The 46,278-nt window shown below is 42.0% G+C and carries 34 protein-coding genes and 1 pseudogene; 15 read left to right on the top strand and 20 right to left on the bottom strand.

Going from position 1 to position 46,278, the window contains the following annotated elements; translation table 11 throughout:
* Nucleotides 1-136: 136 nt before the first annotated feature.
* The 4 genes from hpsN to glmM form a co-directional block, all read right to left on the bottom strand.
* Nucleotides 137-1,117, bottom strand: coding sequence for a hormogonium polysaccharide biosynthesis glycosyltransferase HpsN (hpsN, locus tag ACM0OY_RS27470; RefSeq protein ID WP_414571953.1), 981 nt, complete (start codon nucleotides 1,115-1,117; stop codon nucleotides 137-139).
* A gap of 161 nt (nucleotides 1,118-1,278) precedes the next feature.
* Complete coding sequence (hpsL, locus tag ACM0OY_RS27465) at nucleotides 1,279-2,934, bottom strand: hormogonium polysaccharide biosynthesis protein HpsL (protein WP_414571950.1); 1,656 nt, start codon at nucleotides 2,932-2,934, stop codon at nucleotides 1,279-1,281.
* Nucleotides 2,935-2,969: 35 nt separating this feature from the next.
* Complete coding sequence (locus ACM0OY_RS27460) at nucleotides 2,970-3,737, bottom strand: glycosyltransferase family A protein (RefSeq protein WP_414571949.1); 768 nt, start codon at nucleotides 3,735-3,737, stop codon at nucleotides 2,970-2,972.
* 217 nt (nucleotides 3,738-3,954) lie between these two features.
* Nucleotides 3,955-5,427 carry a phosphoglucosamine mutase gene (gene glmM / locus ACM0OY_RS27455; RefSeq protein WP_414571948.1) on the bottom strand — a complete coding sequence of 491 codons (1,473 nt, stop codon included), beginning with the start codon at nucleotides 5,425-5,427 and terminating at the stop codon, nucleotides 3,955-3,957.
* Nucleotides 5,428-5,991: 564 nt separating this feature from the next.
* Between glmM and ACM0OY_RS27450 the strand changes: the two genes are divergently transcribed.
* On the top strand, nucleotides 5,992-6,708 hold the full coding sequence (locus ACM0OY_RS27450) for a heme oxygenase (biliverdin-producing) (protein ID WP_414571947.1): 717 nt from the start codon (nucleotides 5,992-5,994) through the stop codon (nucleotides 6,706-6,708).
* Between the two features lie 609 nt (nucleotides 6,709-7,317).
* On the opposite strand, the gene ACM0OY_RS27445 is transcribed toward ACM0OY_RS27450, so the two are convergent.
* A complete protein-coding gene (locus tag ACM0OY_RS27445; protein WP_414571946.1) occupies nucleotides 7,318-7,503 on the bottom strand; it encodes a hypothetical protein in 186 nt (61 codons plus the stop codon).
* A gap of 307 nt (nucleotides 7,504-7,810) precedes the next feature.
* Between ACM0OY_RS27445 and ACM0OY_RS27440 the strand changes: the two genes are divergently transcribed.
* The gene (locus ACM0OY_RS27440) at nucleotides 7,811-10,249 is read left to right on the top strand and encodes an endonuclease MutS2 (protein WP_414571945.1); all 2,439 of its coding nucleotides are present in this window, start codon (nucleotides 7,811-7,813) and stop codon (nucleotides 10,247-10,249) included.
* A gap of 155 nt (nucleotides 10,250-10,404) precedes the next feature.
* Here the strand turns inward: ACM0OY_RS27440 and ACM0OY_RS27435 are convergent, their stop codons facing one another.
* On the bottom strand, nucleotides 10,405-13,722 hold the full coding sequence (locus tag ACM0OY_RS27435; protein WP_414571944.1) for an aminotransferase class I/II-fold pyridoxal phosphate-dependent enzyme: 3,318 nt from the start codon (nucleotides 13,720-13,722) through the stop codon (nucleotides 10,405-10,407).
* Between the two features lie 965 nt (nucleotides 13,723-14,687).
* On the opposite strand from ACM0OY_RS27435, the gene ACM0OY_RS27430 reads away from it, so the two are divergent.
* Together ACM0OY_RS27430 and ACM0OY_RS27425 are read left to right on the top strand one after the other, a co-directional pair.
* Nucleotides 14,688-15,608, top strand: a complete 921-nt coding sequence (locus tag ACM0OY_RS27430; RefSeq protein ID WP_414571943.1) for a DUF928 domain-containing protein — start codon at nucleotides 14,688-14,690, stop codon at nucleotides 15,606-15,608.
* A 90-nt stretch (nucleotides 15,609-15,698) separates the two neighbouring features.
* Nucleotides 15,699-15,887 (top strand): hypothetical protein, encoded by a 189-nt coding sequence (locus ACM0OY_RS27425; RefSeq protein ID WP_414571955.1) that lies wholly within the window; start codon nucleotides 15,699-15,701, stop codon nucleotides 15,885-15,887.
* On the opposite strand, the pseudogene ACM0OY_RS27420 reads toward ACM0OY_RS27425, so the two are convergent.
* Nucleotides 15,856-15,948, bottom strand: a pseudogene (locus tag ACM0OY_RS27420) (FMN-dependent NADH-azoreductase); the annotation flags it as partial. The gene ACM0OY_RS27425 and the pseudogene ACM0OY_RS27420 sit on opposite strands and share 32 nt — an antisense overlap.
* A 37-nt stretch (nucleotides 15,949-15,985) precedes the next feature.
* On the opposite strand from ACM0OY_RS27420, the gene ACM0OY_RS27415 reads away from it, so the two are divergent.
* Together ACM0OY_RS27415 and ACM0OY_RS27410 are read left to right on the top strand one after the other, a co-directional pair.
* Nucleotides 15,986-16,120 carry a hypothetical protein gene (locus tag ACM0OY_RS27415; RefSeq protein WP_414571954.1) on the top strand — a complete coding sequence of 45 codons (135 nt, stop codon included), beginning with the start codon at nucleotides 15,986-15,988 and terminating at the stop codon, nucleotides 16,118-16,120.
* Nucleotides 16,068-16,334: a hypothetical protein gene (locus tag ACM0OY_RS27410; RefSeq protein ID WP_414571952.1), complete on the top strand. Its 267-nt coding sequence runs from the start codon at nucleotides 16,068-16,070 to the stop codon at nucleotides 16,332-16,334. The genes ACM0OY_RS27415 and ACM0OY_RS27410 overlap by 53 nt, the downstream gene beginning before the upstream one ends.
* A 173-nt stretch (nucleotides 16,335-16,507) precedes the next feature.
* Here the strand turns inward: ACM0OY_RS27410 and ACM0OY_RS27405 are convergent, their stop codons facing one another.
* From ACM0OY_RS27405 to ACM0OY_RS27395, 3 genes are all read right to left on the bottom strand, one after another.
* Nucleotides 16,508-17,179, bottom strand: a complete 672-nt coding sequence (locus ACM0OY_RS27405) for a glutathione S-transferase family protein (RefSeq protein ID WP_414571942.1) — start codon at nucleotides 17,177-17,179, stop codon at nucleotides 16,508-16,510.
* Between the two features lie 112 nt (nucleotides 17,180-17,291).
* Nucleotides 17,292-18,419: an aryl-sulfate sulfotransferase gene (locus ACM0OY_RS27400; protein ID WP_414571941.1), complete on the bottom strand. Its 1,128-nt coding sequence runs from the start codon at nucleotides 18,417-18,419 to the stop codon at nucleotides 17,292-17,294.
* Between the two features lie 207 nt (nucleotides 18,420-18,626).
* A complete protein-coding gene (locus tag ACM0OY_RS27395; protein WP_414571940.1) occupies nucleotides 18,627-19,664 on the bottom strand; it encodes an NADP(H)-dependent aldo-keto reductase in 1,038 nt (345 codons plus the stop codon).
* A 473-nt stretch (nucleotides 19,665-20,137) separates the two neighbouring features.
* On the opposite strand from ACM0OY_RS27395, the gene ACM0OY_RS27390 reads away from it, so the two are divergent.
* The 4 genes from ACM0OY_RS27390 (at nucleotide 20,138) to ACM0OY_RS27375 (ending at nucleotide 22,833) form a co-directional block, all read left to right on the top strand.
* Nucleotides 20,138-20,320: a hypothetical protein gene (locus ACM0OY_RS27390; RefSeq protein ID WP_414571939.1), complete on the top strand. Its 183-nt coding sequence runs from the start codon at nucleotides 20,138-20,140 to the stop codon at nucleotides 20,318-20,320.
* Between the two features lie 235 nt (nucleotides 20,321-20,555).
* Nucleotides 20,556-21,293 carry a Crp/Fnr family transcriptional regulator gene (locus ACM0OY_RS27385; protein WP_414571938.1) on the top strand — a complete coding sequence of 246 codons (738 nt, stop codon included), beginning with the start codon at nucleotides 20,556-20,558 and terminating at the stop codon, nucleotides 21,291-21,293.
* A 152-nt stretch (nucleotides 21,294-21,445) separates the two neighbouring features.
* Nucleotides 21,446-21,856 carry a response regulator gene (locus ACM0OY_RS27380; RefSeq protein WP_414571937.1) on the top strand — a complete coding sequence of 137 codons (411 nt, stop codon included), beginning with the start codon at nucleotides 21,446-21,448 and terminating at the stop codon, nucleotides 21,854-21,856.
* 293 nt (nucleotides 21,857-22,149) lie between these two features.
* Complete coding sequence (locus ACM0OY_RS27375) at nucleotides 22,150-22,833, top strand: peptidoglycan-binding protein (protein WP_414571936.1); 684 nt, start codon at nucleotides 22,150-22,152, stop codon at nucleotides 22,831-22,833.
* A gap of 585 nt (nucleotides 22,834-23,418) precedes the next feature.
* On the opposite strand, the gene ACM0OY_RS27370 is transcribed toward ACM0OY_RS27375, so the two are convergent.
* Nucleotides 23,419-23,652, bottom strand: a complete 234-nt coding sequence (locus tag ACM0OY_RS27370; protein WP_096534207.1) for a hypothetical protein — start codon at nucleotides 23,650-23,652, stop codon at nucleotides 23,419-23,421.
* A gap of 160 nt (nucleotides 23,653-23,812) precedes the next feature.
* Between ACM0OY_RS27370 and ACM0OY_RS27365 the strand changes: the two genes are divergently transcribed.
* Nucleotides 23,813-25,933 (top strand): NAD(P)/FAD-dependent oxidoreductase, encoded by a 2,121-nt coding sequence (locus ACM0OY_RS27365; protein ID WP_414571935.1) that lies wholly within the window; start codon nucleotides 23,813-23,815, stop codon nucleotides 25,931-25,933.
* Nucleotides 25,934-26,067: 134 nt separating this feature from the next.
* Here the strand turns inward: ACM0OY_RS27365 and ACM0OY_RS27360 are convergent, their stop codons facing one another.
* Complete coding sequence (locus ACM0OY_RS27360; RefSeq protein ID WP_414571934.1) at nucleotides 26,068-27,555, bottom strand: hypothetical protein; 1,488 nt, start codon at nucleotides 27,553-27,555, stop codon at nucleotides 26,068-26,070.
* Nucleotides 27,556-28,508: 953 nt separating this feature from the next.
* Here ACM0OY_RS27360 and ACM0OY_RS27355 point away from each other — a divergent pair.
* From ACM0OY_RS27355 to ACM0OY_RS27345, 3 genes are all read left to right on the top strand, one after another.
* A complete protein-coding gene (locus ACM0OY_RS27355) occupies nucleotides 28,509-29,963 on the top strand; it encodes an aminotransferase class V-fold PLP-dependent enzyme (protein WP_414571933.1) in 1,455 nt (484 codons plus the stop codon).
* Between the two features lie 53 nt (nucleotides 29,964-30,016).
* Nucleotides 30,017-31,288 carry a sulfite oxidase gene (locus ACM0OY_RS27350; protein ID WP_414571932.1) on the top strand — a complete coding sequence of 424 codons (1,272 nt, stop codon included), beginning with the start codon at nucleotides 30,017-30,019 and terminating at the stop codon, nucleotides 31,286-31,288.
* A 151-nt stretch (nucleotides 31,289-31,439) separates the two neighbouring features.
* On the top strand, nucleotides 31,440-32,219 hold the full coding sequence (locus tag ACM0OY_RS27345) for a sulfite exporter TauE/SafE family protein (protein WP_414571931.1): 780 nt from the start codon (nucleotides 31,440-31,442) through the stop codon (nucleotides 32,217-32,219).
* Between the two features lie 115 nt (nucleotides 32,220-32,334).
* Here ACM0OY_RS27345 and ACM0OY_RS27340 read toward each other — a convergent pair whose 3' ends face one another.
* From ACM0OY_RS27340 to ACM0OY_RS27330, 3 genes are all read right to left on the bottom strand, one after another.
* Nucleotides 32,335-33,834, bottom strand: a complete 1,500-nt coding sequence (locus ACM0OY_RS27340; RefSeq protein ID WP_414571930.1) for a hypothetical protein — start codon at nucleotides 33,832-33,834, stop codon at nucleotides 32,335-32,337.
* Between the two features lie 65 nt (nucleotides 33,835-33,899).
* The gene (locus ACM0OY_RS27335; RefSeq protein WP_414571929.1) at nucleotides 33,900-34,685 is read right to left on the bottom strand and encodes a TIGR03943 family putative permease subunit; all 786 of its coding nucleotides are present in this window, start codon (nucleotides 34,683-34,685) and stop codon (nucleotides 33,900-33,902) included.
* A 96-nt stretch (nucleotides 34,686-34,781) separates the two neighbouring features.
* Nucleotides 34,782-35,834, bottom strand: coding sequence for a permease (locus ACM0OY_RS27330; protein WP_414571928.1), 1,053 nt, complete (start codon nucleotides 35,832-35,834; stop codon nucleotides 34,782-34,784).
* 692 nt (nucleotides 35,835-36,526) lie between these two features.
* Between ACM0OY_RS27330 and ACM0OY_RS27325 the strand changes: the two genes are divergently transcribed.
* The gene (locus ACM0OY_RS27325) at nucleotides 36,527-37,888 is read left to right on the top strand and encodes a sensor histidine kinase (RefSeq protein WP_414571927.1); all 1,362 of its coding nucleotides are present in this window, start codon (nucleotides 36,527-36,529) and stop codon (nucleotides 37,886-37,888) included.
* A gap of 477 nt (nucleotides 37,889-38,365) precedes the next feature.
* Here ACM0OY_RS27325 and ACM0OY_RS27320 read toward each other — a convergent pair whose 3' ends face one another.
* From ACM0OY_RS27320 to ACM0OY_RS27300, 5 genes are all read right to left on the bottom strand, one after another.
* A complete protein-coding gene (locus ACM0OY_RS27320) occupies nucleotides 38,366-39,436 on the bottom strand; it encodes a Photosystem Q(B) protein 1 (protein ID WP_414571926.1) in 1,071 nt (356 codons plus the stop codon).
* 633 nt (nucleotides 39,437-40,069) lie between these two features.
* A complete protein-coding gene (nifJ, locus tag ACM0OY_RS27315) occupies nucleotides 40,070-43,693 on the bottom strand; it encodes a pyruvate:ferredoxin (flavodoxin) oxidoreductase (protein WP_414571951.1) in 3,624 nt (1,207 codons plus the stop codon).
* A gap of 464 nt (nucleotides 43,694-44,157) precedes the next feature.
* On the bottom strand, nucleotides 44,158-44,991 hold the full coding sequence (locus ACM0OY_RS27310) for a hypothetical protein (protein WP_414571925.1): 834 nt from the start codon (nucleotides 44,989-44,991) through the stop codon (nucleotides 44,158-44,160).
* A gap of 4 nt (nucleotides 44,992-44,995) precedes the next feature.
* Nucleotides 44,996-45,352 (bottom strand): hypothetical protein, encoded by a 357-nt coding sequence (locus tag ACM0OY_RS27305; RefSeq protein WP_414571924.1) that lies wholly within the window; start codon nucleotides 45,350-45,352, stop codon nucleotides 44,996-44,998.
* Nucleotides 45,353-45,356: 4 nt separating this feature from the next.
* Nucleotides 45,357-46,278 (bottom strand): hypothetical protein (locus ACM0OY_RS27300; RefSeq protein WP_414571923.1); only part of this gene is annotated, 922 nt, incomplete at its 5' end.

Below are 46,278 nucleotides of genomic sequence, written 5' to 3'. Positions count from 1 at the left end.
TTTCCTGGTTAATATTTTGTTACATAGCGGTAAATTTTCACGCCCATTTACTTAGCAACTAAAATTTTCATTGTTATTTATCCTTTGTCATTGGTCATTAGTCATTTGTTATTAACAAATGCCCCATCGCCAGTACTTATACTTTTTGATCCAAACGAGTGTAAATTTGACCGTCATTCCATACTGATTCGATGACAGTACCCAAGGCTTTGAAAAAACCCAAAGTGTAAAAAATACCGCGAGTAAGAATTTTGATCAGGGAACCGCTTTTGTGACAAGGTGGGCGTCCCAAGACGTGACAGTCAAATAAACGGGCGTATAGGCGTAAAGCTTGAGTAATTGTGAGGTTTTTCAGCCCCAACAGGAAATGATTGTGGTAAAAGGTGAGTTGATATTTGAGCGATCGCATACTAATATCATGACAACCACCAGTCTCTTCACCTAAATGCACCAAATGAGCCTCTGGGTCATACCAAATCTTGTATCCCGTCTGTCGCACCCGCAAACAAAAATCTGATTCTTCACGCACTGCACTACCGCGAAATCTTTCATCAAAACTCAGTCCATGCTTAGTAAAAATTTCGCGGCGAAAGGACATATTGCAACCCCTTGCTGTTAATACTTGCTGGGGTTTGATGGTATGTACTAAATCAATATGATACCAAGCAATTCCTGGGTCCATTGCTTCGGGAGGCAAATACTCAATCTCTAAATCTCCTCCAGAATCACCCAATTTCATTCTGTCAAATACCCGTCCAGCAACAGCCCCCACTTCTGGGTTTTGCAAATAATTTTTTGCATGGGCTGATAACAATCCAGGCGTTAGCTGAACATCATCATCAATAAATAATATTATTTCACCAGATGAGCGCCGTACAGCATAATTCCGCGCCCCTGGCAAACTCGCCCAATCTAACCGCAACCATTTAATTTTACCTGCTGCCGCCATTTCTTCTAGATAGGCTTGAATTTCTGGTTGGTGTTTTGCGGTTTGATCTACTACCAAAACTTCAAAATTCGGATAGTCCTGTTTTAGGACATCTACAATACTATCCCGTAGTGGTTCTTCCCGACCGTATGTCGGAATAACTACTGTAATTAAAGGGAAATTATTCATCATTTATATTAAGTAATTTTACTGTTTTAATAGTCATTGGATATTGGGAGTGTTCACTGTTGAGCGGAGCCAGGAAAGCTCGGCCTCAGGTGAGAAATTATTATTTAACTCTCTGCTCCCTGCCCCTCATCTCCCCACCATATTTTATACTCCCGCTACTGCTAAATTGTTTTTAGACGTTTTCTCTTGTTCTTGTGGTTCGGGTCGGCATCTTCTCGTTCTTGTTTTTCCAGTTCTGGCAACTTAAAAAGAGCTCCCGCAAAAAACCAATAATAGACAGCAACCGGATCTACATCCAAAGGGTAGTAGTAGGTGTTATAGCTAATAAACAATATAAACACCCACAAAGCTGCTCCGTAAGTGCGGAAATTACGGTTTTTTATCGAGCGATAGGTTTTGAAGGCAATAATTGTTAAACTAGTGACCAAACCAAGAAACGCTAATACCCCAAGAATTCCAACTTCATAAAGTACTTTCGGGTAATAGGTTTCAACCAGCTTAGTTTCACCCATTGTACGAGCAGAGTTAGTTGCTCGACCTAAACCACTACCTAAAGGCCCGTCTACGTCTTTCCAGTTTTCTTCAAATTGCTGGACGATAAAATCTTGAGGTGGTGAAGCTTCCCAACGACTAGTAAAACTTGCGGTTCTCTCTTGCACGACAGCAGGGTTAGTCACCATCGCTATTCCCAAAATCAAAGCCAGTCCCACTCCTATGGGAATAAACCGTTTCAGGTTGCCAATTTGACCTGTGAGCAATAGCAAAATTCCAAAGCAGGTTGGTACTAAAGCTAAAGCAATTCTCTGTCCAGAAATGACAGCATTAATAAATACTGAACCTAAAGCACCTAAGCTGATTAACCGCCAGATTATCGAGGGGTCAGAGAAGCCAGTAGCAAAGGTAAAAAAGGTGCTAGAAATTAAAAACCATGCCCACTGCCAAGGGGCTACAAATGTTCCTGGAAGACGAATTACCCCTTCTTCAGGACTATATAAGAGCGCTCCACCAAAATAACACCGGGCTTCTAGTGATGTGACAAATAGAGCATTTCCTTCAAGACCTCTAGTGCCTTTACATATACCAGTGAATAGTAAGAAGTATTGAATAAATCCCAGCAGACAGCATATCAGTATGAGGCTGACTTGGAGGCGCGATAAAAATAGAAAATCTCGCTTATCACGAATTAAATAATAAGCACAAGCAATGAGAGGCACATAGCCTAAAAGTACTTTCAGTCCTAGAATTCCCATACCTAAAGGTAGTTCTTTTGGTGCTTTTTGTAAAAGTCCTACACTAGGCGGGTTAAACTGCTGTCCACCATTGACAAACAACAGCGTTAATACACAACAACCCAAAACAATATAAAGTGGAGTTTTAATTCCCGCGGGAATAATTATCGGTAGCCCTTGTTTGCGGCAAGTTTGCCAAAGTCCAATTAGCGCTGGAACGTAAAAAGCATCTTTAGCTAATTGCAGTATGGGGCTATTGCCCAAATAGTAAGTGATAGTACCGCCAATAGGTACGTAAATGATGAAGGCGTATAGGGCTTCGCGGGGGTATTTGTAAGAAAGGGACATGACAATTATCCCCAAGACACCAGGGACTGCTGCTTTAATTCCAGCTACGAAAAAAAGCACGATACCCAAGAAGACACCGCCAAAGGTGGCGGTGGTAAGTAAGCTGGTGAGTTCTTTACGTGCTTGGGCTGCTTTGCGCTTTTGGGCTAACTGTTCTTTGAGGCTGAGAGTAGGAGTTTCCTTTTTAGCCTGCTTTTTCGAGTTTTTAGATGAACGGGATTTTGACTTTATTTTCGGCATAGTAATGCTGTAGCCTATCAGCCTGAGGGAATTTATTATAGTTGACAAATTTCTTTGGATTGCTGTAAGTCGTACAATCCGAATTCATCTCTAATTGATTGATTTAATAATTTGCGATTCAAAATGCTAAATCTCAGTCTTTTTGAATTATCAAAAAGATTTTCTCCTGTTTCCAAAATATAAACCGCACCGAGAAATGGTAATGATTTAATAGGTTTTGCTTTGTTTTTTAAAATATCTCTAACTTTCGCATGGTCTATATAATATCTATAGTATCCATAGCCACGATTATATTCTGCGGTCTGTGGCAAATCATTCAAATCATATCGAATAATGTTACAAGTGCCGCACATTTTATAAAAGTTGCTTCTTTTCAGATATATGTAATTATTGCCTTCCTGATATTTATAACCTTTATTGATAAACCATCCATTAGAATCTGGATGTTGTTGAATAAATTTTGCTAAATTGTTACTAACACAATCGTCAGCATCAACTGTCATAGTGTGAGTGGGAGAAAATTGACGGGCATAAATCAATCCTTTTAATATTTTACGTCCTTTATCTGTGTCTCCTTTAGCTATAGGGTTAGTCTCGTTTGGAGGGGAAAATTTAACTGTAATGTATGTAATCTGGGAATGAGTGAATTCTATTTTGGGCTTTTCGTGACAAACAACAATAACGTGAAAGTTAGGTGAAGTCTGATTACAAACTGATTTAATGCATCTTTCAAACAATTGTGTAACACGCTCCCAGGAATTGGAAACTTGTGCGCTTTTGAGTGGAATAACAAAAACAAGCACTATAGCAATCCTATTTGAGTTGTGAAATTAGGTGTGGAGACAGGCAATAGGCAATAGATTTTTTTCACGAATGATTTAGGATAGTCCTATTTTTGTGAGAAGTAATTAAGCAGAAACTATCTAACAATCTCACAGCTTCTACAGATAACCAAGGCTGGTTATCTGTAGAAGTTGCGATCGAATTTGGCGTTTTTTAAAAGCCTAGATATTAGTTAATTTAGTCCATTAAATGTTGTTGGACTTTTGAGACTAATTCATTTGTCCAATGGTTGGCAAGTTCGGCATTGGCAGCTTCCACCATAACTCTGATTACTGGTTCTGTACCAGAGGCGCGAACTAAGATTCTACCAGAATCACCCATCGCAGCCTCAGCAAGAGCGATCGCTTTTTGTACGGGTTGGCAATCTTTCCATCCTAAACGGCGATCGCGGTCTATAACTCGCACGTTCCGCAATAATTGAGGATAGGTCTGGAAGCTTTGCTCTACTAATTCTGCCAGGGAAACGCCACCTTCTTTTACCAAAGCTGCTAAGTGTAAAGCTGTTAGTAAGCCATCCCCAGTTACGGCATAATGACGGCAAAGTATGTGACCTGATTGTTCGCCGCCTAGCATTCCCCCAGTCCGCAGCATTTCGGCTTGCACGTATTGGTCCCCGACTGCGGTGCGAATCAAGTTACCACCAATTTCTTTCCAAGCTTTCTCGAAGCCTAAGTTAGCCATGACTGTAGATACTATCAAGTTATCTGGCAGTTGTTGTTTTTGTTGTAGGTGGCGTCCCCAGAGGTAGAGAATGTAATCGCCGTTAACTTGCCTGCCTGTATTATCTACTGCTAAGACGCGATCGGCGTCACCATCAAAGGCAAAGCCTAAGTCGGCGTTGTGTTCTTGTACGGTTGCTGCCAGAATATCTAAGTGGGTGGAACCGCAATTGACGTTAATGCGATCGCCATCTGCTTCGTTATGCAAGCAAATAACCTCTGCACCCATCTGTGTAAATACTGTTGGTGCTAATCCTACTGCTGCTCCCCATGCCAAGTCTAAAACAATCTTCATTCCTTCAAGATTGAAGTCACCATGCAAGGGTTTTCTCAAGGCCTCGCCATAATGGCTGATTAACTCGAAACGTGAGTAATGCCTTCCGCAATTACTCTCAGTAGCAGCTGTTGAAATTTTGCCACGCAGTCCCGCTTCAATTTCTGCTTGCAATAATTGGGGTAACTTCCCACCATTCGCAGCAAAAACCTTAATGCCGTTATCCTCTGGAGGGTTATGACTTGCAGAAATCATCACTCCACCTATGGCATCACTGATACTCGTGAGATAGGCAACGCAAGGAGTAGGACATAATCCCAAATACCAAACCTCTAACCCTGCTGCTGTTAACCCTGCACTCAAAGCCATTGCCAGCATATCGCTGGAGTTTCTGGAGTCTTGTCCCAGAATCACTGGCCCCAGACTAGTAGCATGGTTACGTAAAACAATACCCGCCCAAAAACCAATTTGTAATGCTAAGGGCGCACTCAGTAATTCTCCCACTCGCCCACGAATACCATCTGTGCCAAATAACGGATTTGCTGGTAGTGGTAGTAAATTCAGTACAAAACTGCTTTCAATCCTTTTGCCTAATCCATTAGCTTCCGAAGCAGAATTCCCAGCAATACCTGATGTCCGAGTTACAGATGAAACCATATTATTTAAACACTCCACACAACAAACTGAAAAATAGCACTTGAAACTTGATTGAGCAATTTCGGCATTCTTTATTCTCTTGAGAAATTTGCTCTAGATAAACTTAATTTTAAGTAAAAACACTTAAACAAATCGGCTGTAATTGTAAATATTTCATGAATTCAGTATTGGTTTTTACGTTAGTAAGTAAAGTTTACTTATTTTAGCTAATTCTTTTTCTTATGCCCTCTATCTTAGTCTGGACTCTTATATGTATTAGTTAATACTTAATGTCTTTTTTAGATTTAAGTAATATTTATAACTTGCATAAAGTAAGTTATTTTCCGGTAAACTTGAGAATGAAAGCATAATCTAGCTGCTAAAAACAAAAAATTAAAATCCCAGCAATATAAACTTTTGTTCATTTAGTAAGTTTGTTGTGTAAAAAGCTACGAAAATATAAAGCTTAAAAAATTTTAATATAAATTCTCATCAAATAGTTTTAAGGTAACGTTTTAATGGCCTTTTTAGCCGTTGGTCGGTTAAAACTCCGGCAGTTGAATTTTTAAAGTTGAGAAATTTAGCATGAGCAGCAATTTAGCAACCAAATTACGTGTAGGCACTAAAAAAGCCCACACAATGGCAGAAAATGTAGGTTTTGTCAAGTGCTTTTTAAAAGGAGTAGTCGAGAAAAACTCTTACCGGAAACTAGTTGCTAACTTCTACTTCATCTACTCAGCGATGGAAGAGGAGATGGAAAAGCACCGCCAGCATCCAATTGTTTCTAAAATTTATTTTCCCCAGTTAAACCGCAAGCAAACCCTAGAGCAAGACCTGAATTATTACTTTGGTGCGAACTGGAGAGAGCAAATCCAACTATCTACCGCAGGTGAAGCTTATGTCAAGCGAATTCGGGAAATATCTGCAACAGAACCAGAACTGTTAATCGCCCATTCATATACTCGTTACCTGGGTGACTTATCCGGGGGGCAAATTCTCAAAAATATTGCTGTAACGGCAATGAATTTGTCTGATGGGCAAGGTACTGCCTTCTATGAATTTGCAGATATTTCTGACGAAAAGGCATTCAAAGCCAAATATCGCCAGAATCTGGATGAATTACCCTTGGACGAAGCTACAGCTGATCGCATTGTTGATGAAGCTAACGCCGCCTTTGGGATGAACATGAAGATGTTCAATGAATTGGAAGGCAATTTAATCAAAGCGATCGGTGTAATGTTGTACAACAGCCTCACACGGCGTCGTGCACGCGGTAGCACTGAACTCGCTACTGCTGAGTAATACCATTTTGGATTTTGGATTGTGCAATAGTTAATAGATCAGCTTTTTGGCTATCCATACTGTCAATCATTTTTCAAATTGGTATAATCAGCGCTGAGTGCTAAATGCGGAGTGTGGAGTGTGGAGTTATTATTCCAGATAGCTTGATGAAAAATAATTCATAGCTGTTTGTGGGGAAATAGTGAGCGCCAAAACGCTCAAAATATTTAGGGGCAATAGCCCTGTGAATGCTTTTTATTAGTGAAAGCAAGCATGGGGAGATTGCCCCTAAATTATGAATAAAAGGAAGTGTTGACTGTTATATCGCGTTTTCCGGTCTGGTGAGATACAAGAACCCCACCCCCAACCCCCTCCCCGCAAGGTTACGGTGTACACACAAGTCGGAAAGAGTAGTCTGTCAAGGAATAATTGACGAGTAGATTCTCTGTAGAGACGGCGATTTATCGCGTCTTGTGAACGTGTTGGTCTATCAGACGCGATAAATCGCGTCTCTACATGAGGGCTTTCTCGCTAATCCCAAGTGTATTAGGATAAAACTGAATCAGACTTGTGTGTACATCGTAGCTGTCCCCTGCGGTCTAAATGATAAGTCTTTAACGGGACACGATATTAGCTGTTATTGCGATCGCGTTGAATCAAACTCCGCCAAATATTAGCGGCTTCTTCATAATTTTTTACTTCCTCGGCAGATGAGGCTTGTTGCTCCAACTCTTCCACCGTTTGTGCCACACTAATTTGAGGAGCCAACGCCAAACCTAAACCCAACAGCAAAGGCAATATTTTCCAGCTTCCCATAGAATTTCAGCACCACTAAGTCAAGATTCAAACCAAGCTTAATCACAGTATTTAAGATGGTAATCAGTGAAACTTCCAGTACTGAAGAAATTAGGCAAAAGTATGTAAAAAACTTCAAAATTCTGCCTCAGTACGCAGAGCAGGGTAGTTATATACTGAGCTATACTGCTACCTATTGAAAGCAACTGACGGGCGATATACCACCCGAGATGAATCAAACTCAGTAAAAATCTGTATTTTATCCTTTAAGGTTTACCCATCAAGGAGCTAGAATTGTTACGATAGTTTCAGATTAGACGTTGAAGCCTTGATCCAATCTGAAACCTTAGAACTATTAGAATGGCATCGTGTGTGCCAGCACCTTTCCACCTTTGCGGCGACTAAACTGGGGGTAATAGCCACGCGTCATCTGAAAATACCCGATTTTCAGGCAGAAAGCGAACAGTTGTTAAAGCAAACCAAAGAAATCTATCAACTGGAAAGTCGCCTGACTACAGGACTGTCATTTGAGGGAATTCAAGATATTGGTGATTCCCTAGAACGGGCAGAACGCAGCGGAATTTTGACAGGAGATGAACTCTTAGCGATCGCCACCACTCTGGCTGGTGCCAGAAATTTGCGCCGTGTCATCGACAATCAGGAAGATTTGCCAATACTCACTGATTTGGTTGCCGATTTACGGACTTACCCAGAACTAGAACAGGAAATTCACCGCTGTATTGACGAACGCGGACAGGTAACCGACCGCGCCAGTCAAAAACTCGGCGAAATTCGCACAGATTTGCGGCGATTACGCACGCAAATTACCCAAAAATTGCAAAATATCATACAGGCCAAATCCGGGGCAGTTCAGGAACAGATTATTACTCAACGGAGCGATCGCTTTGTCATCCCCGTCAAAGCACCCCAAAAAGACGCCATTCCTGGTATTGTTCACGACACCTCTACTAGCGGTGCGACGCTCTACATCGAACCGAATTCCATCGTCCCTTTGGGCAACCAACTGCGGCAAATCATCAGAAGAGAGCAAGCCGAAGAAGAAGCAATTCGCCGTGCTTTGACAGAACAAGTAGCCGCAGTCAAACCAGATTTGGAAAGGTTGTTAGCAATTGTCACCACATTGGATTTAGCAACCGCTAGATCGCGGTATAGTTACTGGCTAGGAGCTAATCCCCCGCGATTCATCCAGCCGCAAGAAAACGAAATGATTACTTTGCGGAACTTGCGGCATCCTCTGTTAGTGTGGCAGCAACAGCACGAACAAGGGCAACCAGTGGTTCCCGTGGATTTACTCATCAGTCCCCATATTCGGGTAGTGACGATTACCGGGCCAAATACAGGCGGTAAAACTGTAACCTTAAAAACTCTAGGGTTAGCAGTATTGATGGGCAAAGTGGGTTTATTTGTCCCTGCCCGCGAACCAGTAGAAATTCCTTGGTTTGACCAAGTGCTAGCAGATATTGGTGATGAACAATCCTTACAGCAAAGTTTATCTACATTCTCTGGGCATATCCGGCGGATTAGTCGGATTTTGGAAGCATTGGACGCTGGGGACTGGGGACTGGGGACTGGGAATGAAGAAATTCCTAATCCCCAATCCCCAATTCCCAATTCACAATCTCTAGTTTTACTCGATGAAGTCGGCGCAGGCACCGATCCAGTCGAGGGTAGCGCCCTAGCGATCGCTTTGTTGCAATATCTTGCTAATCATGCACAGTTAACCATCGCCACCACTCACTTTGGCGAACTCAAAGCCCTGAAATATGAAGATGAACGGTTTGAAAATGCCTCTGTAGAATTTGATGAAAGCACTCTCTCGCCTACTTACCGTCTGCTGTGGGGGATACCTGGGCGTTCTAATGCCTTGACAATTGCCCTGCGCTTGGGATTGAAACCAGAAGTGGTAGAACAAGCGAAAACTCAAGTCGGAGAAGCAACAGATGAAGTTAATCAGGTAATTGCTGGTTTAGAAGCGCAACGCCGCCGCCAAGAAACCAAAGCTGCGGAAGCTCAAAGTTTGTTGCAGCAAGCCGAACGTTTATACAAACAAGTATCCGCCAAAGCTACAGCCTTGGAAGACAGGGAAACTGCTTTGCGGGCTTCACAGGAAGTAGCAGTACAACAAGCGATCGCCCAGGCAAAAACTGAAATTGCCCAAGTGATCCGCCGCTTGCAACAAGGTACGCCCACAGCCCAAGACGCCCAGCAAGCAACTAAGGCTTTAAATGAAATTGCCCAGCAATATCAGCCAGCAACCCCAGCCAAACCAAAACCTGGGTTTATGCCGAAAGTAGGCGATCGCATCCGTGTTCCTAAACTGGGGCAGACAGCAGAAGTATTAACTGCACCTGACGCAGATGGCGAGTTAAGCGTTCGGTTTGGGCTAATGAAAATGACTGTGAAGTTGGAAGATGTAGAATCTTTAGATGGGCAAAAAGCCGAACCAGTCGTCAAACCTAAACCAGCCCCAGCCGCAGTCACACCACCACCGCAAAATGTCCCAGCAATTCGCACCTCGCGAAATACCGTTGATTTGCGTGGTAAGCGGGTAGCTGATGCCGAATTGATTCTTGATAAAGCCATTTCGGAAGCTACAGGCCCACTATGGATTATTCACGGACACGGAACTGGTAAATTGCGACAAGGCGTCCACGCCTTTTTGCACCAGCATCCCAGAGTTAATAACTACGAAGCCGCAGAACAAGCAGATGGCGGTAGTGGTGTTACCGTCGCCCATATAAATTGAACATGTCTTGAAAATAGGGACTGGGGACACTTCGACAAGCTACTTCGACTTGCTTCTCTACGAGAGGCTGCGCCAACGGCTCCGCTCAGCCCCCTGCCTCCCTACTGCCCATCGCCAGCAAAAATTGTTTTGAGTAGCGACAGCAACCCGATTGTTCATACGTCGTCAGTAGCGTCTATTCTATGGGGTACTTGGGTAAATGCCGCCGCTAAGGCTGCGATCGCTGTGTTAATCTGTTCTTCGGTATGCAGACAACTAATAAAAAATCGCAGGCGTGCAGCATGATTAGCCACGGCTGGATAAATCATTGGTTGAACGTTGATACCTGCTTGAAACAGAACATGAGACAGCTGAATACAGGTTAAGGAATTCCCCACGACAATGGGAATAATTGGAGAATTTTGGCTTGTGGCTGTATTCCAACCCTTACTTTTAGCCAGTTTTAAAAAGTACTGCGATCGCTGTTGTAATATTTTCACTCGTGTGGGTTGAGCCTTGAGCAAACGCAAGGCTGCTAAGGCGGCGGCGGTATTTGCCGGGGATAATCCCACACTGTAAACAAAACCAGGGACGGTGTATTTTAAATAACTTACCAAGGCAACAGACCCAGCAATATATCCCCCACAACTGGCAAAAGCTTTACTGAGTGTTCCCATCCACAAGTCTACATCGGCTGGCTGCACGCCAAAAAACTCGGCAATACCGCGTCCTTGTTCGCCCAGTACACCGATGGAATGGGCCTCGTCTACCATGAGTAAAGCTTTGTGTCGTTGCTTGAGTTCAATAAACCGTGATAAGTCCGGGATATCGCCATCCATACTGTAAATGCCTTCAATAACAATCAGAACTCGGCGATAATGTTGACGCTGGTCTTGCAGCATCTCATCTAAAGCTTGCCAATTGTTATGAGGAAAAGGTATGGCTTTGGCACCAGATAAAGCACAACCTTGCAAAATACTATTGTGACTGAGGGCATCGTAAAAAATTAAATCCTGGGAATTGAACAAATGTCCAATGGTAGTAACGTTAGTTGCATGACCGCTGACATAAACAATGCAGTCTTCTGTGCCAATAAAATCTGCAATTTCTTGTTCTAATTCTCGATGTAGAAGACGTTCGCCGGATGCCAAACGGCTAGCACCGACGGATGTACCGTAGCGATCGATCGCATCTTTAGCTGCTGCGGAAACTACCGGATCTCCTGACAAACCCAAATAATTGTAAGTTGAAAAATTAATCAGGGTGCGTCCCTGAATTTGAGTACAATCTCTAGTTAGGGATTCCTGCATTTGAAAATAAGGATTGGGAATTTCTAGAGTTTCAATGTGGGTTAACCTTTGCTGGAGTTGTGTGTATTCTGGAAAGGAATCAAATTGATAATATTCTGGCGGAATTTGAGTTAAAGGCTGTTGGTTGTGGTTGGTGAGTTCTTTAGCTAAATATTCTGCTAAAGTGGCGATCGCTCCAAATGTTTGCAATGTAGAAATATTCAGTAAATACCCTGACCAAGCCTCCAGCTCTTGAATAAATTTTGCTACTTGCAGAGAATCCAAACCATAGGTTTCCAAAGATTCTTTTTGGTCAATGTATTGCATCGGAATATTCAATTTTGCAGCTAACCATTGGGATATCCAATTTTGAATTGACTCGACACTATACTGCTGGGCAAACTTGTTTAGGTGAATAGGTTGAGGAATATCTGTCGATTCGGAATTGACAAACGACAAATTACCTGCCAGAAAATTCTCACGACAGGCAAAGCGTTGAATCTTGCCACTAGAGGTTTTAGGGAGAGTGCCGGGTTTGAGTAACAAGACTCGATAAACGTGTAGGTCATGTTCTTGCAAAACAGATTGCCGAATCGTTTTGACAACTTCTTTGGCATCCAAATTTCGCAGATAAGTTCGCTTGACTTCACAAACAACAATCAGGCGTAGGCGTAGCCCGTCGTAGACATCGCTTCCATCCATCTCAACACTAAAGGCTGCACTACTGTGAAAGCCTAACGCTTGGTGACTGGCTTCTACTGTTTGTTCTATGTCCTGAGGGTAATGATTCCGTCCTCGGATCACCAACAAATCCTTCAGACGACCTGTGACAAACAACCCTGCTTCATCCTCCCAAAACCCTAAATCTCCGGTTCGCAAAAACGGCCCCTCTCCCGTATCAGCTAGATAGGCATGAAATGTTTTCTCAGTTTCCTTGGCTTGATTCCAATATCCCTGGGCTACACTCTCACCAGCAACCCAGATTTCTCCTACGTGCCCTACTTCACACTTAGTTAAGGAAACTGGATTGACGATCGCCACTGTTTGATTTAACCAGGGATGACCGCAACTAACTAGTTTTCTGTCGTTTTTGGTTGTATTGTCGCTAACCACTTGGTTTTGCTCTAAAGCCTTGGTATCGCAAACCTTGATCCTTGGTACTTCAGCTTTCTTGACTCCAGTAACTAACAACGTTGTCTCTGCCATTCCATAGCAAGTTTGAAAGCTACTGGGGCGAAATCCGTAAGGCGAAAATTTCTTGGTAAAGGACTCTAGTGTTTCGGCTCGAATCGGTTCGGCACCATTAAGGGCAAGTTGCCAACTACTCAAATCCAGATTTTCTAATTCCTCTGGCCTCATATTCTGCACGCACAGATCGTAGGCAAAGTTAGGCCCTGCACTTACAGTTACTTTGTAAGTTGAGATTGCCTTGAGCCAACGTATCGGCTTTTGTAAAAATGCCATCGGTGGCATGAACATTAAAGGAAATCCCCCAGACACAGGTTGCAGAATGCATCCGATTAATCCCATATCGTGGTAGGGCGGTAACCAAGAAAATCCAACATCAGGAACATCAGGGGTTTTTTCTAAGAATTGCAGAATGGCAGTACAGTTGTGGAGCAAATTGCTGTGTGAAACCATTACTCCCTTAGGACTACCAGTTGAACCAGAGGTGTACTGTAGCAATGCTAGGGTATTGGGTTGCACCGTTACAGGGCTGAAGTCATCCGCAGAGGTTACTATTTCATCGGTTAAAACCCAATGCAAGTGTTTAAATGTCGGTTCGTTTGTTCCATATTGCTCAATAAATTGGAACATATCTGCGGTGGTTAATAACAAGGTAGCTTCAGCATCTCGAATAATCGCTTGCAATCGAGATAGTTTTTGATTGCGTTTGGGTGGATAGGCGGGTACAGCAATAATTCCGGTGTAGAGACAAGCAAAGAAACCCGCGATAAAGTCTAATCCAGGAGGATAAAGCAGCAAAGCTCTATCTCCTGGTGAGCAGAGAGATTGGAGATGAGCTGCGATCGCCTTTACTTGATATTCCAACTCCTGGTAAGTTAGACGCTGAGTTTCTATTTCACCATCTTGAAGAAAGATATAAGCTTCCTGATGCGGTTGATTTTTCACCCGTTGGTGTAGCAAATTTATCAGTGTTCTTTCCTGCCCAAAGAGATGAGATTTAGTTTGGAAGTTTTCCATCGCGATCGTCACTTTAATAACTGGGTGTCAACAAAAAATAAATTTTTACACTCAACAGCTTGAATTTTACTATTGGTTGCAATTTTCGTTTGATTTTTGGCAATCCCAAACACCGCTCAATTTTTGTTCACAATTTTGGCGATCGCTTATTGAATAGTATTAGATAACAGTGATTTTAAATCAAAAATTATACATATACTTTGTCTAGCTTAAGGGGAAAAGAGCAAAGGAAAATTCTGTTCTTTTACCCACTTGTGCAAGAAGTCTAATATCGATGAAGCGATGTCTGGCGACAAAAAGCCTAGCTCTCTACGCACTTTTGGATACCATCATAAGACCTCTTGCAAAAGTCCCTAACACCCCACCCCCAACCCCTAAGAGCAAGCGGGGCTACGGTGTACACACAAGTCTGATTCAGTTTTATCCTAATACACTTGGGATTAGCGAGAAAGCCCTCATGTAGAGACGCGATTTATCGCGTCTGATAGACCAACACGTTCACAAGACGCGATAAATCGCCGTCTCTACAAAGAATGTACTCGTCAATTATTCCTTGACAGACTACTCTTTGGGACTTGTGTGTACATCGTAGCCTTGCGGGGAGGGAAGCGTTTACTGTCTTCAAATGCGGGGTGGGGTTCTTTATTTTTGATTTATGCAAGAGACTCCATGAACACGGTGAGCGCAAAGCGCACGCTACGCGAGCACAACGAAGGAATGAAAATATTTCTTCCCCAGTCCCTATTTTCAAGGCAGGTCTATAGCAGAGGCGAAAACCCAGCGCAGCCGACGAGGCTTCTTTCCCGCGCTCTATTGCCAATTAGGACCAATTTAAAATCTAAAATTCGTTCACAAAGCTACTTTAACCTGACCACAAAGTAGCACACATAAAGCCTCGTCACTGTCAAGCTTAAGCTAGTGTATTATATAGCTCCAAAAATGTACTACAAGTGGACATGGATATAATGAAACATAAATTTTGGGCAAGTTATCTGCTTGCCGCGTTAGCATTTCTCTCTCTAGAGCCTCTCACCATGACTCAGGTTTTAGCAACAGAGTCAGTTTACCAAGTGGCACAAAATAGAGCAGCTTATACCCAATACATGCAACTTGGTTATAACGAAACCAAACGAAGAAATTATCGAAAAGCTTTAGGATATTTTCAGCAAGCAGAACGCTTACGTCCTGGAGATAAATATGCTACTGCTGCAATTAGAAATGTTACAGGTTATATTCAACGTGGCAGCGGTAGAAATCGTATTGCCTTTGTTCCTGGTAAACCCGGTAGAGTCAGGTCAGCAGGAACCCGAGGAAGTTGCGTTCAAACTGGACAATCTATCATTCCTCTGACACCAACAGATAAAGAAGCTCAACGAACCACGGCAGAACATCCTACATTTTATTTCTATATTCCTCAAACTTCTACAAAAATAGAAGCACTAGAATTTGTTTTGCAGGATGATGACAGCATTGACCCATTGTATAAGGAAACTTTTAAACCGAGTAGACAGGATGGTATCGTTAGTATAACTGTACCTACTAATAAATCATCTCTACAAATCGGCAAAGAATATAGTTGGACTTTTTCAATGATTTGCAATCTTGCTGACCGCGATAAAGATTCATATACAGATGGTAAGATAGTGCGATCGCAGGATGAAAATCTAGTCCTGCAACTCAAAGAACCAAACACAGATTTGGATCGTGCAGTTTTGTTTGCCACAGCTGGATTTTGGGAAGACTCTTTAAGAACCTTAGCTAATTTACGCCGTCAGCGTCCAAACGATCCCGAAGTCCAGAAATACTGGGAAGATTTATTAAATTCTGTAGACATTAAAGATGTTGTAAATAAGCCACTATTGCCCTGTTGTACTGCCCAAAGATAAATTAACAATTATTTAAAAACCCGGCTTTGATATCAAAGCCGAGTTTTTTTAACCTCGCAAAGTTTAGGCGATCGCACCGTACAATATCGTTTGCGAGATTTCTTAATTTCCCGCCAATGCTATTGGGGGCTACCAATTCCCATCATCTACTGCGACACCTGCGATTTGGCGCAGCCTCACAAAGAAATGGTATTAAACGTCTATGCTGCAACTAACTCGGTGATTTTGGCACGAGCCTTGGCGATCGATTCAGCCAAGCTGCAACGAATTCTTTTGTAAGTCTGCGAGAGTGCGAGCGATCGCCACGAGGACTAGAATCGATATGCAATAGATGTGTCATAGTTCTTTTTGCTCAATCACCATTCGAGCTTAGATAAATGACCCATACCCAACTATCTGAATCTGCTCCAGCAACGAGTAGAACGCGCAAAGCAGTTGTTGAAAAAAAGCGATCGCTCGATTATCGAAATTGCCTTGGTGTGCGGCTTCAACAGCCACAGCCATTTGAGTAAACAGTTTCGGCAACTTACAGGTATATGGCAGAAGGCAGAAGGCAGGAGGCAGGAGGTAAAAGTATTACTATTCCTAGCTTCCATGCTTTCAAAATGTCCTAACCTGTGTGAGTACGGCTATACTGAATTTTTTTCACGAATCAATAAGACTCTATTTCAATACTGCTCGCTTTGTGCATTTTTAACTCGGCATTGGATTTGGGGAAAAGGTTAATGGTTCGACAAGCTCACCAACCGGGTAAAGGTTAAAGGTTTTTTCTTTCCCCCTTTCCCCTTCCCCTTTTCCCCAAAACCCGACAAGTATTGGACTCTATTTGATTGCGTGAAAAGTTAGATCCCCGATTTCTTTAAGAAGTCGGGGATCTGAACAGTGCGAAACCTTATTGATTAAACACCAACAGGAGTAGGTGCAGCGAATTTAGCATATCGCTCGATGTAAAATTCTTTGGAGTTAGCGATCGCTTTTACAGAATCACGCTCCTTCAGGGCGTGCTTCCATTGTTTCAGACGCGTGAATTCAGCGGGTATACTAAAGCCACGATACTCTTTGAGTGCAGCCCAGCGTTCAAACCAAGGGAAATAGGTCAAATCAACCAAACTGATGGATTCACCAAACCAGTAGGGGCCTTCCCCAGATAGCTTTCCTAGACCTTCGTTTTCAATAAACTCCAAGTGTTTGTATAGTTCCTGCTTAGCTTCTTCTTGTTTTTGGACATCTGAACTTCGCAGAAGGTTAGAAAAAGCAGAAACAAACCTGGTATTAGCAAAATCGATCCAGATGCGAGCCTGCGCCCTAGCAATAGGATTGCTGGGTAACAGAGGTGGATTAGGAAACACCTCATCTAGATATTCGTTAATGATTGCTGACTCCCAAACTCGCTCATTATTATGAGTGATTGCTGGGACTTTACCATAAGGAGAAACTTTCCTAAAGCCCTCCGGTGGATTCTGCAAATCAATCTCAATCAAATCGAAGTCAATGCCTTTCTCTTGAAGTACTAAGCGGGTACGGTGAGCATAAGGACAAACAACTGCACTGTATAGTTTGATTTCAGCCATTTTAAATTCCTTTGAAAATTAGGACTACTGAGGACTGGGATTGGGGACTGGTGAATGGGGACTAGGGATTGGAGACTAGGGAAGAGGTTTCCTAACCCAGTCCCCAGTACCCTTAAAGCCAGGGTATTTCTTCCGGTGCATAACGGAAGGCGCGGAAAACTGTATTCTGCTCGCCACGAGTTACCGGCGATTTCTCACCTGGAATATTCCGAACTGCAAAGTGGGGGTTGACATATTCCCAGACAATTTCTCCTGTAGTTGTCACCTCGAATATCCGCCCATAAGCACCTTCTGTAATTAAGGTATTGCCATTGGCCAAACGTTGCGCTCCTGATATGTAGGAACTAAAGAAATTTTGGGGAGGGCTATCGGTATATTCCCAAACTATCTCTTTTGTTTGACGGTTGACTTCAATCACACGGGAGAAATTGAGAGCGATGTGACGGCGATGTGCGCCATTGTCGAAAATCAGGATATTGCCGTTAGCTAGTTCGTTGGGGAAATGCTGCTGTGCTAGTACGTCATCTCCTAGCGTCCAGATGATTTCTCCGGTTTGGCGATCGATAATGACAACTGTAGATATATTACGAAAGCTGACAATAATGTTGCCGTCGGCGAGTTCACCGACAGTATTTCCATGAGTCCATTCGTGTCGATGATCCTGGGGAGTAATCGTAAATATATCTGGATCGAGATGTTCCCAGGCGTGCCAAGTCCAAACGATTTCAGCTGCTGGAGTCACTTCATAAAGCACATCAGCATAAATATCACCATTCGGTTCTGTACCTGGTACGCCGCCTTTGATGCGGGAAACCAAAGACTGGGGTATTTTTTCAATGGCTAGGATAATTGTGTTGCCATTGGCTAGCCTACGTCCATCGTGATGGTGGTCTGGATGCTTATATTCCCAGATAATATTCCCCTTAGGATCTGCTTCTAATACAACGCCACTTTTGAATGCAGCCCACAAAGCAAAACGTAGTGGTTCTTCTGGTGGAGTCTTACCGTTATAAAACAGATTGCCATTAGGCAACAGATAACCATATAACCCTGGTGCATATGGCAGATTCCACTGGTGTACTACTTCTCCTTCCAGATTCAAAAGGTAAACTTCACCTTGACCCGTCAGAGGCGTAAAAAGAGTATATCCTCTGAAGACTTTTTCCGGATTGTAAGCCTTTAAACCAGTACCCCGACGACGGATAGTATTTTGGTCAACCAATGTTGCTGTAAAAGTCACGTCGCTTTGCTCCAAATTCAAAATTCAAAATTCAAAATTCAAAATTAATAATCCCCATAAATAAATGTAGGTAGGGGCTTGTATCATGAGTCTGTTTCAGTCATATCCTACCTGCTAAATTTCTAGTTGATGACTGTTGGCTGTTGAGTGAGAAGTTTATTATTCGCCCCTCTACTCCCCTGCTCCCTACCCCTCATCCTCCCACTCCTAGGGCGCTGGGTTGGGAGACTGTGCATGAACCTTATCCAATTCTTCCAAAATGTCTTTGTGGAGAACTACATCCACACTTTCCAAATTTTCTTTGAGTTGTTGAACTGATGTAGCACCAATAATTGTGCTAGCCACAAACCAACGACTCCGCACAAATGCTAAAGCTAGATGTGCTGGACTCAGTTGATAGCGCTTGGCAATTTCTACATAAGCTTTTACTGCTTCGCTTACTTTTGGTTTGAGATACCGCTGACCAAAATTTTCAAACAAAGTCACTCTTGCTTTCTCTGGTTTGCCATTTAAATATTTACCTGTTAAGAAGCCAAATCCCAAAGGACTATAAGCTAGTAAGCCAATTTCTTCGTAATAAACTGCTTCTGCTAAGGCTCCGTCAAATACTCGATTGAGTAAATTGTAGGCATTTTGAATCGAAACAATTTTGGGTAATCCTAACTGTTTAGCAATGTTACTAAACTGGGTGACTCCCCAGGGAGTTTCATTACTCAAACCAATATAGCGAATTTTACCTGCTTTGATGACATCGCGAAAAACTTCTAGCTGTTCAGCGATAGAAACTGTTTCGCTTACTTGAGTTGGATCGAAAACCGTTTGTCCAAACCGTGGGACGTAGCGATCTGGCCAGTGAATTTGGTACAAATCTATATAGTCTGTTTGTAATCTTTTGAGGCTATCATCTACAGCTTGTTTAATATTATCACGGTCAATTGCTTTGGCTCCATTACGCACCCATTTAAAGCCTCTACCAGGTCCCGCAATTTTAGTAGCGATGATAAGTTTATCTCTTTGTTGATGCTTTAACCATTCGCCGATGTAAGTTTCAGTTAATCCATAAGTTTCGGCACTTGTAGGTACTGGATACATCTCAGCTGCATCAATAAAATTGATTCCTTGACCAATAGAATAATCCAGTTGCTGATGGGCTTCTTCAATGGTATTTTGCTGCCCATAGGTCATTGTGCCCAGACAAATTTCAGAAACTTTTAGGTCACTGTTGCCAAGTTGGTTATACTTCATATTTGTCCGCTAAAAAATAAACGGAAATTCTTAGACTCGAAAGATTGTAAAGTTTGCATTACACTCATTTTGAGTAGATGTTTCTCATGGAGTTTTTGCCATACAACTCTTTTGCCTCAAAACAACACTAGTTTGGTAATAAGCCAATATAAAACTCTCAACAAAATCTTTATACATAAATTACGGTAAACTGACTGACTTACCGTAGTATATCAGAAAGTCTTAAGATTCTTCTAGAATTAAGTCTTAATAATTGTTCATACAAGGGATGCTGCTTTTAAGTTTCTAGATCTGCAAGCGGCCAGATGCTTGCTAATAGTGCATTTCTAGTCAATTTTAATGATGTGGAATACACAGTATAGGGATGCACAGATGTGCATTGGTGTCAAAAAGAGGTAGAGGGGAGGGAGAGTAGAGGGCAAATTATATACATGTGGTAGGGACACAAGAGTTTGTACATAACAATCCACACAATGATAAAGACTCACGATTTTAATAACTTGCATAACCAGGAAGTTTTTGCTGCGATCGCTTCCAACGATGCTCATATCTGTAGTAGTCTGGTTGAAGTACCAAGCCAATATAACGATGCAGCCAAGCGCCATTTAGCCTATACTTTTTTTCCTAATTTGTGTTGCTTTCCTGTCAACTTTTAGATCAAAAATACTTTAGCAAATTGTCTCAAGTTTTTTGAATTCCGGCTGTAGTTTTTTGATAGTATAAATCGCTAGTCTAATTATGTTAACTTAGAAATATCACTATAATTTTTCAAAATCTAGCAGAGATTTATCTTTAGAAAATACACCTTCTGACTTTAGGAATAGATCTTCATTTCTCTCCTTATGCCTTGAGTTGCTTTTTCTAAGGGCAGCTACCTCAGGGAGAGTCTTAATGTCAGTCGATCGTAATATCACGAAGCCGCCAGTAAATAAGCTGCTTGCGGCTCTGCCTGCCTCAGAGTATGAGCGTCTTGTTCCCCACATGAAGCATGTTCCGCTCTCATTTAACCAAATTCTTTACGAACCAAAAGAACCCATTACACATGTCTACTTTCCCCATCATTCAGTGGTTTCTATAGTCACCACTATGGAAGATGGCTCAACAGTTGAAGCTGGTTTGATAAGCAATGAAGGTATGGCGGGTATCCCCGTAATTTTGGGAGGTAAGACAACAACCACAACAGCTATGGTGCAGATCCCAAATGGTGCTACGCAGATAAATGCAGATGTAATTAAAAGCGAGTTTAATCGGGGTGGAGTGCTTCAAAAGCTGCTATTGCAATACGTACAAACTAGATATAGCGAAGTTACACAAGGGCTTGCCTGCAACCGTCTCCATACAATAGAAGAGCGACTTGCTAGGTGGCTGCTGACAATCACTGACCGTTTGCAAACAGAGGATTTTCAGCTTACTCAAGAATTTATTGCCCAGATGCTAGGTGTACGTCGCTCTGGTGTGACACTTGCAGCTAGCACCCTCAGCCGAGCCGGAATGATCCGCTACAACCGTGGTCATATTAATATCCTGAATCGAGAGGCTATGGAAGAAACCTCCTGTGAGTGTTATCGAGTTATCAGAGACGAATTTGCTCGATTATTGGACAATTCACCTGGAAGCAATTTTGGGTAAAGCTTTTATGTCTCTATGTCTGAAACCGGACAGACACTTGCTAGTTGCTGTATTTAGGCTTTAGTAATGTGTGCATTTTAATGCATTTATCAGTTAGCGCGTTTTGATGCCATTGCTAGTTCAAGTGTTAGAGTCACACGGGGTTGAAAATAATGTCTAATCAATCGGTGTCTTTTCAAGATCTGCGATTACTCGTTGTTGATGATGACCCTGATACAAGAACATTACTTAGTTTCCTATTTGAATTAGAGGGGGCAGAAATTATCACAGCGGCTTCGGCAGATGAAGCTTTAGAATTTATGTCATTTTTTAAACCAGACATCTTCATCAGTGACATTTGCTTACCAGGCGAAGACGGCTGCTCACTGCTTTTGAAGGTCAGAAATCTGGAAGCAAAGCGAGGGAGAAAGATTCGAGCTATTGCTATGACGGCATCTGCTTTGGATGAAGAGCGCACACGCGCATTGTTAGCAGGTTTTGAAATATTTATATCCAAGCCGATAGATATAGAGGAGTTAGTTTCTGTGGTTAGTGGTTTAGCTAGACTCGAAGAATACGCTTGACATCTTTGATGTAATCAGGGGCAACCCAGTGTAGAGAAAGCTTTTAACTAAATTTGATTTATTTTAATAATGCGATCGCCTGCTAATTTTATCGTTAATTATGGCGTTGGCGTAGCCCGTTGTACATATCGCTTTTTATGACAAATCTTTTGACTAATTTTATTTTTTATTAATTTTGCCACGAGTAAAAAAGTTTTTCAGGGAATTGCTATAAAATATACTAAGGATAAATACAGAGAAAAGCCAAGTAATTCTCTGTCAGCACTCATTTTTTCATATATCAGGAGCGCATTATGGAATATCTTGCTTATTCCCACATGTTTTTTGCTCAAGAAGAAGCATATAGAAACATTCAATATAATCTTCCTAAATCTGAATTAAATTGGCAAAAACATCCGAAATCTTCTTCTGTCGTTATTACTAAAAAGCAGGCATCTACAAACAATAAATATAATTTTTTCCAGTCTAAATTCAATTGGAAAAAACTTCTTAAATCATCAGCTTGGTTAGCTTTAGCTGGCGTTGGGGTACTACTTATTGCTGTCAGCCAAATTCAAATAACTTCGGCAGCATACGTCAGAACTAATGGCAGTTGCCTACGTATTCGTACAGGCCCAAGCGTTAACTATTCCTATGTGGACTGTGTAAAAAATGGGACACCACTTCCAGCAATTCAAAGCTATGAAAACGGTTTTGCTAGGCTTTCTACAGGTAGATATGTTTTTGCCCGATGGGTTGGCGATCGATCTAATAGTCCCACAACGAGTAGACCTGGTGGGGTTGGTGGTTCGTTTATTCTGACCCCTGGTTCCAGAGGTCAGCTTGTGAGAGACCTTCAAACAGCTTTAGGTAGCCTGAGAGTTGATGGAATTTACGGCCCAGAAACTGTTCAGCAAGTACGAAATTTTCAAGCAAGTAAAGGTTTACTTGTAGATGGTATCGTCGGTCCCGAAACTAGATTAGCTTTGGGTATTTAATAAGCTGTTCTACATCTAGCTTAGATAAATTGAACTGGTCAACGTCGTTCGATCGCCTTTACCAATTGAATTGCTAACCATAAAAAATAAAGATTGACAAAAAAAAGGCCCCTGGCGTAAACCAGGGGTCTTTCCCCTTAAGAAAGTTTAAAAGCGTTGTAGGATTCATGATCAACGTCAAAGTATGGCTATTTAGTTGCTTGTGAGTCGTGAATCCAAAGTAGCAAGCGAATCCAGACAGATATTAACAATTCAAAATTCAAAATTCACGCATTAAAGACAATAGACTTCTTGCAGAAGTGGGGAATAGGGTAAGGGGTAAAGGGGAAAGCGGCTCATAAAAACCCTTTTCCCTTTAACCTTTTCCCTTTCCCCCCTCTTGCAAAAGTTACTTTTGCAAGAGGTCTAATTTCTTCAAGGGGACTCTTCGCCCGACTGAAACTGGGGCTACCTGTAGAGGTAGGGGTCTTAAACCGTTTTATTTACGATAATTCTCATTTAATAGCGAAAATGCGTAGGCGCAGCCCGCCGCAGGCATCGCCAATATTTCAATATTTAGATGTTCAATTGCGGATCGCTTTCATTCTAAGAGAACTTTTCCCACGCTTGGGCGACTAATTGGCTCAACCAGCGGCGTTGTTGCTGGTCTAGCAGCGGGTCTTCCGCTAACACCTGAGCAGTTAATTCTTCCAAAGATTGACCCTGAGCGCGGACAATCTTAATAACTCCAGCGATCGCACTGGCAACTAGTTCTTCATCAATCGGTTGTTGTCGTAGAGCTACAATTTCTTGGGGACTGTCTGGAATGGGATAATTCATGGCGTGGGTTTACAGTTTTACAAAATGAACAATAAATTTGATAAAATTTTAAAATTTCTTCACTGAATCTTTACGTAACTAATAGGGCGGAGTTTACCTTATTTTGTGCCTTCATAAAATCTGTCTTTGTGAATAGATCGATGTGAGATGTCAGGAAAAGATGAAAGAAATCCTTTATTTAGAAATTCCAACTGCGGATATTGCTGCTGTGCGTAAGTGGTTGCAAGCAGATTTTCAACCAGGACATGGGGAAAAATTACTGACCCCAGAAGGCTTCCGCCTCAAAATTGCTACTGCTACTACAAATGCTGGTGGGGCGATTTCCAAAAACTTGCCTGAAGAACTTTCTGTATTTGTTTGGTCAGTACAACGAACTACCTACCTAAAAGTGTTTCGTTGGGCAGAACAACCCTTTCCTGAAGAGAAAGAAATCCTGCAACACCTGACCAAAGAAATCAGAAGCCGTTTTCCGCATCATTATCCGGAACCCCCAGCTATTGATTTATCCCAGGAATCAATTTTTGCAGCCCTAGCCCCTTACTATCCCCTCACCGTCAAGTATTTTCAGAAAATGCCTAACGGAGAATATGACCTCAAACGCGCCTACTGGTGGGAACAGCGATGGCGTCAAGGAGTACGGAATCCGCAGCAGCCCCGACAGGTGGTGTTTTCTAGAACTGGGGACTGGGGAAGAGGTAGGGGAGCAGGGGGAGATAAGAAAACATCCTCCTCATCCACTACTTACGACCTGATTTACATTGGCGGCGCACTAGGCGTCATCCATGCAGCAGTGATGGCAAAACTTGGATATAAAGTCTTGCTAGTCGAACGAATGCCCTTTGGGCGGATGAACCGAGAATGGAATATTTCCCGCGATGAGATTCAAAGCTTACTTAACTTGGGTTTAATCACCCCCGCAGAGTTAGAGACCATCATTGCCAGAGAATACAAAGATGGATTCAATAAGTTTTTTGATGCTAATAATCCAAGTAAACTGCGATCGCCTGTATTGCACACACCCACAGTGCTAAATTTAGGCTTAGATTCCGAAAGCTTGCTGCAACTATGTGGGCAAAAGTTGCAAGCGGCAGGCGGAGAAATTTGGGATGAAACAGAGTTTATCCGTGCAGATATAAATGAATCACAAGTTGTCCTAAAAGTCAAGCATCTATGTAGCGAAATTGAAAAACAAGTAAGTGGGAGATTGCTAGTAGATGCTATGGGAACAGCGTCTCCCATTGCTTGGCAATTAAATAGCGATCGTGCCTTTGACAGCGTGTGTCCGACGGTGGGAGCGGTCATTGAGAGCGGATTTGAGCCAGGGGTATGGGATTCTGAATTAGGAGACGTTCTTTACAGTCACGGGGATATTTCGCGGGGGAGGCAGCTGATTTGGGAATTATTTCCCGCAACAGGTGATGAACTGACGATTTATTTATTTCATTACCACGAAGTCAATGCTGAAAATCCTGGTTCATTGCTGGAGATGTACGAGGACTTTTTCACAATCTTGCCAGAGTATCGCAGATGTGATGTGGACAAATTAGTGTGGAAAAAACCGACATTTGGCTATATACCGGGGCATTTTAGTGTTGGGAGTAGCGATCGCAAAGTTGCCTTCGATCGCTTGATTGCCATCGGTGATGCCGCATCACTCCAATCTCCCCTGATTTTCACAGGTTTTGGTTCCCTGGTTCGCAATTTAGAGCGCTTAACAAAGCTTTTGGATACTGCCCTCAAGCATGACTTATTGAGCTTCCGACACTTAAACCGAATTCGCGCCTACCAAACTAACGTTTCAGTCACATGGCTATTTTCCAAAGGCATGATGGTACCCACAGGAAAATTTTTACCACCACAGCGGGTGAACTCCATGCTTAACACCTTTTTTGGACTGTTAGCAGACGAACCTCCGGAGGTGGCAGATAATTTCATCAAAGACAGATGTGATTGGTTAACCTTTAACCGCTTAGCACTCAAAGCAGCAAAGAAAAATCCAGCCTTGCTTTTATGGATTTGGGAACTTGCTGGACCTAGAGATTTAGTGCGATGGCTTGGTAGTTATTTTAGCTTTTCTCGCCATGCCCTAATTAGCGCTTTGCTGAGTGCCTGGTTCCCACAGTTCTTAAGCCGGGTAGGTTCTTGGCTAGAACCCCGGAATCCGGCGTTATGGTTGCGGCTGCTAGCAATTAACTACGCGATCGCCACAGGCAAACCGCGATCGGCTACCCAGGTAGCAAAAACTACCCCACAAGCCATAGTTAAGAAATTTAGTCATTAGGTGTTGGGCATTGGGTGTTGGGCATTAGGTGTTGGGCAAGGGGCAAGGGGCAAGGGGCAAGGGGGAGAATGAAAAATGACTTCTTTCCCCTCTGCTCCCTGCTCCCTGCTCCCCACACTCCCCACTCCCCACTCCTAACTTTTCTTCTTGGGGGGAAAATTCGGCAGTTCCACAGATGCCAATGACTTGCGCCCTTTGGGTGGACGCTGGGGATAAACTACGGGTGAGGGTGAATTGGCATCTGTGGCGTTATCATCTGATGACTCTGAAGGCAATTCCAACTGTGTCAATTGTGGAACTTCTGACCAGTAATCTTCCGTTTCTTCAACAAATACCTTAGGCTCAGATGAAGTGGTGGAGGTAGTTATAGGCGGGTTGATTTCTGCCTCCAACAGCTGCTGTTGTGGATTTTCTACTTCTTCATCATCCTCTAGAATTTTTGCTAAAGTGTCCCAGACAGGCGCATCACCGACATGAGTATCCACATCCGTTTTCGCCGCAGGCGGTGGTGATGTAGATGCAGGCTGGGAGGTAAAGAACATTTGGATGAGACTATCCAATTGCTGATCTAAGTTTGATGACTCCGGAGGTGAAACAGTTTCTGTTGTATCTGGGGAATCTTCAATTTCTGGAGAAGAAACTGGTTGCGCTGATGTTGGCGTATCTTCTTTAATTGACCAGTTCCAAGAAGATGAAGAAGTCGGAGTGGCTTGATTTGTTTGGAACGGGAGTGGTGGTGACGGTTCTCCCCAAGAATTATTTGGATTATCGCTCAAGGATTCTGATTCTGCTGACCAAGGTTTGATTGGCTGTGCATTCGGAAACAAAGACCGAGCTTTTCGAGAAAATCTTCCTTGTGTGGAGGTGATATCTTTAGGATGTTTTGCAGTATCTTCTAGGGAATCATAGCCAGGAACAGGTGTGTCTAGACATTTCTCCAAAGCCGCCTTAAATTGTAGGGTCTGGCGTTGTTGGCGCATAAGTCTAGTACGTAACTCGCGGCAAGCATTTTCTGATTGCAATAACTTCTGAGACTGTTCGTTGTTGTTAGTGTGTAGCAACGTACATTCTCGTTCTAGTTGGGCAAGGCGTTGCTGACTAATTTGTAGCTGTGCTTTGTGAGTTTCGATAAAAACTTCCTGGTGTTGAACAGTTTGTACAGCAGTTTCTAATTGTTGAAATAGCGACTTTATCTGTTCTTGAGCAGCAGCTAATTCCTGAGATTGTTGGTTGAGCATTGACTCAGTGACGCTAGAACGTGTTTTCTGCCACTGCAAAACCTTTTCAGACTCAGCTAGGTTGTCTTTTAGCTGCTCTACTTGTTCATATAACTTATTGTTAGCCCCACGCAATTCTTCGTTCAATGCCAGCAGCTTCTGAAATTCCGAGTCAAGAAGTGCTTGTTTGCCGCTGTCAGGCTCTGCAACCCAGTCCTGCTGGGTAGTATCTTCCGAAATTTGTGTATCTTCAGCTGGCATGAGCAGTGGCAATTTAGAAATTACCATATTGTCATTAGGCATAACTGAGTAAAAGGGACAATTCGCCTGCTTTGATTGTGGCGAATTAGCAGAATTTAAGGATTCCATCATAGTCCCCTTATTTGAGGTGTCAGCTTCATTCATCACTCTTGACCCACTCGCTTAAAAATATTCAGCAGTGCTGGCGTTAGCATTGCCGATCGCACACAGTCGATCGGAGTTTGCTCTAGAAGCTAAGTTTAACTCTCTCTAAGGACGAGTAATTAGTCATCAATCCGTATTACCTATTTTGTATCTAGGCTGATGCCGTTATAACACTATGAGCCTCTTTCCCGTCAAGAAGAGTAGGGGTTGGGGAAGTGGGGAAATTAGGGATTGCTTGATTTCGTTTTTTATCTAGACAATTTTTTAGTAGATTATAGTTTTTATTGCATCTATCTTTAGACGTACCTTTAAAGGCTTGCAGGAGATATTTTTCTATCGATTTATTTTTTACTTAAGGTAGATGCCTGTATAAACATTTACTGAGCGATAATAATTTTCTCATTCTGGGCGATCGCTAAATGTCAGCAAACGATTAAAAAGCTTTTGTGAAAACTGTTATGTTAGGGAATTTTGACAATTACGAATAAATACTCTACTTTTTTGCAATTTTAGGTAATAAATTATATAAATATAATAATAAAACTTTTTTTAAGATCAATCTCAACTTATTAGAAGGTTTTTTTTACGATAAACATATTCCTGGCAAGAATTCTAGGCTCAGTTAATCAGAACCTTTTTGTAGAACTCTTGCATTCAATTTGTGAAGTTTACTTAATAACTACATAAGAAATAGCTTAAGTATACTTAGCAACATTAATCTATTTATTACAAAGTATAAAAAAATAATTTTTTTTTGATTAATTAAGTATTAATACTGCTTACAATTTTTAATAATTTATTAAACAATGATTGGAATCACTGAGATTCATGTCGGAGTTGGAGTAACTTAAAACACTAAAATTTCTAAAGTGTAATCTGATTATTCTGGGAAATAAAGCTTGGTGTTGTTGGGCTTGTCAAGAAATAAAAAATTTAAAATCAAGGTGCTAAAAATGACTAATATTTTCACATTTGATGCAAGAATCAAGCAAATAAATGCTCAAATAACGCCATTTGCAGAAAATTTTGATAGTTTTTGGCACAAAGAAATTAAACCCTTATTTACAGATGAATCTTTGTCTTTCAGAGTAAAAACTTTGAATGGCAACTATGTTGAGTATGTCAACTTAGATAATGGAGCTACAACCACTCCCTTTGCGACTCTCAAGCAATATGTAGACCAAATGCTTGACACTTATGGTAGCGTGCATCGAGGTTCTGGGCAGAAGTCTGTGATCACTACACGAGAATATGATGCCAGTCGCAATATCATTCGGGACTTTGTGGGATCATCTTCACAGAATTATGTAATCTTTGCGAAAAATACAACAGAAGCAATTAATGGAGCCGCTACACTTTGGGCAAAAAAACCTGGAAAAATCTTAGTTTCTGATATTGAGCATTCATCAAACCTATTGCCTTGGGTAACTAGAGACGAAGTTATACAGTACAGAACCCGGCCAGATGGAAGTGTCAGTCTGAGTGAAATTGAAAATATTTTCAAGGCACATCAAAATCGCCCCAAAACTGAGCAAATTAAGTTACTGACCATTACAGGTGCTTCAACAATTACAGGTTACAGACCTCCGATTTACGAAATTGCAGCTTTAGCACATCGGTACGGTGCAAAGATGTTCGCCGACGTGTGTCAATTAATTCAGCACGAACGAGTAGATATGCGTCCAGATGATGACCCATGTCATTTAGATTTTGTAGCTTTCTCTGGACACAAAATGTATGCACCTTATGGAACCGGGGTTTTGCTTGGGCCTAAGGAATTTTTCGATAGCTCCTACCCTTATCAAATCGGCGGTGGAAACCTGCCATATATCACCAGAAACTTAGAAATCAAGCGTTTTTACACAGAACGTGCCCACGATCCTGGAACACCAAATGCCATGGGTGCGATCGCCATTGCCAAAGCAATTGAAATTATAGAAGGATTGGGACGTTCGCGTATTGCTGAGTACGAACATTCCTTAGTTGAATTTACATTTACACGACTTGCGAGTATTCCTGGTGTGAAAATACATATTCCAGGAGATAATTTAGCCCATGTCATTCCCTTTGATATTGATGGGTTTGACGGACGTTTAGTAGCAGAGATTCTGGCACAAGAATATGGCATTGGGGTTCGGGCCGGGGCTTTCTGCACATACGAATACATTCGCAAGCTCAAGAATATCTCAGACGAGCAAGACTTGGAGATTGCCAAGGAAGTAGAAACAGGAATTACCCGGAACATTCCTAGTATTATCCGAGCTAGCTTTGCTGTATATAATACATTGGAAGATTGCGATCGCTTGATTAATGCGATCGCTCAAATAGCTAAGAACGGATTGGATTACTATTTGCCCTACTACACACAAGATGAAATTACTGGTGTTTGGACAGTGGTAGACAGATAGTTTTTCGACTGTCGCCAAATGACAAAGGACAAAGGACAAAGGACAAAGGACAAATGACAAATGACCAGGAGGATTATCTAAAAAAACGGGTTGAAGAGTACATTTGGCTCAAAAGCGCAGATGCAGGTATTTCGCGCCAGCGCTTTCTGCAAATACTAGGCACTATGGTTGGTGCAACAGCTATTGGAGAGTCGGTTAAACCTGCACCTGCTTATGGTCAGGCAGGTGTTAAAACCAAAGAAAGTAAAATACTTAAGCCATTACCACCAGGGTATATCTCTCATAGCAAAGGCACATTAGAGATGAACTGGGAAGCGATGTATGGGCGTGGTTACATAGTACCAAACAATTGGTTTTATGTTCACAACCGCAGTACCCCTCCTCCCTTTGACCCATCTACATGGCGTTTGCAGATTCAGGGAACTGGGGTTTCTACCCCTTGCGAGTTTACTTACGATGAAATCATCGCCATGCCATCCATCTCGGTCACTTGCGCCATTGAGTGTGCTGCTAATGGTCGGCGCTTCTTTGAAGAAGCTTACAACACACCACTCTCTGGGACACGGTGGAGGCTTGGGGCTATTGGTGTGGCTGAGTGGACTGGTGTGCCACTTGGATTATTATTAGAGCGAGCTGGACTGAAATCCACGGCAAAAGATGTACTCGTTGAGGGCGCAGATTTAGATTCTCTGGATTCAAAGGGAACCAAAAAGTCCAAGTTCAGCAGTGTAGTTCCCATTAGCAAAGCATTAGCAGATAACTCCCTCATTGTCTATGCAATGAACGGAGAACCATTACCTCCAGATCATGGTCAGCCATGCCGTGCTTTATTTCCTGGTTGGGGAGGAAACGCTAACGTTAAATGGATTGACCGGATTGAAGTTTCCCAAATGCCAATATACACTCCCTGGGTGACGGAACAAATGGTCTTGGTGGGTGCAGACTACCCAGCGATCGCTCCGTATAAGGGCCAGCTGATTACGTATCAAAATGTTAAGAGCGCCTTTGAACTGGCTTGGCCAGCTACACTTTCTGCCGGAAGTTACTTACTGCGTGGACGCTCTTGGTCTGGAAAAGGAAAAATTGTACGTGTGGAAATCAGCCTCGATGGCGGTAAAACTTGGCAATTTGCACGACTAAGAGAACCAAATTTTCCATTTGCATGGGTACGTTGGGATATTGAATGGAACCCAGTTCCCGGTGAATATTTTCTGCAAGCTCGTGCTACTGATAATTTAGGTAACACACAACCGAGTAGAGTTCCTTGGAACGATGGTGGGTTGCTCTATGGAGGGGTTGTTAGTCATCCGGTGACAGTGAGGTGAGTGGGGAGTGTGGGGAGTGTGGGGAGCGGAGGGGCAGGGGAGGTGGGGGAGGCAGGAGGAGAACAACTCCGAACTTCTAATTCCTAACTCCTAATTCAGCGCTCCCAATGTCCCATTCAGCACTATCAGTTTTCTAGAAAAATAATTATTTATGAATGATTTTAGTTGGTTGATTTTAATGACTGGGGGTTTAATATCTGGAGTCATAGCAGGGCTTTTAGGAATAGGTGGCGGTATTATCACAATTCCTCTTTTGGTCACACTAGGTTATACTCCCGTTCAGGCGATCGCTACTAGTAGTCTTGCTATTGTAATTACCTCAATTTCTGGAAGTTTACAGAATTGGTGGATGGGCTATTTTGACTTTAAACGAGTATTTTACTTAGGAATTCCAGCTTTCTTAACTACTGGAATAGGAGTATATTTCGCTAATAAAATTCCATCCCATATAATACTTTTGACATTTGGTATCATACTACTTGCTAATATCTATTTAATTGAGCTTCGTAAGCAACTATCCTTAAAGGAAAAAGAGGATACAGCACCAATATTTAATCCATTAGTTTCTAAAATTGGTACCGGAGGAGCAGCAGGAATTTTAGCCGGTTTATTTGGCTTGGGTGGCGGTACGATTATGGTGCCACTGCAAATGTTACTTTTGGGAGAAGATATTAAAGTAGCAATTCAGACCAGTTTAGGCGTAATTGTGATCACTGCTTTAGCTGCTTGTACAGGACACACATTAGAGGGAAATATTCTGTTTATTCAAGGTCTAATTTTAGGATTTGGAGGTCTTTTAGGCGTTCAAATGAGTACTCGTACATTGCCACAATTACCAGATTCTACTGTCAGTTTAGTGCTTCGTATTTTCTTAGGAATACTATCAATTTATATTTTTTGGGAAGCTTGGGCAAATTATCAATTGATGTAAAAGGGATTGGGGATTGGGGATTGGGAAAGGCAAAGGGGTAAGGGGAAAAGGGGAAAGATTAAATTTATTCCTTTTCCCTTTTCCCTTTAACCTTTTCCCCTGCTTCCCCTACTCCCTAAGGCAGCCACCGGGGACGAAATCCGGCTAAGGGGAGTTGTTCTGGTCTAATTTCCACAGTTGCAGCGTCGGCGATGGGTAATAAGGGCATTAACCATAGGCTACTCGTAGCGATCGCATCTCCGTCATCTGTTTTTAAAGTGTTTGTAGGTAATGTTGTCGGCGGGTTTGTCTGCGGTACTACTTGGTCAAATAACAAGCCCAAACCGTCAGCAGATAAACTCATTTGCACATTTCGCTGTTCGGGAGGCAGTAACAATAGTGGTTTTTGTTGTCCGGTTTTCAGGTCAATTGCCACTACATAAGGTTGTTCTATGTATTGTTCCTTGGATACTAGCTGTGTCAACAAGCAGTAAAGGGTAGGTGAGGCGGTGTCAAATTGACAGTTGACAATTGAGCCTGTTGTTTTTACTAATTGTTTCTCTACGCCTTGGTTTGTGACTAAAAACAAATCTCGCGTGTAATCTGTATTAAATTTTACCATTGCTGCTTGAGAACCATCTTTGGAGAAAGCCTGTACTAAGCCAAATTGGGGCAGAAAATCTAAGGGTTTACTAGCATCTCCTTGTAGTGGTAAAATCGCTGCTCCCTGTCCTTGGGCAACTGCTACGGCTTTACTATCTGGGGTAATCGTAAAATCTCCCCCCGGTTGGCTTTGCAAGCGTTTAGGGGTGGGTTTTCCTCCTGAAGCGTCACTGATTGCTGGCATAAACCACAGCCCAAAGTCGCTGGGATTAGCTTTGTTTCCCCGTTGGATGACAATAGTTTCCCCGTCGGGCGATAAGTCAAATTTCAGGTTTTGATAATCTTTACTATCTAAAATTAGGTCTACTCTGCCTGCTGGTTCTACTTCTCGTCCAGATTTACCCGCAACGCCTGTTGTTACTGTGTACAGTTGGGCTGAAAGTAAGTCTTGGTTTTTGCTGGTACGAGCCGAAAATAAGATTTTCTCCCCGTCTGGAAATGACTCAAAGTCCATTACTATTAAGTCTTTGGGGGTAAGTGCTCTTTTTTGCTCTTGGGTTAAGTTGTAAAGAATTAACCTTCCTTGTTCTTCTTGCTCAGTTCCTATGTAGAGAATGACGCGATCGCGTGTGCGGAAGCTACCCACAAAGGGCTGGATTGTCCGGTTTGTGCCTTCTTGCTGGGCAAACTTATCTTTGGCTGCCTGTAACTGCACTTTATAATTTGTGCCATAGGGTGCTGGTGTGAGCAGTGTATAAAACATTCGCCGCCCTGCCCAACTGAATTTACCTGCTAAAGGCGGCTCGATCTTCAAGTTATCCTCTACACTTTTTATGTCCATTGGGCGGCTAAAGGTGAGGGCGAAGGAGCTATCTTCTGCACCAATTTGTTGATCTTGCCAAGTAAAATCTCGGACACGAGATGTTACCACATCACCTTTCAATACGATCAACCCAATCAGCACACTTAGCAGTAGCATTAGTGCGATCGCTATGCGATCTAGTGGTTGAATAAATGCTTTAGATTTAGTCATTAGTCATAGGTCATTAGTTGTTAGTCATTAGTCAACAGTTGTTTCTCATAACTCATTGACTTTGACTAATTATCATTATCATCACCATAAGGATTCTTTGGTTGGGGAATCTTTTTGAGAGAGGTTGCAGCAATAGTAAGTTGGCGTTTACCTGCCAAAGTTTCTGTCACCATTTGTCCTTCTACTTCCAACCAGGTATCCGCAGAGTATTGCTCGCGATTGTCTTGTAGTTTAATGGGCAATCCCACAGGATAAGCATCTGCCGCACAGCAAGTTAAGACAAATCGTGCCAGAAATAAATACTCTTTTCCTAAATCTGGTGGGTGGATGACAAATCCTTTAACTTTGACTTTTTGTCCTGTATATTTATCTGGTTCTGGATAGACATTTAGGGTGCGTACCCAGTCTACAAGCGATCGCTCTTCTGGACGAACAGTTACCCGAAAGGCTTGGGGCTTAACGCGTGTGGTTCCCAATAAATCAGCTGTCACACCTCTTTGCAGTGCTTTGTCGCTAGCAAAAACTTGGGGTGTAATAATGAAACCCAAAATCGCTGCAATCAATAATAATGCACTGCCCCAACCGGGGGGAAATAAACTAATATGCTGGGTGTTTGGTATAACATCACGGCGCCGCCGCTGCCATAGTTCCAGTATTTTGAAGAAACCAATAATAATGAAGCTGATACCGCATACAATCACCAACCAGAAATAATTTGGATGAATCAATAGGTTCAGCTTGTTAGTTAGCCAATATCTCAACATCAAAATGCCCCAAGCTGTAATTGCTAGAGCATCCAGCCAAGGAAGTAAAAGAATTGCAATTTTAGGTTTGGGATTTTTTTTAGTCATTGGTCACTTGTACTGAGCGTAGCCGTTGGCGCAGCCTCTGGTAGAGAAGTATTGGTCATTGCTTACAGCCAAAAAAAGACAAAGGACAAAGAATTTTTAAAAGACATGCAAATTGAGGAAAAGCGTGAACAGAAATGTTAATTGTCCTGCTAAAGCAAATAAGTAAAAGACAGTTTTAGGCTTAAAAATGGATAACATCAAACCAACACCTTTGATGTCAATCATTGGGCCAAACACTAGAAATGCCAGTAATGAGCCACTGCTAAAAGTTGAAGCAAAAGATAGAGCAAAGAAAGAATCAACTGTAGAACAAATTGACACCACTACTGCTAATATCAGCATGACTACAATTGAACTAATGGGGCCAGCGCCCAAACTGAGAATTAATTCACGGGGGGCTAAGACTTGAATAGCAGCGGCGATCGCACTTCCTAAAACCATGACTCCGCCTAATTCCCGCAATTCTTGAACGCTGTTATCTATCACTAGACGCAGTTTATCTGCAAAGGGTTTATTAGGAGTAGAGATGATGGTAGGCGGTACTAAATTCGCATCTATCCGCATCGGTATAGCTGCTTTTCCTCCTAGAATATAAGTCCCTGATTGCAAGATATTCGGTACTGTTGATTCCTGTTGTACTTGGTAACCCTTACCACGCCGTTTGGTTTCAGGCGGCGCGGGAGGATTGTATTTCATATACCGAGCGATCGCAGGTTGGACTATAGGATTTAAGTCCTTTTGAAAACTGAAAACAAAGCCGATAATTGTGGCTATTGATAGGGAAAATACAACCCGTAATACTACTATTTCTGGCTGATCTCGAAAGGCTGTCCAAGTTGCCCAAATTACAACTGGGTTAATTGTTGGTGCAGCTAGCAAAAAACCAATTGCCACTGGTGTGGGTACCCCTTGAATTAGGAACCGCCGCGCTACCGGTACATTCCCGCACTCACACACCGGAAATAAAAAGCCGATCATACTGCCAACTAAAGCACCCAACAGCGGATTTGTGGGCATTTTTTCTACTAATTTGCGCTCATCAACGAAAAACAGCAGCAAACTGGAGAATAAAACCCCAAGAAGCAAAAAAGGCATCGCCTCGACTAGCAGACTTAGAAATAGCGTAAAACCATTGTTGAGTTGATTCATGGGCGTCGCTGTCAAAAGCGGTTTTGAGTTTTAGGGTTCTGCCTAGTCATTCTACCGAAATGGGGATCAAAAGCAGTTCGGGAAATTAAACGTCATTTAAATAACAAATTCTCCTGCTATTTTAATTAACGCTTAAGCGCTAAAAACCTTGAATTCAAAGGAGATACTGATATTTATCTGAGTGCATTTACTGATGATGACCATTTCTAAGATTGTCTAAGTTCAGAAAATGTTCCGTTATAGAGGGCAAGTAGCTGCATAGGTGATTTTCAATTTCCCTATGTTTATACTTACAGTAATTTTCTGAATCAGATATGAACTAGGCTATATTTTCATCAAGGATTTACAGTTATTCAACATTTGGGGATCGCTGTTAATCAATTGTCATTTGTCCTTTGTCCTTTGCTAATGCTCCATACTCTATGCCCAATGACCATTAACCAATAGCTATAGCTAGTTTTGGCAAAATATCATTTGAGCTTTGGTTGACTTTTTACTACAAAAACCTTAAAAATGCAAGATCAAAGTTTAGCAGATAGCAGTGGGGAGTGCGGGAGGTGTGGGAGGATGGAAAGAAATCTTTCCCCCTTTTTTCCCCACACTCCCCACACTCCCCACTCCCTTTTCATTAATGACAGAGGCTAAGATATTAGCTTATTGTTGACTTGTCTTTGTCAAAATCAGGGTGTCTAGTGCCAGAAGAATTCAGTTGTTGTCATATCTCACCGCCATTTTTGTCTGTTGGTAGCGATCGCGATCTCAATTTAGATTCAACTCTCCAAGAACTACCAATGTATAGCTTCCCCGTGGAAATTAGCTGTACTGGTAGAGAAGTGGCTCATTTTTTGGAAAAATATCCCTTGCTACCAGGAGTAATTTTGGTAGAACAAGGAAAGTTCGTGGGAATGATTTCGCGGCGACGACTTTTAGAATTTTTGATTCGCCCATATGGAGAAGAGTTGTTTATTCAGCAACCATTAGGTGTTCTCTACGGCTATGCACGGACACCGGTTTTGCTGGTTGCTGAGACGACATTAATTTTAATTGCGATGCAACTTAGCTTGAAGCGATCGCCAGAATTATTATCAGAACCAATTGTAGTGCAAACTGCTGCTGATGATTACAGATTATTAGATGTGCAGGAATTAAATTTTATTTCGTGGCAAATTCGCGGCATTAAAAATTTTGTGCGATACGAACGCAGCCAAGCCCAAATGATTCAAAATGATAAAATGGCGAGTTTGGGGCGTTTGGTAGATGGGGTAGTACACGAAATTTTAGACCCCGTGGGTTTTATTTGGGGTAACATAACTTACGTCTCAAATTACAGCCAAGATTTACTCAAATTAATAGCGGCTTACGACAAAGAATTGCCATCAGTCTCCCAGCCAATCAACCAAATCAAAGAAGAAATTGAATTTGATTTTTTAGAACAAGATTTATTGCAAGCGCTTGCTAGTATCCGCACTGGAGCCGAAAGATTAAAAAAACTTGTCACTAGTTTACAAAACTTCTGTCATCTCGATGAGCTTTATCCCAAACCCGTAGATTTACACGCGTGTATCGATAATATAATTTTATTAATTAATAGCCGCATTCAAGGAGAAATTGAAATCGTCAAATATTATGGGCAACTGCCACCAGTGTATTGCTTTATGGGGCAGTTAAATCAGGTTTTAATCAATCTTTTAAGCGAAGCTGTGGATACTTTACTCAATGAAGCAGTGCGACAGCAGTTGCATTTAGAAGATACAAAGACTATTCAAAAACCCCGTATTAAGATTACTACAGAAGTTATTTCACAGAAACCAAGCAAACCAAATGCACCAGATTCTCGCTGGATCTTACTTCGCATTACTGACAATGGACCTGGAATGTCTCAAGAATTGCAAGAGCAAATTATAGAGTCTTTTTGTTTGGAAACAAAAAATGGTAAAGAAACTAGCTTAGCAGTAAGTTATCGAATTATAACTCTGAAACATGGTGGTAAATTTAATTTACGTTCCCAACTAGGCATAGGGACTGAATTTGAAATTATGTTACCTTTGGTTTGATTCAAATTTAGCTAGTACACTGTGGCGGAAGTTTGCCTACATTATTGTTTCACTCTTTATCCAAGTTTCCAATTATAACCGTAGTCACACAGGTTAGGACATTTTGAAAGCATGGAAGCTAAGAATATAGGAATCATATTTGATTTTTGAAATATACGTAGGGTGTGTTATGCCGTAGGCTAACGCACCAAAACCTTCGGGTGGTGCGTTACGGAAGCCGTAACACACCCTACACATACTTAGATTTTTTCAGAAATCAAATACTAGTCCTATAGTAATACTTTTACCTCCTGCCTCCTGCCTCCTGCCTTCTGCTATACATGAAGTCCAGCAATTTGTAGGGGCGCATAGCTATGTGCCCCTACCGTCTCACAAAAGCGAGAAATGCTATAGCTAGAAAAACCTGCCTATAATATTGACTGATACCAGAATTACAAGCAGGTTGAAAACAACTGCAAAAATTGATAGATGCAATTTTTAACTAACTGGAATAGGTTGACCGCTAGACAGAACTAAAGGAAAATTATGGACATTAGGAGCGTGCATTGCACTTATACCAAGATTGGCACGGTTCACTATATCAGCGTCGGTTCTAATTACTTCACCCCGACTATCTAAGATGGAATGATTAAAGTTGAAGCCATTGATATTAAATGCCATCGAACATACACCCATCGCTGCAAACCAAATACCCACCGTTGGTAATGCTGCTAATAAAAAATGGAAAGCACGATGATTTTTGCTAGCAAAGGTAGGAATCAACAACCGTCCTAAGAAGCTATAGTGTCCTGCCAAATAATTGTAAGTGACTTTCTGCTGACTCAACTTATATCCGGCATTAGTTGATTCATTTTCATTAGTATTCCGAATTAGCGTTGAAGTCACCAAAGAACCATGCAAAGAACTCAACAGTGCACCACCGAATACACCTGCTACACCCAACATGTGGAACGGGTGCATCAGGATATTGTGATCCCCTTGGAAAGCTAACATAAAGTAGAAAGTCCCAGCAATTCCCAAAGGTAAACCATCAGAAAAACTACCTTGACCAATGGGATAAACTAACAAAACAGAAGTAGCGGCGATGACGGGTGCAGAATAGGCAATTGCTGTCCAGGGTCGCATTCCCAAACGATAACTCAATTCCCCAAGTTGCCCTAAGTAGCACCAAATACCAATGAGAAAATGCAGCACAATTAATTGATATGGTCCACCATTGTAGAGCCATTCATCGATTGATGCAGCTTCCCAGATAGGATAAAAGTGCAAACCAATAGCAGCTGAGGTTGGCACAACTGCGGCTGTAATTAAGTTATTACCATCCATCAGTGAACCCATGATTGGCTCACGTATGCCATCCATATCTACGCTGGGAGCGGCAATAAAAGCCAAAATAAAACAGGTGGTGGCAGCTAACAAGGTGGGAATCGCCAACACACCAAACCAGCCGATGTAAATCCGATTTTCTGTGCTAGTAATCCAGGTACAAAAACTATCCCAGAAATCAAAAAAATTAAATTCTCTTTGACGTTGAACAATGGTACTCATAATCTGTAGCTCCTAAGCAATTCCAAGTTCAAAATTTTGGCGTTGCTGAATCAGAGTATGAATTGACTTTTTTAGATATGACTAAACAACAATTCTTTGCGCCTAAGAAATCGGTAGCGCCTAAAAGCGAATGCGTGAGACTAATTCTTTAAATCAGCAACGAAGTTTTTCAAATAATCTCGCTGATTGTAGATGTTGTATATGATGTATATCGTAAAAATCCTAGTAATAATTACGACCAATATACAACACTAGTAGAATGAAAAAGGCGGTGAATTCTCAAGCTAATTAAAGCAATAGTTAAACATTTCTATCTTGATGTTATAACAATAATTTGAGGAATTTGTGAAGAAATACAGTGCTTATTAAAACTTAAAACAGCATACAAATTCGTCCCATTGGTAGAAGAAAAATTGCGCGATCGCACCTAATGAATTAACGAACGCTAACGAGCGGACAAGGCAGAGTCGCAGTTGTTATAAACGGCACGCAACTTACTGGCGGGTGGGATGACGGTCAATGCGGTGAGGTTAAAGGGGAAAGGGAAAAGGGTAATTTCAAACCTTTACCCTTTTCCCCACTTCTGTAATATCATGTTTGGGTGAAGACTTATCATTACTTGATATAACAAGTCTAAAGAATGTCGCGTTTTGCTAGATATTGATACATCTGCCAACGTGCATTTACCTCGGCTTGGGCTTGTTCTAATAAGTGCTTGGCAAGTTCGGGTTTACTCTTGGTGAGCATTTTGAAGCGATTTTCTTGATACATTGAATGTTCTACTGATTGTGTTGGCGATCGCATATCCAATTGCAAAGGATTTTTACCCTGGTTAAGCAACTCTGGATTATGCCGATACAACAACCAACGACCTGATTCTACCAGAGTTTTCTGATGATTCATTCCTGTAGTCATATTAATGCCGTGGGCGATGCAATGGCTATAAGCAATAATCAGTGATGGCCCATCATAAGCCTCTGCTTCCAAAAATGCCTTTAAAGTGTGTTCATCTCTAGCACCAAGGGCTACACTAGCCACGTAGACATTTCCGTAGGTCATGGCAATCATACCCAAGTCTTTCTTTGGTGCAGGCTTACCACTGGCGGCATATTTGGCAACTGCGGCTCGTGGCGTGGCTTTGGAAGATTGACCGCCTGTATTAGAATACACTTCTGTATCCATCACTAAGATGTTGACATTGCGGCCGCTGGCAATTACATGATCGATACCGCCAAAGTCAATATCGTAAGCCCAACCGTCACCGCCAACAATCCAAACGCTTTTTTTCACCAGGTAATCAGCAAGGGATTTGAGATTTTGGATTTTGGATTTTAGACTGGGGTCGAAAGTCGAGATTTGATCTAACTTTTGCTGCAACAATTCTATTCTTTCCCGTTGTTCCCAAATGTCAGCTTCAGATTTTTGTTCAGCTTTGAGGATGGAATGAACAAGGTTTTCATCTATTTCACTCCCCAATTTTTGCAGTAGTTCCGCTGCAAATTCGGCTTGTTTATCGACAGATAAACGAAAGCCAAAACCAAATTCGGCGTTATCTTCAAATAAATTATTAGACCATGCAGGGCCGCGTCCTTGGGCGTTGGTTGTCCAGGGTGTGGTGGGGAGGTTACCGCCGTAAATCGAAGAACATCCTGTAGCATTGGCGATAACGGCGCGATCGCCGAACAATTGTGTTAATAATTTTAAGTAAGGCGTTTCACCACAACCCGCACAAGCACCAGAGAATTCAAATAAAGGTTCCTGTAATTGTTGTTGGCGAATTTGGTTTAATTTCAACTGCCGCCTGTCAGGATTAGGTAAGCTTAAAAAGAAATCCCAGTTCTTTTGCTCTTGTTCCCGCAATGGCAATTGTTGTGCCATATTAATCGCTTTCCGTAATGGCTCATATTTATTTTTTGCAGGACAAATCTCTACACAAATAGAGCATCCCGTACAATCTTCTGGAGCTACCTGAATAGTAAATTTTTGATTGGCAAAGTCTTTATCTTTGGCATTAATTGACTTGAAGGTTTCTGGTGCGTTGAGTAACTCATCTTCTTGATAAGCCTTAGCACGGATAGCACTATGGGGACAAACCATCACGCACTTACCACATTGAACGCAGACATCTGGCTCCCACACAGGTATCTCTTGGGCAACGTTACGTTTTTCCCACTTCGCAGTACCTACGGGAAAGATGCCATCAGCTGGTAGCGAACTGACAGGTAAATCATCGCCTTCCCAAATCATGATTTTACCTAAAACTTCCTGGACAAATTTGGGGGCAAAGTTAGGAGTAGAGACGCGATTAATCGCGTCTGTACAAGAATTAGCAGTTTGTGGGATGTCTACTTTATGTAAGTTGTCTAAGGTGTTGTCTACGGCTTGCAAGTTCATGCGGACAACTTCTGCACCTTTTTTACCGTAAGTCTTTTCGATCGCTTGTTTGATTTTAGCGATCGCTTCTTCTTGTGGCAAGACGCCCGCTAAGGCAAAGAAGCACACTTGCATAATAGTGTTAATTCTGCCACCCATGCCACTTTCACGGGCGACTTGGTTGGCATCAATTACATATAATTTCAACTGCTTCTCGATAATTTGCTGCTGCACTTTTATGGGTAAATTTTCCCAAACACTATCTGCATCATAAGGACTATTAAGCAGCAAAATCGCCCCGTGAGTAGCAGCTTTTAAAACATCTATGCGTTCTAAAAATCCCCAGTGATGACAACCAATAAAGTTAGCTTGGTCAATTAGGTAAGTGGAGCGAATTGGCTCTTTGCCAAAGCGCAAATGAGAAACTGTCATGGAGCCAGATTTCTTAGAATCGTAGACAAAGTAACCTTGGGCATAATTATCAGTTTCTTCACCAATAATCTTGATAGAGTTTTTGTTAGCACCAACTGTACCATCTGAACCCAACCCATAGAACATTGCCCTGACAACACCATTTGATTCTGTGGAGAAGTTGGAGTCAAAGTTGAGGGAAGTGTAAGTAACGTCGTCATTAATACCAATAGTAAAATGATTTTTCGGTTGACTTTGGGCAAGGTTATCAAAAATCCCCTTCACCATCGCCGGCGTAAATTCTTTGGATGACAAACCGTAGCGACCACCGATGATTTTGGGAGACGCGGAGAATTCTTTCCCCACATCCCCAGGTTTCCCCGCGTCCCCGCGTCTCCCTCTCCCCGTGTCCTCTTGCCACGCTTCATGAATAGCAGCCACCACATCTAAATACAATGGCTCACCGGCGCTACCTGGTTCTTTGGTGCGATCGAGAACAGCGATCGCTTGTACACTACTAGGTAAAGCTGCAACAAACCTGTGGACATCAAAGGGGCGATAAAGCCGCACTTTTACCACACCAACTTTTTCACCACGGGCGTTGAGATAGTCTACTGTTTCATGGACGGTTTCACAGCCGGAACCCATGAGAACTATCACGCGATCGGCATCGTTAGCCCCATAATATTCATAGATTTGGTAATGCCTGCCTGTGCGTTCTCCAAATCGGTCCATGATTCGCTGGACAATTTCGGGACAGGCATTGTAGTAAGTGTTAGCGCCTTCACGGGACTGGAAGTAGACATCAGGGTTTTGAGCAGTACCCCGCAATACTGGGCGGTCTGGGGTGAGGGCGCGGCTGCGGTGGGCGAGTATTAGATTATCATCGATGAGCGATCGCAAATCATCATCTGCAAGTAGTTTGACTTTCTGCACTTCATGGGAAGTACGGAAACCATCAAAGAAGTGCATAAATGAGACTCGCGCCTCTAGGGTAGCAGCATGAGCGATGAGAGCAAAATCTTGACTTTCCTGTACCGAGGCGGAACACAGCAGGGCAAAACCAGTAGCCCTAGCTGCCATTACGTCGCTATGGTCACCAAAAATCGATAAAGCATGAGTAGCCAGGGAGCGTGCTGCAACGTGAATTGTAGCGCTAGTTAATTCACCAGCAATTTTGTAGAGGTTGGGTATCATCAACAATAATCCCTGAGATGCCGTAAATGTGGTACTCAGGGAACCCGTTTGCAATGCTCCATGTACAGCACCCGCGGCTCCCCCTTCACTCTGCATCTGCACAACGCTGGGAATAGTTCCCCACAAATTAGAACGACCTTCCGCTGACCAAGCATCCGCCCATTCACCCATTGCTGAAGAGGGGGTGATGGGATAAATGGCAATTACTTCATTTAATTTGTAAGCAACACGGGCAACAGCTTCATTCCCGTCGATAGTTGCAAAGGTTTTGTTCATAATTTGATTTTTGTCCTTGGTCATTTGTCATTGGTCATTGGTCATTGGTCATTTGTCCTTTGCAAATGACTTTGACTCTAAACATTGGTAATTAGGAATCAGGTTTGATTAAAAAAGCTGAAGATTAGCACGCTGCTTTCCTATTGCCTACTGTCTGCTTCTGCTCTAAAGTTAACTTTCAATAAATATTGCAAATATTAGTATGTCATTTGCAATATTGCATCTATTAATATGTATTAATTGTGTACTCAAGAATCAAAATTTTGATGAGATAAAGCTTTCGGCTACTTGATTCTTTTTTGTGGGGTATGGGGTCGGGAATATTTGATGTTTTAGGTTGCGATCGCTGTTGTAAATTAAATTACCAGACGCGATAAATCGGCGTCTATACCAGACGCGATAAATCGGCGTCTCTACAAGAATCAATCTTTCGTAGAGACGACGATTTACCTTTGTCTGTTGCCTTAACCATTGATGGATGTAAAATTGCCACCAGCAAATGGCGTAAAACCACGGGACTTTAAAGATTGAGCGATCGCATTTTCAGCCGATTGCTTATAATCCTGATTTTTCTTATCATCCACTTCCTTCTCTTCCTCACTGAATAAATCTTTACTTAAAGATTTAACCGTCTCATCAATTATCTGCTCAAACCCACCAGGTGACTGCTCGATTTCCTCTGTCACATCCCGTAGTTTAATAACAATTTCTTGCAGATATTCTTCCATGTTTGCCGAAGAAAACACCTCTTGTAACTTATTAGGTAGTTCTTCAATTTCTTCGCTGATGTTGATTCCTTGAGCTTGGAGTATTTCTCTTAAGTGATGTAGATGCGATCGCGTACTTTCAACTTGAGTAGAGTTGTCCGAGATAGATTCACCTAAAAACTCTTTGAATTGGGTATATATATTAACAAAAGCAATTTGGGCAGCTTCCGGATTATTTTGTAAATTTTCAATTTCAGCGCCCAAAAGCGAGGAAAGAATGTTTGAAACTGATGGAGTTTCCTTAGATGTTGGAGGAGATTTTTCTGAGATTTCTGTTGAGGATAACATCAGGTTAGAAACAGCGATTTTTGCTTGCGCCGTCGCCTGATGTATTTCATTCTCAAGGTATGCTTTTGCTGCTGACTCTGGAATTTCAAATTTAGCGATCGCAATTTGCGTAACTTTCTTTTGGATGCCAGTCAGGGTAGAGATGATGAAGCGCCCCCTAGACAGCTTTTGGTTGTCGGGAATGAGAAAGTAACGCTGATGCTTAGAATCAGTCCAGAGGCAACATTGATCTTGATTATTCATAAATTTATTCGATATAAAACTGCTCTGTGACTTCATCTCCATCCTCTGTGACTTCAACGTATTCAAAGCTACTAGTAATATTTTGCTCTTGGCACAATTGCCATAGTTGCTGTAATAATACTTTTACTTCGTCAAGCGTCGCTGACATATTACCTTCCAATAGAAAATTTGGTGGTACTCCTTCAACAGTCACCGAATTGTAAGAATACAAATAAATTTGCTCGTTTTCGTAGACTATTTCTTCACCACTGAGCCTGATTTTAATATCCAAATCTTCTGTTTTTAGCCAATTTTTCAATATGGCGGCTACAACCTTATAATCGCCAGAATATATTGTTCCATAGAAAGCTATTTTATTCATTCTCTCAATTTCCTGTAACGGGTAAGTCAGGCTTCACATCAAATCGTCCGCCTCTGATTAAAACGGAGATAGATTCGACATTCAAATGAGGATATTTATTGTTAATTTCCTTACTGGCGGTTTTCAGTGGTTTAACAATATCAGACTTGGAACTTATAATGCCATTTAGTAATGCATTTTGAAAAGTGTTACCTTGTGAATTGTATTTTGCCGGGTTGGCTACAATATCATTAGCTAATTGAACTAGCTCTTCATGAGATTTATCATTCAGAGAAACTTTTGTATTAGTTTCTTTTATTGTTATTCTTTCATGGTATCGCTGAACTAGTAATCTATCAAAAGTGGGTTCATCGACAAATGCGGCAATATCAACATCTTGAGCGCTAGTTTTCCGCAGTGATGAGCCTTGAATTCTGATATCATCGGCAGGAATACCTGCATTTCTTACACCTTTGAGTAGGTCTTGGCTAAATTCCTGAAACTCATTTTTATCAGTAAATTTCTCCGGGAATCCGCGCTTGCTAATGACATTAACCCAGTGTTCCATTTGGCCAATGAGTTCATCAGCTGAGATCGCTTTAGCCTTTCTTGACCCTGTGTAAATTAAATCCTCAATAACTTTATCACTCAGTCCCAGTTCTTTTCCTTTCTTGATGATGGAGTCTAATTGGTCTTGAGTGTAGGTAAGCTCAAATTTATCAGACTGGCTACCTATTCTGCTGTTAACAGAATTCAGTATTTCCTCAGGCTTTCCTGTTTGTCTAGTCTGAGATGATTCATTTTCCGATTCTTGTGGGCGATCGCTTCTGGTGCCGCTAGACTCGCCTATTTCTTCTGGGCGATCGCTTCTAGTGCCGCTAGACTCACCTATTTCTTGTGGGCGATCGCTTCTGGTGCCGCTAGACTCGCCTATTTCTTCTGGGCGA

Origin of the sequence: Nostoc sp. CCY 9925 (assembly GCF_963920935.1) — a bacterium.
Classification (GTDB): Bacteria; Cyanobacteriota; Cyanobacteriia; order Cyanobacteriales; family Nostocaceae; genus Nostoc.
The sequence above is the reverse complement of the archived record's forward strand: the minus strand, read 5'-3'. Positions and strand labels throughout refer to the sequence as shown.

Coding starts and splice junctions, on each gene's coding strand:
- hpsN (WP_414571953.1), bottom strand. CDS start 1,117: ATGAATAATTTCCCTTTAATTACAGTAGTTATTCCGACATACGGTCGG.
- ACM0OY_RS27360 (WP_414571934.1), bottom strand. CDS start 27,555: ATGAATGAAGCTGACACCTCAAATAAGGGGACTATGATGGAATCCTTA.
- ACM0OY_RS27415 (WP_414571954.1), top strand. CDS start 15,986: ATGACCCATACCCAACTATCTGAATCTGCTCCAGCAACGAGTAGAACG.
- ACM0OY_RS27405 (WP_414571942.1), bottom strand. CDS start 17,179: ATGGCTGAAATCAAACTATACAGTGCAGTTGTTTGTCCTTATGCTCAC.
- ACM0OY_RS27395 (WP_414571940.1), bottom strand. CDS start 19,664: ATGAAGTATAACCAACTTGGCAACAGTGACCTAAAAGTTTCTGAAATT.
- hpsL (WP_414571950.1), bottom strand. CDS start 2,934: ATGCCGAAAATAAAGTCAAAATCCCGTTCATCTAAAAACTCGAAAAAG.
- ACM0OY_RS27330 (WP_414571928.1), bottom strand. CDS start 35,834: ATGAATCAACTCAACAATGGTTTTACGCTATTTCTAAGTCTGCTAGTC.
- ACM0OY_RS27380 (WP_414571937.1), top strand. CDS start 21,446: ATGTCTAATCAATCGGTGTCTTTTCAAGATCTGCGATTACTCGTTGTT.
- ACM0OY_RS27445 (WP_414571946.1), bottom strand. CDS start 7,503: ATGGGAAGCTGGAAAATATTGCCTTTGCTGTTGGGTTTAGGTTTGGCG.
- ACM0OY_RS27370 (WP_096534207.1), bottom strand. CDS start 23,652: ATGAATTATCCCATTCCAGACAGTCCCCAAGAAATTGTAGCTCTACGA.
- ACM0OY_RS27435 (WP_414571944.1), bottom strand. CDS start 13,722: ATGGAAAACTTCCAAACTAAATCTCATCTCTTTGGGCAGGAAAGAACA.
- ACM0OY_RS27345 (WP_414571931.1), top strand. CDS start 31,440: ATGAATGATTTTAGTTGGTTGATTTTAATGACTGGGGGTTTAATATCT.
- ACM0OY_RS27305 (WP_414571924.1), bottom strand. CDS start 45,352: ATGAATAAAATAGCTTTCTATGGAACAATATATTCTGGCGATTATAAG.
- glmM (WP_414571948.1), bottom strand. CDS start 5,427: ATGGTTTCATCTGTAACTCGGACATCAGGTATTGCTGGGAATTCTGCT.
- ACM0OY_RS27355 (WP_414571933.1), top strand. CDS start 28,509: ATGACTAATATTTTCACATTTGATGCAAGAATCAAGCAAATAAATGCT.
- ACM0OY_RS27365 (WP_414571935.1), top strand. CDS start 23,813: ATGAAAGAAATCCTTTATTTAGAAATTCCAACTGCGGATATTGCTGCT.
- ACM0OY_RS27320 (WP_414571926.1), bottom strand. CDS start 39,436: ATGAGTACCATTGTTCAACGTCAAAGAGAATTTAATTTTTTTGATTTC.
- ACM0OY_RS27340 (WP_414571930.1), bottom strand. CDS start 33,834: ATGACTAAATCTAAAGCATTTATTCAACCACTAGATCGCATAGCGATC.
- ACM0OY_RS27430 (WP_414571943.1), top strand. CDS start 14,688: ATGAAACATAAATTTTGGGCAAGTTATCTGCTTGCCGCGTTAGCATTT.
- ACM0OY_RS27350 (WP_414571932.1), top strand. CDS start 30,017: ATGACAAATGACCAGGAGGATTATCTAAAAAAACGGGTTGAAGAGTAC.
- ACM0OY_RS27375 (WP_414571936.1), top strand. CDS start 22,150: ATGGAATATCTTGCTTATTCCCACATGTTTTTTGCTCAAGAAGAAGCA.
- ACM0OY_RS27335 (WP_414571929.1), bottom strand. CDS start 34,685: ATGACTAAAAAAAATCCCAAACCTAAAATTGCAATTCTTTTACTTCCT.
- ACM0OY_RS27390 (WP_414571939.1), top strand. CDS start 20,138: ATGATAAAGACTCACGATTTTAATAACTTGCATAACCAGGAAGTTTTT.
- nifJ (WP_414571951.1), bottom strand. CDS start 43,693: ATGAACAAAACCTTTGCAACTATCGACGGGAATGAAGCTGTTGCCCGT.
- ACM0OY_RS27450 (WP_414571947.1), top strand. CDS start 5,992: ATGAGCAGCAATTTAGCAACCAAATTACGTGTAGGCACTAAAAAAGCC.
- ACM0OY_RS27310 (WP_414571925.1), bottom strand. CDS start 44,991: ATGAATAATCAAGATCAATGTTGCCTCTGGACTGATTCTAAGCATCAG.
- ACM0OY_RS27385 (WP_414571938.1), top strand. CDS start 20,556: ATGTCAGTCGATCGTAATATCACGAAGCCGCCAGTAAATAAGCTGCTT.